38 protein-coding genes (2 of these 38 running past the window's edge) are annotated in these 57,671 nt (G+C 53.6%); 19 read left to right on the forward strand and 19 right to left on the reverse strand.

Going from position 1 to position 57,671, the window contains the following annotated elements:
- The 6 genes in view from ACQ4N7_RS13655 to ACQ4N7_RS13680 are tightly spaced (at most 10 nt apart) and all read left to right on the forward strand, a layout consistent with a single transcriptional unit that may run on beyond the window.
- Positions 1-1,428, forward strand: the 3' portion of a protein-coding gene (locus ACQ4N7_RS13655) for a type IV secretory system conjugative DNA transfer family protein (RefSeq protein ID WP_430712057.1). Its footprint begins 303 nt before the window's first position; only the last 1,428 of its 1,731 coding nucleotides appear in the window; its start codon lies beyond the left edge, outside the window; the stop codon is at positions 1,426-1,428.
- A gap of 10 nt (positions 1,429-1,438) precedes the next feature.
- Positions 1,439-1,837, forward strand: coding sequence for a hypothetical protein (locus ACQ4N7_RS13660; protein ID WP_430712058.1), 399 nt, complete (start codon positions 1,439-1,441; stop codon positions 1,835-1,837).
- Positions 1,825-3,495, forward strand: a complete 1,671-nt coding sequence (locus ACQ4N7_RS13665; protein ID WP_430712059.1) for a hypothetical protein — start codon at positions 1,825-1,827, stop codon at positions 3,493-3,495. Before ACQ4N7_RS13660 ends, ACQ4N7_RS13665 begins: the two co-directional genes overlap by 13 nt.
- A 2-nt stretch (positions 3,496-3,497) precedes the next feature.
- Positions 3,498-10,178 (forward strand): strawberry notch C-terminal domain-containing protein, encoded by a 6,681-nt coding sequence (locus ACQ4N7_RS13670; protein ID WP_430712060.1) that lies wholly within the window; start codon positions 3,498-3,500, stop codon positions 10,176-10,178.
- Positions 10,178-10,477: a hypothetical protein gene (locus ACQ4N7_RS13675; RefSeq protein WP_430712061.1), complete on the forward strand. Its 300-nt coding sequence runs from the start codon at positions 10,178-10,180 to the stop codon at positions 10,475-10,477. Before ACQ4N7_RS13670 ends, ACQ4N7_RS13675 begins: the two co-directional genes overlap by 1 nt.
- A complete protein-coding gene (locus ACQ4N7_RS13680) occupies positions 10,449-11,975 on the forward strand; it encodes a bifunctional DNA primase/polymerase (RefSeq protein ID WP_430712062.1) in 1,527 nt (508 codons plus the stop codon). Before ACQ4N7_RS13675 ends, ACQ4N7_RS13680 begins: the two co-directional genes overlap by 29 nt.
- A gap of 11 nt (positions 11,976-11,986) precedes the next feature.
- On the opposite strand, the gene ACQ4N7_RS13685 is transcribed toward ACQ4N7_RS13680, so the two are convergent.
- A complete protein-coding gene (locus ACQ4N7_RS13685) occupies positions 11,987-12,904 on the reverse strand; it encodes a hypothetical protein (RefSeq protein WP_430712063.1) in 918 nt (305 codons plus the stop codon).
- A 3-nt stretch (positions 12,905-12,907) separates the two neighbouring features.
- The gene (locus ACQ4N7_RS13690) at positions 12,908-13,312 is read right to left on the reverse strand and encodes a hypothetical protein (RefSeq protein ID WP_430712064.1); all 405 of its coding nucleotides are present in this window, start codon (positions 13,310-13,312) and stop codon (positions 12,908-12,910) included.
- Positions 13,313-13,410: 98 nt separating this feature from the next.
- On the opposite strand from ACQ4N7_RS13690, the gene ACQ4N7_RS13695 reads away from it, so the two are divergent.
- Positions 13,411-13,974, forward strand: coding sequence for a Uma2 family endonuclease (locus ACQ4N7_RS13695; RefSeq protein WP_430712065.1), 564 nt, complete (start codon positions 13,411-13,413; stop codon positions 13,972-13,974).
- 47 nt (positions 13,975-14,021) lie between these two features.
- Here the strand turns inward: ACQ4N7_RS13695 and ACQ4N7_RS13700 are convergent, their stop codons facing one another.
- From ACQ4N7_RS13700 to ACQ4N7_RS13710, 3 genes are all read right to left on the reverse strand, one after another.
- A complete protein-coding gene (locus ACQ4N7_RS13700; protein WP_430712066.1) occupies positions 14,022-17,228 on the reverse strand; it encodes a CHAT domain-containing protein in 3,207 nt (1,068 codons plus the stop codon).
- Between the two features lie 114 nt (positions 17,229-17,342).
- The gene (locus ACQ4N7_RS13705) at positions 17,343-18,128 is read right to left on the reverse strand and encodes a CHAT domain-containing protein (protein WP_430712067.1); all 786 of its coding nucleotides are present in this window, start codon (positions 18,126-18,128) and stop codon (positions 17,343-17,345) included.
- Positions 18,122-19,390 (reverse strand): DUF7363 domain-containing protein, encoded by a 1,269-nt coding sequence (locus tag ACQ4N7_RS13710; RefSeq protein WP_430712068.1) that lies wholly within the window; start codon positions 19,388-19,390, stop codon positions 18,122-18,124. Before ACQ4N7_RS13710 ends, ACQ4N7_RS13705 begins: the two co-directional genes overlap by 7 nt.
- Here ACQ4N7_RS13710 and ACQ4N7_RS13715 point away from each other — a divergent pair.
- Positions 19,389-20,660 carry an IS256 family transposase gene (locus ACQ4N7_RS13715; protein ID WP_430712069.1) on the forward strand — a complete coding sequence of 424 codons (1,272 nt, stop codon included), beginning with the start codon at positions 19,389-19,391 and terminating at the stop codon, positions 20,658-20,660. The genes ACQ4N7_RS13710 and ACQ4N7_RS13715 overlap by 2 nt on opposite strands.
- Before the next feature lie 79 nt (positions 20,661-20,739).
- Here ACQ4N7_RS13715 and ACQ4N7_RS13720 read toward each other — a convergent pair whose 3' ends face one another.
- The 6 genes from ACQ4N7_RS13720 to ACQ4N7_RS13745 form a co-directional block, all read right to left on the reverse strand.
- Positions 20,740-24,294, reverse strand: a complete 3,555-nt coding sequence (locus ACQ4N7_RS13720; protein ID WP_430712070.1) for a CHAT domain-containing tetratricopeptide repeat protein — start codon at positions 24,292-24,294, stop codon at positions 20,740-20,742.
- Positions 24,295-24,726: 432 nt separating this feature from the next.
- The gene (locus ACQ4N7_RS13725; RefSeq protein WP_430712071.1) at positions 24,727-28,239 is read right to left on the reverse strand and encodes a CHAT domain-containing protein; all 3,513 of its coding nucleotides are present in this window, start codon (positions 28,237-28,239) and stop codon (positions 24,727-24,729) included.
- A gap of 53 nt (positions 28,240-28,292) precedes the next feature.
- Positions 28,293-31,808: a CHAT domain-containing protein gene (locus tag ACQ4N7_RS13730; RefSeq protein ID WP_430712072.1), complete on the reverse strand. Its 3,516-nt coding sequence runs from the start codon at positions 31,806-31,808 to the stop codon at positions 28,293-28,295.
- 55 nt (positions 31,809-31,863) lie between these two features.
- Complete coding sequence (locus ACQ4N7_RS13735; protein WP_430712073.1) at positions 31,864-32,688, reverse strand: hypothetical protein; 825 nt, start codon at positions 32,686-32,688, stop codon at positions 31,864-31,866.
- Positions 32,689-33,362: 674 nt separating this feature from the next.
- On the reverse strand, positions 33,363-36,041 hold the full coding sequence (mobF, locus tag ACQ4N7_RS13740; protein ID WP_430712074.1) for a MobF family relaxase: 2,679 nt from the start codon (positions 36,039-36,041) through the stop codon (positions 33,363-33,365).
- Between the two features lie 10 nt (positions 36,042-36,051).
- Positions 36,052-36,369, reverse strand: a complete 318-nt coding sequence (locus tag ACQ4N7_RS13745; RefSeq protein ID WP_035985554.1) for a hypothetical protein — start codon at positions 36,367-36,369, stop codon at positions 36,052-36,054.
- A gap of 604 nt (positions 36,370-36,973) precedes the next feature.
- Between ACQ4N7_RS13745 and ACQ4N7_RS13750 the strand changes: the two genes are divergently transcribed.
- The 3 genes from ACQ4N7_RS13750 to ACQ4N7_RS13760 are packed head-to-tail and all read left to right on the forward strand — an operon-like array spanning position 36,974 to position 39,050.
- A complete protein-coding gene (locus ACQ4N7_RS13750) occupies positions 36,974-38,107 on the forward strand; it encodes a ParM/StbA family protein (protein ID WP_430712075.1) in 1,134 nt (377 codons plus the stop codon).
- Between the two features lie 44 nt (positions 38,108-38,151).
- Positions 38,152-38,637 carry a hypothetical protein gene (locus ACQ4N7_RS13755; RefSeq protein ID WP_430712076.1) on the forward strand — a complete coding sequence of 162 codons (486 nt, stop codon included), beginning with the start codon at positions 38,152-38,154 and terminating at the stop codon, positions 38,635-38,637.
- Positions 38,634-39,050 carry a hypothetical protein gene (locus tag ACQ4N7_RS13760; protein WP_430712077.1) on the forward strand — a complete coding sequence of 139 codons (417 nt, stop codon included), beginning with the start codon at positions 38,634-38,636 and terminating at the stop codon, positions 39,048-39,050. Before ACQ4N7_RS13755 ends, ACQ4N7_RS13760 begins: the two co-directional genes overlap by 4 nt.
- A 266-nt stretch (positions 39,051-39,316) precedes the next feature.
- Here ACQ4N7_RS13760 and ACQ4N7_RS13765 read toward each other — a convergent pair whose 3' ends face one another.
- The 4 genes from ACQ4N7_RS13765 to ACQ4N7_RS13780 are packed head-to-tail and all read right to left on the reverse strand — an operon-like array spanning position 39,317 to position 43,634.
- A complete protein-coding gene (locus ACQ4N7_RS13765) occupies positions 39,317-39,505 on the reverse strand; it encodes a hypothetical protein (protein WP_430712078.1) in 189 nt (62 codons plus the stop codon).
- On the reverse strand, positions 39,502-40,416 hold the full coding sequence (locus ACQ4N7_RS13770) for a hypothetical protein (RefSeq protein ID WP_430712079.1): 915 nt from the start codon (positions 40,414-40,416) through the stop codon (positions 39,502-39,504). The genes ACQ4N7_RS13765 and ACQ4N7_RS13770 overlap by 4 nt, the downstream gene beginning before the upstream one ends.
- 16 nt (positions 40,417-40,432) lie before the next feature.
- Entirely contained in the window at positions 40,433-41,416 is a 984-nt protein-coding gene (locus ACQ4N7_RS13775; RefSeq protein ID WP_430712080.1) for a hypothetical protein, read from the reverse strand.
- 19 nt (positions 41,417-41,435) lie between these two features.
- Positions 41,436-43,634, reverse strand: a complete 2,199-nt coding sequence (locus ACQ4N7_RS13780; RefSeq protein WP_430712081.1) for a hypothetical protein — start codon at positions 43,632-43,634, stop codon at positions 41,436-41,438.
- Positions 43,635-43,885: 251 nt separating this feature from the next.
- Here ACQ4N7_RS13780 and ACQ4N7_RS13785 point away from each other — a divergent pair, with 251 nt between their 5' ends.
- Together ACQ4N7_RS13785 and ACQ4N7_RS13790 are read left to right on the forward strand one after the other, a co-directional pair.
- Entirely contained in the window at positions 43,886-44,953 is a 1,068-nt protein-coding gene (locus ACQ4N7_RS13785; RefSeq protein ID WP_430712082.1) for an IS4 family transposase, read from the forward strand.
- 195 nt (positions 44,954-45,148) lie between these two features.
- Positions 45,149-46,393: a hypothetical protein gene (locus ACQ4N7_RS13790; protein WP_430712083.1), complete on the forward strand. Its 1,245-nt coding sequence runs from the start codon at positions 45,149-45,151 to the stop codon at positions 46,391-46,393.
- A 468-nt stretch (positions 46,394-46,861) separates the two neighbouring features.
- On the opposite strand, the gene ACQ4N7_RS13795 is transcribed toward ACQ4N7_RS13790, so the two are convergent.
- Positions 46,862-47,023 carry a hypothetical protein gene (locus ACQ4N7_RS13795; protein WP_430712084.1) on the reverse strand — a complete coding sequence of 54 codons (162 nt, stop codon included), beginning with the start codon at positions 47,021-47,023 and terminating at the stop codon, positions 46,862-46,864.
- Positions 47,024-47,198: 175 nt separating this feature from the next.
- Between ACQ4N7_RS13795 and ACQ4N7_RS13800 the strand changes: the two genes are divergently transcribed.
- The 3 genes from ACQ4N7_RS13800 to ACQ4N7_RS13810 all read left to right on the forward strand — a co-directional run bounded on the left by ACQ4N7_RS13800 (position 47,199) and on the right by ACQ4N7_RS13810 (position 48,553).
- The gene (locus ACQ4N7_RS13800; protein ID WP_430712085.1) at positions 47,199-47,561 is read left to right on the forward strand and encodes a hypothetical protein; all 363 of its coding nucleotides are present in this window, start codon (positions 47,199-47,201) and stop codon (positions 47,559-47,561) included.
- A complete protein-coding gene (locus ACQ4N7_RS13805) occupies positions 47,558-47,869 on the forward strand; it encodes a helix-turn-helix domain-containing protein (protein ID WP_430712086.1) in 312 nt (103 codons plus the stop codon). The genes ACQ4N7_RS13800 and ACQ4N7_RS13805 overlap by 4 nt, the downstream gene beginning before the upstream one ends.
- Before the next feature lie 120 nt (positions 47,870-47,989).
- A complete protein-coding gene (locus ACQ4N7_RS13810; protein WP_430712087.1) occupies positions 47,990-48,553 on the forward strand; it encodes a hypothetical protein in 564 nt (187 codons plus the stop codon).
- 138 nt (positions 48,554-48,691) lie between these two features.
- Here ACQ4N7_RS13810 and ACQ4N7_RS13815 read toward each other — a convergent pair whose 3' ends face one another.
- The 3 genes from ACQ4N7_RS13815 to ACQ4N7_RS13825 form a co-directional block, all read right to left on the reverse strand.
- Entirely contained in the window at positions 48,692-49,315 is a 624-nt protein-coding gene (locus ACQ4N7_RS13815; RefSeq protein ID WP_430712088.1) for a Uma2 family endonuclease, read from the reverse strand.
- A 101-nt stretch (positions 49,316-49,416) separates the two neighbouring features.
- Entirely contained in the window at positions 49,417-52,479 is a 3,063-nt protein-coding gene (gene fxsT / locus ACQ4N7_RS13820) for an FxSxx-COOH system tetratricopeptide repeat protein (RefSeq protein WP_430712089.1), read from the reverse strand.
- Between the two features lie 44 nt (positions 52,480-52,523).
- Positions 52,524-52,997, reverse strand: a complete 474-nt coding sequence (locus ACQ4N7_RS13825) for a Fis family transcriptional regulator (protein WP_430712090.1) — start codon at positions 52,995-52,997, stop codon at positions 52,524-52,526.
- A 261-nt stretch (positions 52,998-53,258) separates the two neighbouring features.
- On the opposite strand from ACQ4N7_RS13825, the gene ACQ4N7_RS13830 reads away from it, so the two are divergent.
- The 3 genes from ACQ4N7_RS13830 to ACQ4N7_RS13840 form a co-directional block, all read left to right on the forward strand.
- Positions 53,259-54,518 carry a DUF559 domain-containing protein gene (locus ACQ4N7_RS13830; protein WP_430712091.1) on the forward strand — a complete coding sequence of 420 codons (1,260 nt, stop codon included), beginning with the start codon at positions 53,259-53,261 and terminating at the stop codon, positions 54,516-54,518.
- Positions 54,518-55,573 (forward strand): hypothetical protein, encoded by a 1,056-nt coding sequence (locus ACQ4N7_RS13835; RefSeq protein WP_430712092.1) that lies wholly within the window; start codon positions 54,518-54,520, stop codon positions 55,571-55,573. The genes ACQ4N7_RS13830 and ACQ4N7_RS13835 overlap by 1 nt, the downstream gene beginning before the upstream one ends.
- Positions 55,574-56,850: 1,277 nt before the next feature.
- Positions 56,851-57,671 carry the beginning of an ATP-binding protein gene (locus ACQ4N7_RS13840; RefSeq protein WP_430712093.1) on the forward strand. 1,105 nt of this gene lie beyond the right edge of the window, so only the first 821 of its 1,926 coding nucleotides appear in the window; it begins with the start codon at positions 56,851-56,853; its stop codon lies off the right edge, out of view.

Below are 57,671 nucleotides of genomic sequence, written 5' to 3' on the forward strand. Positions count from 1 at the left end.
CGATCTCTATACCTGCCCGACCTCCAGCGGGGCATCGCCGTTTGTGGTGGGCCAGGCTCCGGCAAAACCTTCAGTGTCATCGACCCGCTGATTCGCTCCGCCCTTGACCAGGGACTGCCGATAGCCTTATACGACTTCAAGTATCCGACCCAAAGCGCTCGCCATGCCGCCTACGCCGCCAAGCTGGGCTACGACGTGCGAGTGCTGGCTCCTGGCTTTCCCGAGTCCGAAGTGTGCAACCCCATCGACTTCCTCCGCAGCGAGTCCGATGCCGAGATGGCGCGGCAAATCGCCACGGTGCTGAACAAAAACTTTCGGCTAATGACCCAGAGCACCGAGGATGGCTTCTTTGCCGCCGCAGGCGATCAGCTGACAGAGGCGCTGTTAATGCTGGCCAAGTCCACCCAGTACCCCGACATCATGACCGCCCAGGCGGTGCTCGGGCTGACCAACCTGGGCAACCGGGTGGCAGCGGCTCAAGGCATGAACAGCTGGATTCGGGTGTCTTTCAACCAGTTGATTGGGGTGAAAGATGCCGAGAAAACCGCCAGCGGCATTGTGGGCAGCGCCAGCGAAACCTTTACTCGCTTTATGAAAGAAGGGGTACTGGGGGCCTTCTGTGGTCAAACGTCTATCCCCCTCGATTTGACCGGCAAGCAGCTGCTGATTCTGGGGATGGATCGGGAGCGGCGGGACGTGGTGGGGCCACTGGTGGCCACCGTGCTGCACATGCTGGTCACCCGCAATGTGGCCCAGCGTCGGCGAGATCCGCTGATTGTCGCGATCGACGAGTTGCCCACCCTCTATCTACCCACCTTGGTGCAGTGGCTGAACGAAAACCGGGAAGACGGGCTGGCGGTCATCCTCGGCTTTCAAAACCTGGTGCAGCTGGAGAAAACCTACGGTCGCGAACTGGCCCGCGCCATCCTGGGAGCCTGCGCTACCAAAGCAGTTTTCAACCCCCAAGAATACGAAGCAGCCCGCATGTTCTCCGACTTTCTGGGGGATGAGGAAATCCAGCACAAGCAAAAGTCGCGCAATCGCGGCGGCGGTAAATCCAGCACCACCATCTCCGACCAAGAGCGCACCCGCAAGCTATTTGAACCCAGCCAGTTTCTGCGCCTGCCGCCGGGCAAATGCATCTTGATCAATCCCGGCTATACCTCCCGAGGGGAAGCGGCCATCCCGATTCAGCAGGCAATCAAAATTCCCAAGACCGATGTGCAAGCCAGTGAAGGCAGCGAAGCCCTGTGGGCCAAAATCCACGCCCGACTGGTGCGCCGCAGCCCTCAGCGGATGCCCACTGCCGCCGATTTAGAAAAGCGGCGGCAGATGGTGGAAGCGATGCTGCCGGAGCCTCAAGCCCCGGTCAACTCGGCCTACCCCGACCCCGCTGGCCTGATCGACAAGTACAGCAGTTTGCTCTAGGAGAACCCTGATGACAATAGCGATTCAATCCCCCGATCTAGTGCTGGCGCAGACCCTAAGGGCAAAGCTGCCCGAGGCCACCGTCAATGCTCTACTGGTCCATCCCGATATTGCCGCTGACCTCCTTCCCGTCCTGGAACAGCCACCGTTAGGCGCTGACTATGTGCCCCGTGAGATTGAGGTGCTGTACGACGATGTGACGGTTTTGCACTGGCGGAATGGCCGGATTCAGGCCCAGTGCGCTGACGTGGAGATCGACTACACGCCAACGTTGGTGGAGTGGTTGATCGATGGCGACACGGCCTACTTTTCGGTTCAAGGGTTGGAGGTAATTAACCGGATCAAAATCATGCCCCTGATGGATTTAGAAAGTCTAGACCCCTTAAAGGAGGAACCATGCAAGCCGTAGTAAACCCCGGAGAAGCCAAGCAGATCGAGCAGGACTATGCTCACACCACCCTGGCCTCTAGCGAAATGGCAGCGGCTACGGCTCAATCAACTGCCGAGGCCGCACAGGCCTTTATTCAGATGCTGCGTGAGCGGCTCCAGGCGACTCGGCAAAAGGAGCAAGACTCTGAGAGTAATGCCTCAGACGCTCAACTAAATGATGCTGTGGAACTGCCCCAAGCTATCGCAGAGCCCATCGAGATTAAGATGGGCCGCGGGATTGTCTACCGCGAAGGCTATGCCGATAAAGACCCCATCAACAAGCTCAATGCCAATACATTGAAGCTGCTTCAGTCCGCTGTAGACGCACCCCAGCAGCCGGGCGCTGAGGCGACTACTGGGGCCAAAGGGACGATCAACATCAAGGCCGGAGATGAACTGGTTTATCGGATGAGCAAGGGGGCGGTTGAAACCAACCTGCTAGAACCGGATCTGGTTAATCAGGCGAGAACGGCTTTCCCGGAGGTTTCTCAGGAGGAGCCACCGCCAGAGATGCCCCATTCCAGTCAGACAGAGGTGTCTTCCCCGAAGGCATTATCCGCTGACGATCCCAAGCTGGCGGGTGAGACTGTGCCGTCTGTGTCCTCAGCAGAAGCCGCCACAGAACCTGAGCCCAAGGAGACCTTAGCCCCTGGGGCAGGTGAAGAGTCCCGACTGGCAGATAAGCCTGCGCCCGCCGTCTCTGTAGCTCCTGTCCAAGCATCCACGGAACCTGAACAGCAACCACCAGCCAGTCAGCCTGCTCCCACCCGAGTCGCAGCTCAGCCCCTGAGTATGGCCTCGCCCAGGGTAGTCTCCATCCTCGACGTGATAGAACGCCAAAATCAGCAGGTGGTCGAAAAAGCCACCCAGAAATGGATGCAGCAGACCACACGGGTGATGCGGCGCTCGTCCCAGCAGTTGACCGAACGGGTGGTGGCCCTGGCGGCGAATATCCGCAGTCGGCAGGTGGCCTCTACGGCGGTGGATTTGCTCCAAAAGTACGGCACTGCCTACAGCCCAGGCCGAGGCTTCTATGTGGCAGAGAACTACGTGGTCAGCTCTAAGGGCCGCATGGTTACGGTCTCAGATCGCCAGGGCATTGAGCTGATGACGGCCCGCAAAACCCGTTGGGGGCTGGACATCCTTAAAAACGATATGGTGGCCTCCCAAGAGGCCGACTTTATGAAAGCCCGCCAGCAAATTCAGATTCAGGGGGTGGATGGTCTGTCTCCAGAGCCCCCCATGCGGGTGCGACAGTTAGGCAACCTTGCGCCTGCGGGCGACATGGGCATCACCCGCGATCTCACGGCCCTGGCGCTGGCGAAAACCGCCCGCAAGCTGCTCGATGTCACCGGCAGTCGCCCCAACGTGCAGGGCAAGCGGGTCTTCCAAGGAGGCAGCCAGTATCGGATTGAGGAGACTCCTAACAGCTTGAAAATTCAGGCGGGGGAGCGTGGGGCAATTCTCAGCATCGACAACGGCAAAATCAAATCCGATCTCACGTCTAAGGATGTGGCCTATTTCCGCTTTATTGATCGGGAACTCAGCCAGGATTTACAGCGGCACCAACCAGCAAAAGTGACGCCCTTGAATAGCCGACAACGCAGCCGTGCCGTAGGCATGGCCATGGGTGAGTAGGAATGGTGGAGAGTGCCCAGCAGCAGCTCGTGAACCACTTCACCTCCCATTTCCTGGGGGGTGAAGGGTTTACGACCATTACCGCCGCCCGGCAACAGGCGGCGCTGGTGTTGGGCACGCCAGTCAATCCTGGTACAGCCCTGGCGAAGCAGGTGGATGAAGCGGTGGAGGGGGCAGTGGTGCGAGCAGCCCAGGGCATCCTTCAAACCTCGGCCACAACTCACGACACCTATGATCGGCTGATCGAGTTGCACGATCGCCAGCCCGCCCTGAATGTTCGTTCCTCCACCAGCGTGTTGCAGCAGGCCTACAGCACGCCCATCCCCATCGCTTATTTGGCCTCTACCCTGGCAGGCATTACCCCAGACACGACTGTCTACGAACCCTCTGCTGGGCACGGCGCATTGCTGGTGGGAACTGACCCCACCCAGGTAACCGTCAATGAACTCAATCCAGATCGCGCCGCTGACCTGCGGGCTCAGGGCTATACCGTCACGGAGCATGACGGAGCGGATTATACGCCAGAGCGCCTGCACGATGTAGTGATCGCCAACCCACCCTTTGGCGCGGTACGGGACGGACAAGGGCAGCGTAAGCGGTTCAGGTTGCCGGGCAACCTGCGGGGGACAACCCAGATTGATCAGGCGATCTCGTTTCAAGCTCTAGGGGCGATGAAGGAGGATGGTCGCGCCGTTCTAATCCTGGGCGGCAAGCTGGGAGTGGATGAAGAGCTACGGTCTGAGCGTTACAACACTCTGGAAAGCCGAGGGTTCTTCTATGCCCTCTACCAGCAGTACGCCGTTACCCAACACATTTCCATTTGGGGTGACCTGTACCGCAAACAGGGCGCGGGTTTTCCGATTGATTTGATTGTGATTGAGGGTCGGGGACGGTCGGAACGCCCGTTACCGGCTGCTGATGTACCGGTTATCTACAAGTCGTTTGCTGAACTCAAGGAGTTGATTCCCCATGAACCTATCCACCACGCCCGTTTCTCCCTGGACGTACCCGTTCATGACCAGCCAGTATCCCAGTTTTCCCAACCTCTGGACGTTGGAGGGCCTGGGAACGCTATTCATCGTCAAAGTGCCACCCCAGCTAGAACAGCTGAGCGAAGCGACTTACCTGCAGCTGATGCAAACTCGGCTGGACAGAATGATTCAGGACTCGGTCTCGGAAACCTCCCAGATCGAGACGCAACAACTGCTGGCCACCACCCTCAGCGAGTTGGACTGGGCTCAGGAGATTCCGATCCTGGAGCCGGACGAGGAGCCGGACTTGGCTCTGGAGTATTGGCGGCAGCAGTGGGCGGAGACCCTGATTCGGAGCAACTGGCGGTTTCAGGAACGACTGAGCCACTACGGGGGAATCTTTCCGGTAACGCCCGTAACCCCCAGCTACCCAGATTACCTGGACTGGCTGAGCCTGCACGACGAAACCACGCTGGAGTCCTGGCTGAACGAACTGAGTCTGTAGTCCTTCACCCAGACCTGATTATGAATACTCCTCTTTCAACCGGCGGCGCTGAGGCTCCGTCGGCAGACACGTATGATGTTCAGCCCAGGCAAGTGGCCTATGTGCCCAAAAGCAAGGGCTTCTCGACTCAGACCCTGATTCCCTTCAACATGGCCAGTGCGGCCCAGCAGGCGCTGGAGCGATTCGAGCAGCAGCAGGGCGATATTGACGAGTACCTGGCCACTCGACTGGGCTATGGTTCCGTGGCTGAACTGCACCAGTACTTTAGCGCTGAACAGGTGGATGCCTCGGCCCTGGCGATCAGCAATATCGAGCGGGGAACGGGTTTCATCACGGGGGACCAGACCGGCATTGGCAAGGGCCGGATCTGCGCCAGCATCATGCGCTATGCCCAGCAGCAGGGGAAGATTGCCCTGTTCATCACCAAAGACAAGCCCCTCTATGCCGACATGATGCGGGATGTGGGCGATATTGGAATGCGGCGGTTTACCCCGTTTATTACTGACAGCGGCACTGAGATTCCGCTGGCCAATGGGGCGGCGCTGAAGACGGCTGGGGCCGCCAAGCAGCAGGCGGAAATGCAGGCGATGATCCAGCGGGGGGATCTGGGCCGTTACAGTGCCGTGTTCACCACCTACAGCCAGCTTCAGACGGTGGGGAAGAAAGAACCACTGCGGCGCACGTTCCTGAGGCGGATGGCTCCCAACGGCATTTTGATCCTCGATGAGGCCCACCAGGCGGGAGGCAGTAAAGGGGGATGGAAAGAAGCGGGGCCACCCGACCGGGCCGATTTTGTGCGGGAGCTGATCGATCTGTCCTCGGGGGTGTTTTACTCGTCGGCTACCTATGCCAAACGGGCCGATGTGATGGATTTGTATGCCCGGCGCACCGACCTGCGGTTGGGCGTCAGCAGTATGACGGCACTGGAGAACATCCTCACCCGTGGGGGAGTGCCGCTCCAGCAGATTGTGGCCAGCAAGTTTGTGGCCTCGGGGCAGATGCTGCGGCGGGAGCGCTCCTATGAGGGCATCTCGTTTCAGGCCAAGACTGTGCCGGTGGATCGGGAGGTAGCGGACGACTTCTCGGCGGCGATGCGGGCGATTAAGGATTTTGACCGGGCCAAGCAGAAGGCGGTGAAGGCGATTGGTAATGAGGCGAAGGCAGAGGCAAAAGCCCTAGGAGAAGATGGAGCGATTGGTGAGGTAGGAGCCCGGAGTACCAACTTTACCTCGTTGATGCACAACTGCATTGAGCAGGGGCTGCTGGCCCAGAAAGCAGACGCTACGGTGCAGGAGGCGATCTCAGCGCTCCAGCGGGGCGAAAAACCGGTGATTACGGTGGCCAACACCATGGGCAGCTTCATTGAGGACTACGCGGAGTCCCAGGATTTGAGCCCTGGGGACGCCATGAACCTCTCCTTTGGGGATCTGCTGGAACGGTATCTGGAGCGATCTAGAGATGTGGTGGTGAAAGACTACCGGGGCCACTCCACCCGCCTTCGCCTCAGCGATGACCAACTCGGAGCTGATGCCGTTCTGGTCTATGAGGAAGCGCTGGACTGTATTCGCGAGTCCGACTTCAGCAGCATTCCCATTAGCCCCATCGACTATATCGAGCAACAACTGGAGCGGGCGGGCTACCGGGTTACCGAAGTCACCGGGCGCAAGGTGGGGATTGAATATGGGGCTGACGGCTCCATGGCCTACAAGGTGCGGCTGGGGGAGGAAAAGACAGCCAAGGGCAAGATCGATGCCGTGGCCCGGTTCAACTCTGGGGATGCCGATGTCATCTTGCTCAACTGTTCGGGGTCTACAGGGATTTCGCTCCATGCCTCAGAGAAATTTGCCGACCAGCGGCCTCGCCATATGATTGTGGCCCAGGCGGAGCGGGACATCAACGTGTTTATGCAGATGCTGGGCCGGGTGCATCGCACCGGGCAGGTGGCGTTGCCTGCCTACACGCTGTTGATGGGAGATCTTCCAGCGGAAAAACGACCGGGGGCGATTCTGTGCCGCAAGATGGCCAGCCTCAATGCCAATACAACGGCAGCACGGGAGACCGATATCTCGTTGAACACCGTGGTGGATTTTATGAATCCCTACGGCGAGCAGGTGGTGACGGAGTTGCTGACGGATGACCCGGAGCTGAATGCCAAGCTAGATTTTCCATCAACTCAAGCTGAGAACGATGCTTCTGATATTGCCCTAATCAAGCGGGTGACGGGTCGGATTCCCTTGCTATCTATTGCAGAACAAGAAGCGGTCTACAGCCTGATTGAGTCGGAGTACCGTGACCTGGTGGATCAGACGCGGGCGATGGGGGAGAACATTCTGGAGGCAGATCAGCTAGATCTCGATGCTCGTCCCCTGGCGCGGATGGAGGTGATGGCGGATGACAGCGAGACGGCTAGTGAGTTCACCGGGCCAGTGTATCTGGAGTTGGTGGAGGCTAAGAGTGAGAGCAAGCCGCTGACCCAGCTTCAGGCGATTAATGCAGTTCGTGAGTCGGTGGGGTTGGCTGAAGTATCAGCGGTGGATGCCCACGCCCCAGATGCCCTGTCTCTGCTGGCCAGGCAACAGGTGGCGACGACAATTACCGAGTTGGAAGCGCAGACAAACCGCTACCGGCAGGCGGCGATCGCCCAAAAGCAAGATAGTAAAGCGATTGAAAAGCTAAGTGATCGCATCGAACAGCAGCTCATGCATGTCTCTACGGTGTTAGAACAGTTCGTCCCAGGAACACCACTGCGACTCGTGACGCCTGCCAGCAAGACCATTCTCTATGGGGTGGTCGCTGGGGCCGATGCCAAAAAGCGATCCGGCAGTCCCGCAGCACCAAACCGTTGGAAGCTCAGGATTCTGGTGGCGGATTCGGCCCGGCAGATTACGGTGCCCTTTTCTAAGTTCAACACGGGGCGGGCGGGGGCGATCGATGCTACGGTTCAGACCGAGGACTGGTTTGGCAATAGCGTCTATTCCCTGTTCGACCAGCAGCAGGAAGCAGGGCGAGTCAACCGGCAAATCTTCACCGGCAACCTGATCAAGGCGTTTGAGAAATACTCTAACGGCAAGTTGGTGAACTACACCGACTACCGAGGCGAGGTGTGCCAGGGGCTGATTATGCCCAAGGGCTTTGATATTGAGTCGGAGCTGACTAAGGAACCGGTGGCCTTTAAGGAGCCCCAGCAGGTGTTTCGGTTCCTTACAGAGCTGACCAACCGACAGGGGACGGTGAAGACCCTCGATGAGCTGTTGTTGCTGAAGCCCCAACAAGCTGGGGAGGGGTTCATTCTGCAAGCGCCGAAGTCGAAGGAGTCGGGTGGGCGCTACTACCTGGATGAGGACTTGATTGCAGCGGCGGGGTCGGATTTTTATTCGGTGGCCGATCGCATGGAAGTCGTCATTCCGCCAGAGCGGCTAGAGCGGGTGCTGGGCGTGGTGATGCACCAGCGAAACTACACCCTGGCAGCGTTTGAGTTTAAGGAGGTGGCGCGGCAGTTGATGGGGGTATCGTTGCCGACATTGGAGAAGGTGGAGGTGGAAGCGGTGAAGCCACCGGTTGTTTCTCAGCCGGTGGCTCCGACAGTAGAGACTCAAGCCAACGAAGGGACAACCTCAGCAGCGCCAGAACTCGTGCCTATAGAGGCTGAACCGTCCCCAGATGTACCCAATCTGCCCCTCATGGGCCAACTGGAGAAGCGAATTCTGCGGTTTTTGAGGAATGCCGGGATTGAGCAGGAGGTAATGACCTCTCAAGATTTTCATCTGCGGATTGAGAATGAGCCGTTCATTCCGCTGGTGGTGGAGCGGCAAGGGGATGAGCTGTATCTGACCCATTACCTAACCCAGAACGGCGATATGTTTATTGACTCGGAGATGGTGTTTCGGGTGCGGGGGGAGGGGCATATCGAGTTTAAGGAGACGGCGGTACAGAGTCTGCGGGGTGGGGAGTCGCGATTGCCCGATCGTGCCTTTGCCCAAGTTTTCTCCAAAAATATTGTGCAGCAGGGGTTTGCTGAGGCGGCTCAAGTCCAGCTTCAGGCCCAGGCAGCCCCCGCAGTGGCGCAGGAACCGGAGGATGAGCGATCGCAGATGCCGAGTGATATGCGGCAGTATCTGGAGGTGAAAGAGCAGTATCCCGATGCGATCGTGCTGGTGACATCGCCAGATCAGCGGTTTTATGAGGCATTTTTTGAGGGCGCTCAGCCCTTGATCGAGCATCTGGAGATGATTGGCACCAGCATGGAATCTGGGGTGAAGGAACTCGGACGGGTACGAGTGGCAGGGTTCCCGGTGGGGAGTTTGCACAAGTACTTGGACAAGTTGACCTGGCAGGGGGAGGTGGTGATTGCGGAGGGAGAGGGGGCGATCGCCCTTCACCCCCACCAGCCGACCGAACCAACCCTAGAAGAACCTGCCCCAATTCCTGTTGAACCCATTCCCCTGCCCCAGGCTTCAGCAGCAGCGGTTGAAGAACCTGAATTCCGGGTACAAAGCCTATTTGACCTCGCCCCGTTCAACTGGGCGCACCAAAATGGCCATCGGGAGAGCCATGCTGCCGATCCAGCCTGGACTGCTCCAGTGGAGGACCATCAGCCAACCGCGTCATTGTCAGAAGTGGCCGTAGATCCGCCGACACCCCCTTTATCTGGCCCCACGGTTCCAGCGGTAGCTGATCAGGGGCAACAGGCCAACGATGCAGCGCCCAAGGCATCAGAACCCTTGCCAGGGCCAGCTTTAGAGACTTTGCGGGACTGGTACCGCGCGGCCCGCGACTTGGGCCATGATCCGTTACACCTGGAACAGATCAAGCAGTTGGGTCTCTCAGCCAAACAGGCTAATGGTAACGGGTTTGGCCTCGCGCCAAACCTACAGCAGGCGATGGCTCAAGACCTGGTTCAATATCAAGCGTTGCAGCAGCGGGGAGAATACGTGGCCCAGGCTTCTAAAAAAATCCTGTCGGTGATCGGGCAGACCCGAGGCCCTCACACCCAGTTTCGCGGCAAAGTCTATGAACTGAAGCAGACCGCCGACCGGCTGACCGTCCGCCGGGTGACACCTCAACCCCAGACCATTCTGGAAATGGCCCAGGGGAAAATTCAGCGCACGGTGGTGACGGCTGAAGACTGCCAGCGGTTTCAGCGATTTGTGCAGCGCCTAGAATCAGACCGTGTTCCAACCCCGACCTCAGTAGGGCTTGAACGATGATGACCCTGGCCCCCTTGCCCGCCGACTACCGCCCCCAGTCCATCGTGATTTTGTGTGATGGGCAAAAGGCCGTGCATGTGGAGGGCAATGAAATGCAGCTCGATGTGGAGTGGACGGCAGAGCGCGAACCCGAGCGCCTGGAGATGTTTTGGGATGGGGTACTGGTCTATGCCCTGGTGAACCAGCAGCTCACAGTCAACCGTCTGGAGTTGGTGACGGGCGCTGTCCACCCCATGGAATGGATCTTTCAAACCCCAGCAGGCCAGGCCGATGAACCCAGCCCTTCGCGCCACGTTTGATTGGCTCCGGGATCAAGGACTGCCACCGCTGCCCGTTGCCCCAGCCCAAGACCCGACGCGCTACCCAGCCCGAAACGGGGATGGCAGCCTGAAGCGCGACAAAGACGGGGCTCTGGTGCCTGCCTTTACCGGCAAGAACCCCAGTTTTTTGGATCAGCGTGGAATTCCCCATCTCATCAGGCATACCCAGTATCAAAATCGGATGCCGACTCAGGCAGAGCTTCAGACCTGGTTTGCCCACCCTGACAACGGCATTGGCACTCTGGGCGGCTGGCACAACATTGTTTGGATTGATGTGGACGTGAAGCAGCTTGAGTCGCAGCAGGCCTGTGACCAGCGGATTGCCGATTGGCTGAGCCAACACCCGCTCTTACAGCAGACCTTTACTGAACGTACCCATAGCGGTGGCTGGCGGCTAGCGGTGCGAGTCCACGAAAAGAGCTTTACCAATTTCTCGCTAGATGGGGTGGGCGGCCACCACATGGGCGAGGCTCTGGGCCAGGGACGCTTCACAGTGCTCGCGCCGACGGTTGGCCCGAGTGGCAAGGCCTATATCAATGTGCAGCGGGTACCGCCGGTTTGGGTAGAGCGGTTGGATGCGATCGGGCTGTACCCGGTGAGTGATCGAAGAGAGCAAGGCCAATCCCGCCAGTCTCGACCTCAAATCCAGGCTCAGCCTGCCCAACCGGGAGTCTTGCGACTGGAAGATCTGGCCACAGCAAAGGCTCAGGCGGTGCTGCATGGGGATAGTCCGCTAGAGTCCCGCTCTCATTCCCTCACCTATGCCCTGCGTGAGTTCTATGGGTGGGAGAACTGGGCTGGCCAGAACCGGGTGCCGATTAGCGGTGATGCCGAGGATTTGGCGCGAGTGGCGGGGGCTGCGTTAGGAATTGACGCGGAGAGGGTTGAGCGAATTATGGAGAGTGTTGCTGATCCGGCCAGTTGCACGCCGGCGGTGGTTTTTGCTGGGGGCGAGACTAGCGCTTGGAAGCGCGTATGGAAGCTAGACCGAGAAGTCTATCAAGAGCTGTGTCCTAGCAATACGAAGCAGTCTATCCAGACTACTGCCAGGAAGAACCATCACGTTCTGACTTTGGGCAAACCTCAAAAGAGGCAAAACGCCATCATCCAGGCTCGCGCAGTCCATCAGCCGACAATCTCAGCGGCTCAGATTCAAATGTTTGTAAACCAGGCCCGCGAAATTCTGGCCCATGCCCATCAGCCAAAGCAAGGGAATGTCCCTGGTGATGGCTCAGCGGTAGAACCCAAATCTTGGGTACAGGGGCGCATTTATCGAATCGCCTCAGAGGGGCAGCAGCTGACCGTACACGCCCGTGGACGGGGCGCTATTTTGCAGGCCCAGGGGGATACGATCACCTCGGAATGCCTGACCATGGCTGATTTAAGTCGGTTTCAGGCTGAGGTGTCGCGGATTCGGAATCGTCATCGATTGATTAAAACAACAAAGGCTACCTCGTCCCCGTGTCTAGAGCGATGATCTTGGTCTGGTTATGATTTGGGTGGGTCATGGAAGTCTGGCATGGTTGAGTCAGGGCCACGCCAGAGGTATTGGGTGAGAGCCTCACCCTCTTGGGTTTCTTTCGCCGGATTAACTGGGGGTTTACGACGCAGGGATTGGTAGAGTAGGTGACGATGCACATCAAAGGTGGCTTCAAGCAAATCCACATAGACGGCAGCGGCACTGAGGGCCATGCGGTAGCTGAACCAGGCAGTGGGTAGCGCTAACAGGGGTGCCCACCAGGCAAGGGGCGTCCAAACCAGAAAAAGTAGACTCCAAAAGCCGACCCGCACGGCGGTATTGAGGGCGGCGCGGGCTTCTTGAAGTTCTTTGCGGGTGCTGTCGGGAAGGAGTAGCCAAAGGCGGGGCCAGCAGACGACAGCATCGAGCCCGTAGCGTTCTTTCGAGCGGTATTCTGAGGCGCGTAGCAGGTTGCCCAGGCGGGTGGGCATAAACTGATTGGGCTGTGATGGAGAATGCATGAGCTGCCAATCGAGCTGGGCGTACTCGTTCAGTTCCTCGGCAGAGAGGATGGCTTCCCCCTTACCGTATAACTCGCCCCACCGTTGCTGTTGCTGTTGCCACTGGGTGAGGTATCGCTGGGTTCGGATGCGGCGGAGAAGTTTTATCCAGCGGGGCCAGTAGCCTTCTAAACAGCGCAGCATGGGCCGGTCAAATTTTTGGGCAACGGAGGAGGAGGTGACAATTACGAGCAGCCCGACAATCAGCAGCCCGACTTGGAAGGGTTGGGGTTGTCGTAGTGCCCAGTTTTTGAGGGGAGCCCAGCCAAAGTGGTAGATGCAGGCGGTTAGCCCACCCAGCCAAAACGCGAAGGCGGGAGTCAGCAGGTTGGTGACCCACTGCTCTGAGACCTTACCGGTCATGCCTTCGAGAAATTTGGAGTACATGGGTTAGGCGGAACTTTCCGATAGTGGGGCAGGCACCAGAGTAACGTTGTGGATCGGGCAGTTGGGGGGAGCGATGCCTGTCCGAGGGCGGTACCAAATATAGTTGCAGCCTTCTACCGGGCAGACGAAGGTAGCGGCGGCGATGACAGATACAGAACCGGCTAGCGGGTCGTAGCTGCGGGTGACCGGAGGTGGCACTTTGTCTTGGAGGAACTGTCTGGCCCACTCGCGGGTGGCGTCGCGCTGTGCTAAAAGCTCTAGGATGTCATTGTCAACGGCTTCACCGGCCTGAGCTTTGGCAAGATAAGTCGCCAGGCCAATTTGGACGGTTTCTGCCTCTGCGCCGACTAAATCGGGCAGGTAAGGGCCAATGGTGCGGGCGGTTTCTAGGATATCTTCAGGGGTCATTGCGATCGCAATAGAATGTATGGGCCAGAGCAACCCCCACGAGTATATCGCCCTGGCCAGCACGTGAGGATGGGAGCAATGGCTACGGGGTAAAGACGATGACCCAGGCAAAGGTAAAGCTTGCTTCTTTTGAAGAGTATCTGGCCTACAGTGATGAGACGCCGATGGAAGGGCGTTATGAATTGGTGGGTGGGGAGTTAGTCGCGTTGCCGCCGGAGTCTGAAGAGAACAATTGGCTTGCATTGAATCTGCGCAATTATCTGATTCGGGTGGTACCGCGTCGTTTAGTGCGGGTTCACGTCTGCGAGGTACAGGTGCCTGTTTTACAGGCTAAAGATGCGGCGAACTGCTTTCCTAACCTGATCGTGCTGCGACAGGAGCATCTGGGACAGACCCAGCGGCGATTGACCATTACCCTGGACATGCCACCGCCGCACCTGATTGTGGAGGTTGTGAGCCCTGGCAAGACCAATCGAGACCGGGATTTTGGCCAAAAGTGCGCTCAGTATACAGCGATTGATGTGCCGGAATATTGGCTAATTGCCCCGGTGGCTCAAACCGTAATGGTTCTGACCCTGGCCGGAGCGAGTTGCCAAGAGGTGGGCATGTTTAGCACCCAGGCGCGTCCATCGCCTCGGTTGAGCTTCCAGATTTGGCGCTAAGAGTGGAGCAGCTGTTTGTCTCTGAAAGCTAACCTCAATCTAGCTGATTACACGCCGGTATAGCTGAAGGCGGCCCAGTGGAATGGGTGGGCAAAGTGGTTAGAGGGGAGCAGGATAAGGGATTGAAACAGGTCAGGGTTTGTCTCTTGAAAGTATTTGGCTTTTTGCTGGCTGGTGGTATCCCTTACCCAAAGCTGCGCCTGTCGCAGGGCTTCAGAAGGTTTTAAATGTTCTTTCCGCCAAAGATCGTAGAAGCGGGTCAGCAGAATGCGCGTACTGTAATCGTCCACGGCCCAGAGCGAAGCAATAACGGCGGCAACTCCGGCTTGGAGCAGGCCCGTTGGTAGGCTGACGGCTTCGTCGGCGTTTTCGAGGCCTTGGATGCCGGTTTCGCAGGCGGAGAGGATGGCGAGTCGGAGACCACCGCTTTCAGCCAAATTCAGGGCGAAGATGTCTTTGAGGGTGAGGAGACCGTCGCTCATGGCAAGTCCGCTGTTGAGGGGTTCATTGAGATTGGCGGTGCCGTGACAAGAGAAGTGGGTGATCGCGGCTTGGGGTAAAGCGGTTTTAACGGCGGTGGTGGTGGCGCGATGGTGGCGAAAGATGGTGGCTTGGGGGAGGAAGGATGAGATCGCACTATTGACTTCTCGCTCGGAGTTGGGCAGGTCGTTCCGGGGATTATCGATTGCCAACATTGCTTGTGTGTCTATCTGATGCGCGATCGCTGTTGCTGCGGTGAGTGATTTGGCATTGGGCGCATAGGTGAAGTGAATGCTGTCGAGAGCGTAGCGTTTGCCGTTGGGGGTGCTGGGATCTTCTGTCCAAGCGGCATGGAGGGGCAGAAAGCTAAGGAGTCCAGTGGGAATGAGAGTAGCTTGCTGGAAGTTGTGATCTGTGAGGTACTGGATTAGCGGTGCCATAAGGGGTTCCCAGAGTTGGCGTGTAGCGCGATCGATTTCCTCACACCACTGAAAATAGTTAGCTTTTGAGTCATCCCGGAAATTTTGATAAGATCCGAACCAGCGACTGAGTTTAGGGTTGTCCACAGATCCGTAGAGGATTTCTCGCAAGATCGTCTCGGTCAAATCATCCAGCCAGATAGACTGAATGTTCTCTGGAGTAACGATAACAGCGAGACTGCCTACGAGTGTGGTGACAAGATAGACCAATGGCTGATCGCTGCTTGCCGCCTGATGCACTTCTTCAAAGGTTGGTAAGGTCAGGAACTTTTCGTAGCCAGGTATCTGGCGGATGTCTTGGATGAGGGTAGTGAGTTGATAGCGAAGGTCGATCGCAGTTTCTCGTAGGGTTTCGGGGGTGAGGCTATAGCGATCGCTGGAAATCATGCGATCGCGTTGCCGACTCTCCAGGTTTCGCAGTTGCTTAGTAATGTCCTGATAGCGATTGTAAAGGTCTGGAGCAATTTGTTGAAGTTGCGTAAGGTCAGAGCGATCTCGATCGAGGCTCTCACTAAGACCACGAGCACGTCCTTGTTCCAAAGTAGTGACAGCATCTTGTAGGTTAGCAGTACGAGCCATAGCATAGGCAGCACGACGAGGCAGATCGACAGCCATAGATAGTTCATTTGTTTTGCTATCCAGGAGGTTGGCACCTTGATACAAAATTTCAGAGGCACAGAGTGCCTGCTGATAAATTGGAACCGCATCTTGCCAGCGTCGTTGATCGCTGTAAATGTTGGCTAAAACACGAGCGGCTCTACGGCAATCATTAGGAAATACCTCAGTTTCAAAGACTCCCAGACTGGCTTGGTAGGCAGTGATCGCATCTTCAACATTTTTAGCTTTACTGCCTCGGAGGCGGAGATAATAGGCAATTGCCAGGTTATTCATGATTTGTGCCCATTCAAAGGGCATAGCCGCTTTAGTCCTTACAGAAAGAGTTTGCTGGTAGGCAACAATCGCATCTTCAATATTTTGGCCTTCGTCACCTCGGATACGACTGCGGTAAGCAAGTGCTAGATTGTTCATAGTGGTTGCCCACTCAAAGGGGTAATTCGCCTTTGTTATCACAGAGAGGGTTTGTTGGCAGGCAGTAATTGCATCTTCAATATTCTGGGCTTTGTCACCTCGGATACGTTCAAAGTAGGTAAGTGCTAGGTTGCTCATAACTTGTCCCCACTCAAAGGGCATAGCTTCTTTAGTTCTTACGGAGAGGACTTGCTGATAGATATCGATTGCATCTTCAAAGTCTTGGGCTTTGTCACCTCGGATTCTTGCGCAGTAGGCATTTGCCAAATTCATCATTGCCGTTGCCCACTCGGAGGAATGATTTGCTTTAGTCATCACAGAAAGGGTTTGTTGCCAGGCCGCGATCGCATCTTCAATGTTCTCAGCTTTATCACCTCGGATACGAAAGTAATAGGCATTGCCCAGATTCATCATTGCCGTTGCCCACTCAAAGGGATGGTTTGCTTTCGTTATCACAGAGAGAGCTTGCTGGTATGCAGCAATTGCGTCCTCAATATTCTCAGCTTTATTACCTTTGAGACGGTCACGATAGGCATTTGCCAGATTCACCATTACCATTACCCATTCGGTAGGCATAGCTGTTTTTGTGATTATGGAAAGAGCTTCTTGGTAGAGAGCAATTGCCACTTCAATGTTCTGAGCTTTATCGCCTTGAGTGCGCCAATAGTACACAATCCCCAGATTCGTCATGATTTGTGACCGCTCAACAGGCATAGCCGTTTTTGTTATCACTGATAGAACTATCTGATAGGCAGAAATGGCTAACTCTAAATTCAGCCATCGATTACCTATAGGGAACTGTTGCAGTAGATAACCAAAGAGGGAGAACGCAAATGCTATTGATATTTTTTGCTGTTCTGTATTTTGGGTAAGCAATCGAGACGCTACTGAGGGTAAAATGTTCAATAAGACGGGGGTAAATTTTTCTTTCTGCTGCTCCCATATCGGATAGACTTGTTTGGGATTTCCTTGGCTACCTATCAAAAACTGCAAAGTTTCTATCAAAAACTGCTCTTCATCTTCGGTATTTGCGTTTACCGTTTCAACTCCTATTACTTGCTCCAATTGTGCTGCAACGCCCCGTAACCATTCAACATTTCTATTCCCTTGGCTCTCCAGGTAGTTAGCATATTCTTTCATCGCCCCCGGTAGCTCCGCATCAACCAGTTCTTCATTTGCCTGGAAAATCTCAACTTCCTGCCCTAGTGGACAAGCCAGCAGTTTCTCAATCAATTTCACATATGCCTGCATCCGCTGCTCATCCATCGCTGCACATCCTTCAGAGTTCACATCTAATTATTCCTGATTCATTCCGGAGAATTGCCCAAACCTTCAGCATCCCATCGCACTCCGCACCGTCCGTAGAGGGGGGCAATCTCATTAGCCTTTCTGCACCGTCACCTTGAGATAGGGATGTCCATAAACCACGTAGGCTAACCAAGTCGCATCGCCTGCGGCCTTTGCCTTTTCTCGGGCTTTTCGGCTCGCTTCAGCTAAATCAGAACCTGCCAGTAAAGCCATATAGAGCGCTTCTGAAAAAACTCGCGCCGGTCGATCGCCCACCGCCCAAAGGCTCCCAATGAAAGCACCGGCACCTCCTTTGAGAAACGCTTGCGCAAAACCAGAGATGCCCGTTAAGGCATATCCGGTACGACCAATCTGACAGGCGTTGAGTAACACAATCGGTTGATTCTTCACCGTCTGGAACCGGCAGTATTGCGAGACTGTGGTGGCACTCAAAGAAGCTGGAATATACTTTCCACCTTCAATCCGGCCTTCTAGCAGCAGATTGGCTGTTGCTGTCGATCCGTGCTCCGCTTGTCCATGTCCAGCAAAATGCAGCAAATCAAAAGAGGCGGATTCAAGCGCTTGCCGCACCGGGTTGGGTTGAGGTGCGATCGCAGTCGCTTGAAACGTTTGCTCTAGAAACTGCGCTTCTTGCTCGGCCTGGGGTAACCGATAGCAGTTGTCGGGGTAGTGAGGAATAACATAACGACAGCGATCGGGCCGGAGTATGATGGATTCTGGCGGAAAACCGACATCGTAGAGCCATCGCACCAGCCCCAACTGTCCCAAAAAGAAGACTTCATCGGGGAGAAAGGCTTGACTGGGTGGCTTGAGGTGAACCAGTTCCCAGGGAATAAATGGCTCGGTGGAAATCACCATGATGCTTTGGATGTCCTGCGATGCTCCCAGAGCTGACGTTGGAGGGCTTCGGGAAAAAGCTCATCCAGGAGCTGCCCACCAAAGCCTCGCAGTTCCGCCGCGAAGGCTTCGACATCCTCTTGCGAGCTGTACCAGCGCGATTCGATTTCTCGGTAAAGGGTTTCGACATACTGTTGGCGATCGCTGGTAATTGGCTTTGATTCATAGCGACCCAGAATATTGAGGGCGGGTGAATCTAATTCATAGTCATAGGTAATTTGGGTACCATTGCGGCGCTCGATAATTCGAAGCTGATGTAAGGGTTCTGATAATTTAGGAATATTTTGAATCGAGCCGTTAGCGGAGAGGCGCTGCGGAATTTGGGCTTTTGATGCAACGATTTGTGGCACGAGGGCAAGGGTCAGCAGCGGCAGCTGTGATTGACGGAAGACTACCCAGACTTCACCCTCACCCAGATGAGTCGGTCTGAGGTCAAAGTAAAGGTGTTGAGGAGTTTCTATGTTGAGGGACTCAATCTCAACGTGGGACTCTCCAACAGATTCAAAATTGACTTTGGGAATGACATGCACAATCAGTGATTTCAGAGCATCAATCTGAACTTTTTCACTCTTAGAAGTTGCAGAACTAACGAACTCAATCATATCTTCCGAGATAATTACCTCTACCGTAGTAACTCGTTGAACAATGACATGATCATCCATTTCAGCATGAACGTAACAGTCAATGAGAGAGGCATCATGTTCTTCAGTATCATTCTTCACTGGATCATGATCATCGGCTCTCTGGTCAGCGGCTCTTTGGTCAGCAGCTCTTTGGTCAGCGGCTCTCTGCTCAGCGGCCCTTTGGTCAGCGGCTCTCTGCTCAGCGGCTCTTTGGTCAGCGGCTCTCTGCTCAGCGGCTCTTTGGTCAGCGGCTCTTTGGTCAGCTCCAGGAGTCCATGTTCTTAATGTCTCAGACTGTTGTTGACTTAGCCTGAGCCACATCCATTCACGGGTAGGTTCCTGTGATGCTAAAAGTTCTAAGATCAGGTTATCAACCGGCTGCCCATTATCGGCTTGCGCAGGTAAATCAGCCAGTTTCTGGTCAATCTTGATCGCCAGTTCAGCATCGAGTAATTTGCTCAAATAAGGGCGAATGGCATGGGCGGCTTCAAAAATAGCTGCTGACGAATGAGTTATGTTGATTTCTGGTGTATGGAGGGAAAAGAAGGAAGGGCGTATCCTGCTGGATGAAACAAGGTAACCAGCGAAGGAATACACCATGAATGACGACAATCTTATTGCATTGCCCCCGAGCGAAACAACCGAGAGTTTCAGCGATGCGTTGAGCGATCTGATTCGACGAGGAGCCCGACAAATCATCGCGCAAGCCGTCGAAGCGGAACTGGAGGACTTTTTAGCGCAATATCGAGACCGACGAGATGAGCAAGGCCGGCAAGCCGTTGTGCGCAACGGCTACTTGCCCGAACGCACGATTACGACCGGGGTGGGGGAGGTAGACATTCAAGTGCCGAAGGTGCGCGACCGTAGTGGCAGCGGGGTAAAGTTCACCTCCCAGTTACTGCCGCCGTACCTAAAACGCGCCCGTAGCGTGGAGGAGTTGCTGCCGTGGTTGTACCTCAAAGGGGTCTCTAGCGGGGACTTTAGTGAGGTGCTGTCGTCGCTGCTAGGGACAGAGGCGAAAGGGCTTTCTCCCGCGACGATTGGCCGACTGAAAGCCAAGTGGAGTCAGGAGCACCAGACCTGGCAACAGCGATCGTTACGGCAACAGCGCTATGTCTATATCTGGGCGGATGGCATCTACTTCAACATCCGCGCCGATGAGCGGCAGTGCCTGTTGGTCATCATCGGGGTCACCGATAAAGGCCGTAAGGAACTCCTGGGCCTGGAGTCGGGGTATCGGGAATCAGAGTTGAGTTGGAAAGCCTTACTGCTGCGGCTCAAAGACCAGGGACTATCCCAGGCTCCTCACCTGGCGATTGGCGATGGGGCCTTGGGCTTCTGGAAAGCCTTGCCCCAGGTGTTTCCCACTACCCAAAACCAGCGCTGCTGGGTGCATAAGACCGCTAACGTACTCAACAAACTTCCCAAACGTCAGCAGCCGGAGGCCAAACGCGCGATCTGGGAGATTTACCGAGCGGAGAGCAAAACCGAGGCCAATCAAGCCTTTGATCGTTTCATTGCAACCTACCAGGTCAAATATCCCGAGGCCACCACCTGTCTAGCCAAAGACCGGGATGTCCTGCTGACCTTCTTCGACTTCCCCGCTGAGCATTGGGCGCATATTCGCACCACTAACCCCATCGAATCGACCTTTGCCACCGTGCGGCTCAGAACCGACCAGACCCGAGGCTGTGTCTCCAAGGACACCATCCTGGCACTGGTGTTCAAGTTGGTCGAGAGTGCCCAAAAGAGCTGGCTCAGAATTCGAGGCTTTAAACACCTCGCTGATGTGATTGAAGGAGTGCCGTTCAAAGATGGATGCCGGGCCGATGACACACCCGATGTGACCCAGATGCAGGACGCTGCCTAGGTTCTAGCCATACACCAGATTTGACAATATCTCCTGACGAATACATGGTTAATCTCTTGGTGCTGGGACATGGACAAGATTACACGCCGGTATAGCTGAAGGCGGCCCAGTGGAAGGGGTGGGCAAAGTCACGCTGGTCAGGAGGGGATAAGAGCATTTGCTTGTACAGATAGTCGGCGGTGCTACCTGGCGTGTTGACACTGGATTGTGCTGTCAAGGCGGTTTTGAAGTAAGCAGCCTTTTCACCGTTTGTGGTGTCACGTAGCCATTGCTGGGCGGCTCGGAGAGCAGCAGCGGGTTCTAGATCGTCTTGACGCCAGAGGTGATAGAAGCGGGTAAGCAATAGCATGGTGCTGAGGTCGGAGACTGACCAGAGGGAGGCAATTACAGCGGCGACTCCTGCTTGGAGCAGGCCAGTGGGGAGGCTGATGGCTTCGTCTGCGTTTTCGATGCCGATCATCCCGGTTTCGCAGGCGGAGAGAATAGCGAGGCGGAGGCCATGGTTACCTTGGGTTGTATCTGCAAGATTAAGGGCGAGGATGTCTTTGAGGGTGAGGAGTCCATCGCTCATGAGCAGTCCGCTAGTAAGGGGTTCATTCAGGTTGGCGGTACCGTGGCAGGAGAAGTGAGCGATGGTAGCGTTGGGTAATTGAGACCGCACCTGTTCTAATGTTGCTTTTTCGTGGCGAAGTACAGTCGGTTGGGAAAAGGTCGAGATTGCAGCCTGAATTTCTCGTTCGGAGTGAGACAGGTCTTGGCTGGGGTTGTCGATAGCGAGAATGGATCGGACCGGTACTTGATCTGAGATTGCTCGTGCTGCGGTGAGGGATTTGGCGTTGGGGGCGTAGGTTATATGGAGATCATCAAGGGCGTAGCGGCGGCCATTAGGTTTGCTGGGGTCTTCCGTCCAGGCGGCATGGAGAGGAAGAAGGCTGAGGTAGCCAGTGGGGATGAGGGTGATGCGATCGATTCCCTTCTCTTGGAGTTGCTGTATGAGTGGTCCCATGAGAGATTTCCAAAGTTGTTGGGTTTTGTCTTCAATGGTGTTGAGCCAGGTTTGACGATCGGTTAGGGAGTTTTTGTTGTCGGCGAACCAGGTTTGTAGGAAGTCAGTGAGATAGGTGTCAGTGAAGTTGTCAAGCCGGACAGCATGGATTTCGTCTAGGGTAGTGACGAGGGCAAGACTACCCGCAGGAGTTGTGAGGAGGTAGACAAGGGGGTGAGCGAGGGTGACAGCTTTTTGAATGTCTTCGAAGGTAGGGAGGGTGAGTAAGGTTTCGTACCCCGGTTGTTGGCGGATTTGGTCGAGGGTGGTGATCAGTTCTGCTCGAAGGCAGGTTACTTCTTTACGGAGAGTTGCTGAGGTGATACTGTTGCGGTCATCGCTGGTCATGTGCTCCCGCTGTTGAGCTTCAAGATTACGGAGCCGTTGGGTAGTTTCTTTGTATTTGATATAAAGATTCTCGTTTTGTACTTTAAGTTGATCGAGGTTAGTTCTATCACGTTCAAAGGTTTCGCTGAGGCCACGAGCACGACCTCGCTCTAAGGTCTTAATCGCTTCTGAAAGCTGGCCTATCTTGGCCAGAGCATAGGCCGCCCAGCGAGGGAGATCAGCGGATTCGTTCAATTCAGCGGCTTTGCCATCAAGCAAGTTAGAACTTTGGTATAAGGTTTCGGCGGCTTGCAATGCAGTTTGATACGCAGTGATTGCCTCTGCCCAGTGCTTTTTTGTAAAGTACAGATCGCCCAAATTGCGAGCAGTTCTGCGGCAGTTGTGTGGGAAAAATTCTGGAGTATATATCTCTAGGCTAGATTTATAGGCTACTATTGCATTCTCGATATTCTGTGCCCGGTTCCCCTGGATTCGGTCTGCGTAAGCGAGTGCTAGATTATGCATTGAAGCTGCCCATTTGATAGGTAGATTGTAGCGGTTTCTCACCCGTAGGGCCTGCTGCGAGGTGGCGATTGCCTCTTCGATATTTTGCGCCCGGTCACCCTGAATCCGTAAGTAGTAAGCGAGTGACAGATTATTCATTAATTGCCCCCACTCAACAGGCATGGCATCAGGAGTCATAACTTGAAGTGCCTGCTGGTAAGCAGTGATTGCATTCTCAATATTCTGTGCCCGATCGCCTCGGATACGGCTCTGGTAAGCGAGTGCCAAATTATTTATTGACTGTGCCCACTCAACGGGCATGGCGTCGCGGTTTCTCACCCGCAGGGCCTGCTGCAAAGCATCGATTGCCTCCTCAATGTTTTGCGCCTGATCGCCTCGAATACGATCAATGTAGGCAAATGCCAGATTACTCATTGAAGTGGCCCATTCAAGGGGTAGAGCATCGCGTCTCCTCACCTGTAAAGCCTGCTGGTAGGTATTAATTGCCTCCTCAATATTCTGTGCTCGATCTCCTCGGATGCGGCTCCGGTAAGCGTTAGCCAAATTATTCATTGACTGTGCCCACTCAACGGGCATAGCATCGCGGTTTCTCACCCGCAGGGCCTGCTGCAAAGCATCGATTGCCTCCTCAATATTTTGTGCTCGGTCACCTCGAATACGATCGATGTAAGCGAGTGCCAAATTATTCATTAAATCTGCCCACTCGACAGACATGGCATCGCGGTTTCTCACCCGCAGGGCCTGCTGCAAAGCATCGATTGCCCTCTCAACATTTTGTGCTCGGTCACCTCGAATACGATCGATATAAGCGAGTGCCAAATTATTCATTAAATCTACCCACTCGACGGGTCTGAAATCGCGTGTCGCCACCTGAAGCGCCTGCTGCAAAGCGTCAATTGCCTCCTCAATATTTTGTGCTCGGTCACCTTGAATACGGCTTCGGTAAGCAAGTGCTAAATTATTCATTGATTGTGCCCACTCAACAGGCATGGCATCGCGGCTCCTTACCTGAAGCGATTGCTTGTAGGCAACGATTGCCTCCTCGATGTTCTTTGCTCGGTCACCCCGAATACGAGTAGCGTAAGTAGTCGCCAGATTATTCATAGTTTGTGCCCACTCAACAGGCATGGTATTGCGGCTCCTTATTTGAAGCGCTTGCTGGTAGGCAACGATTGCCTCCTCAATGTTCTGTGCCCGGTCGCCCCGGATACGGCTTCGGTAAGCGAGTGCCAAATTATTCATTGACCCTGCCCACGCAACAGGCATGGCATCGCGTGTGTTCACCTGAAGCACCTGCTGGTAAATATTAATTGCCTCTTCAATATTCTGCGCCCGGTCACCTCGAATACGGGCAGCGTAAGCGTTGGCTAGATGCATCATTGTCCCCGCCCATTCAATGGGTAGAGCGTCACGGCTTCTCACTTGCAAAGCCTGCTTGTATGTAGCGATACCCAACTCCAAATTGAGCCAGCGCGTACCCAAAGGAAACTGATTAATTAGATTGCCAAAGTCTACTAATACAGCTGAAATTATCGTGCACTGCTCTACATCGTCTTGCAGCAACTGTGCAGCAACGATCGGCAATACCGCTAGCAGGTCGGTATTAAACTGGGCCTGTTGATGTGCCCACACCGGATAGATTTGCTGTGGATTGCCTTGCTTATCGACAATTAACTGCAACGTCTTTAACAAAAACTTTTGTGCGGCTTCTGCCCCTTGGTGTTTCGCTTGTGTCACTTCTATTGCCTCTTCCAACTATGATTTAAAGCCTCATCACCTCTAAGTACCTATCCGGGAACTATCTAAGACCCTTAATATCTTGAGGGCAAAACAGAGGTTTCGGATAGGCTCTTAGTATTTTTTCTCCTGGTTTTCTAGATAAGAAACCACCTGTTCTTGTTCTATAGTCACCATCAGCTCTATAGCGGTTCCTGACCGGATGTAGTACAGTAAAAACCTTGTTGCATAAGTGTTACAGGCATCTCGGCGTACCTCATGCTAGCGGGAGCCGCTATATATCCACCAGCTCTAAATTAGTTGCCACCAGCTCTCTTTCCCTGCCCCGAAGATAGCTCAACAACTCAACAACTCAGCAGTTGATCAATCAGCAGCAACCGTTGTTCATTCACGCTGATTTCTCCAAACAACAACACCCCAATCCTGCTCCCTTTATAAACCCACATACCCAAACGCCGCCCAATAAAACCCCCAACCAAACCCTCGCTCCCCCGGCTCCGCCAGCACCACCGCCTTATACAGCCGATCCACCGTCCCCAAATCCACCCCAACCTCCGCCCCACCACTCAGCAGCCCCCTAAAATAAGCTGCCTTCTCCATATTGGTCGTATCCCGCAGCCACCGCTGGGCACCCTGCAACGCCGCCCCCGGCTCCCACCCCGCCACTCGCCACAGCTCATAAAACCGCACCATTAGCATCGTCGTGCTGACATCCTCCACCGACCACAGTGACGCCGCCACCCCCGCAAACCCCGCCTGCAACAACCCCGTCGGCAAGCTCACCACCTCATCGGGCAACGTCACCCCCGCCACCCCCGTTTCACAGGCCGAAAGCACCGCCAGCCGCGCCCCCATCAACCGCAACTCCAGCAAATCCTCCAGGCTAAGAACCTCATCCCCAGCCATCACCAACCCACTCTCCAGAGGCTCTGCCACATTGACATAGCCATGGCAACAGCAATGGAGCACCGTATAGTCTGGCAACAACGCCTTCACCCAATCGCGGGTAGCATCCCCATGGCTCAACACCTGATGCTGAGGCAGCACAGACGCCGCCACCGCGATTTCAGATTCGGCATATTCCAGGGGATTCGCTTTCACCGGCTGCGGATCGGCAATGGCCAGCAACCGCTCTGGAAGCTGCCGCGCCGCGATCGCCTGGGCCGCCATCAACCCTCGGGCATTGGGTGCATAGGTCAGCATCAGCCGGTCTAGCCCATAGCATCGCCCCGTGGGCTGGGTGGCATCTTCCACCCAGGCAGCATGGAGCGGCAGTAGCCCCAACACCCCCACCGGAATCAGCGTGGCGCGGTCTGCCGGAGCCAGCGCTGCCACCAGTGGCCCCATCAACACCGTCCATAGCCAGCGAGTGGTGGTGTCTATCGCCGTAAACCAGCGATCGCGACACAAGTCATCCTGTTGATTTTGTCGCCACTGGTCGTAAGCACCCAGGTAGCTGGTCGCCGCCGAAGCCTCGTCGCGGCCCACCAACTGCTGGCGCAGCGCCGATGCCGTTAGTTCAGGCAGCCACAAGGGCGCTACTGCCCCATCAGGTTTGAGCAACAGTGCCAGCCCACCGATGTCGGTCACCGCAATGTAGACCAACGGCCCCGCCTGGGCTGCCGCGCTAATTGCCTCGAAGGTCAGGGGTTTGAGAAAATTCCCATAGCCCGGCACCTGGCGAATCTCGGCGATGGCCTCCTCTAAATCCGCTCGAACCGCAGAAAAATTAGTTGTTTCACCGAGCCTTTCAGAATCGGGAGCTTCCAATGGCCTTTGGGCGAGACGATGCCACTGGGCGGTGGCGGCCTGGTAGCGATCGCACTTCTCCCCATACCCCAATGCCCGCAGCTGCTCTAAATCGGCCCGATCGCGCTCCAACACCTCCGACAGCAGCCGCGCCAACCCCTGCTCTAGGGCTTCCACCGCCCCAGCTAAGTCGCCGACCTGGGCTAGTGCATAGGCCGCCTGAGCCGCCATGCCCTGACTTTCTCGCAGCCAGGTTTCTTTACTCTGGCGCAGCACCTGGGCACGAAACAGTTGCTCTATCCCTTGCAGACCATAGCGATAGGCCGTTGTGGCCTCCTCCCAGGCGGCTCGTTCCGTCGCCCAATCGCCCCAGGAGCGAGCGGCCAACAGTGCCGCTTCGGGGGCCATCTCCAGCCCCTGGGTAATGGCCTGAAGAAACAGGGTTCGGGCCGTGGTTCGGTCGGCCTCGTCGCCCGTGGTCCCAAAGCGCTGCTTCAGGGCCGCCGCCAAGTTATTTTGCCGACTGGGGTACTCCGGCGACTGGGTCGGGGTGAGCTGGAGACCCCGCTCGTAGGCGGCGATAGCTTCATTTAGGGTGTCGAGGTCGGGGGTGTGGTGAAACTGATCGCGCCGGGCATTGCCCAGGTTGTTGTAGAGGGGAGCCCGTTCGGTGGACTCGGCAGGGACGACGGCAAGCGCCGCTTCATAGGTTTGAATCGCCTGCTCCAGATCCGTGAGCTGGTGGGTGTGGGTGTAGCGATCGCGCCGGGCGTTGGCCAGATTATTCAGACGGCTGGGCCGATAGACCGAGTCGGCGGGGGTGCGATCGACGGCCTGTTGGTAATTGGCGATCGCTGCTTCTAAGTCCTGGAATTGCCGGGTGCGGGTATAGCGATTGCGCAGGGCGTTACCTAGATTATTCAGGTGGATGGGCAAATTGGCGGCATCGGTGGGGGTTTGGGCTACCGCTTGCCGGTGGGTGGCGATCGCCCGGTCTAGGTCTTCCAGGCTGCCGGTTTGGCTGTAGCGATCATCCAGGGCGGTACCCAGGGTACTCAGATACCCCGGCAGCTCTGGCGAACCGGCGGGTGACTGCTGCACTGCCGCTTCAAAATAATCAATCGCTCGCTCCAAATCCTCAGGGCTTCCGGCTTGGAAGTAACGGTTGCGCAGGCCCACTGCCAGATTGTGCAAAAACATGGGCCGATAGACCGAGCCAGCGGTTGTCGTTTCGACGGCCTCTTCATAGGCCTGCACCGCCCGATTTAGATCAGTCAGCTCACCGGTCGCTTCGTAGCGATTGCGCAAGGCGTTGCCGAGGTTGTTCAGGTAGCCTGTCCGGTCGATAGAGGTTTTGGGAGATTGGGCGATCGCCTGCTCAGCATACTGGATGGCACGATCCAGGGAGTCAAGCTGCCCGGTATTCAGGTAGGCGGTTCTAAGGGTATTGCCCAGGTTGTTGAGATAGAGCGGCAGGGCGGGGGACTGGGGCGGGGTCAGATTAACCGCCATCTCGAAGGCTTGCAGCGCCGCATCCAGGGCGGTGGTGTCTCCAGCATAGTGATAGCGGTCTTGCAAAACCGAGGCCAGATTGTTGCAGCGCGACGCCATGGAAGGCGAATCGGGTGGGGTCTGCTGGAGGGCTTCCAGGTAGACCACAATGGCCTGCTCTAAATCGTCAGGGTTGCCGGTGTGGCTGTAGTGGGTGCTCAGCCCCTGTCCCAGATTGCTGAGACGAGCCGCCCGGTCGGGGGAGTCGGGGGAAGTTTGCTGCACCGCAGTTTCGGCGGATTGGATAGCGGCGGCTAAATCAGCCTCATCGCCAGTGTGAGCGTAGCGCTGGCTCAGCAGGCCGCCCAGGTTACTCAGACACCGGGCACGGGCATCGGCATCAGCAGCAGCCAAGGTCAAGGCTTTCTGTAGGTGGGCGATCGCCTGGTGCAGATCGTCAAGGCGGTTGGTCGCACAGTAATGGTTGAAGTAGGCACCAGCGGCATCGTGGTAGGCGGCGAACTGGAAGGTGGCGTCAGCGGTAGCAAAGTCTGGGTGGCTGAGGATTTTTGCCCAAGTTGCGATCACGGTTTGCAGAGGGGTGGGGTCTCCACTCTGCTGATACTCGACAGCGGCCTGCTGGGCGAGTTCGACATCTGCTAGGAAGATGGGGGGAATTGGCTGGGATGGGCGATCGGAGGACATGGTGGGCCTCCAGTAGTGAGGGTGAGGAAGGTGCCCCAATTGTAGCCAGTGGGTTAGACGCCGGTATAGCTGAAGGCGGCCCAGTGGAAGGGGTGGGCGAAGCTCCGGCTGTTGGGGCCGTCCTCGTAGATGTAGTGAATCATAAACTCGCTGAGCAAGAGGTTAACCTCCTGCTCAGACATATGCCCTTGGCTTACCAGGGCTTGAAAGTGACTTTTGAGATAATCATATTTTTGCTGGTTGGTGGTGTCGCGTACCCATTGCTGAGCCTGGGTCAGCGCGATAGGGGGCTCTAGCTCAGCATTTCGCCAAAGATCATAGAAGCGGGTGAGCAGCAGCATGGTGCTGAGATCGGAGACAGACCAGAGGGAGGCGATGACGGCGGCGACCCCGGCTTGGAGCAGGCCGGTGGGCAGGCTGATGGCTTCGTCGGTGTTTTTGGTGCCGATCATGCCAGTTTCGCAGGCGGAGAGGATGGCAAGGCGGATACCCCGATCGCCTTTGGTCAAGTTTAGGGCGAAGATGTCTTTGAGAGTGAGGAGGCCATCACTCATGAGCAGACCGCTAGCGAGGGGTTCGTTGAGGTTAGCGGTGCCATGGCAGGAGAAGTGGATGATCGCGGCTTCAGGCAGCTGCGATCGCACTTGATCTATGGTGGCCTCCCCACGGTTTAAAACAGTGGGATTTGAGAAGTGGGCAATGACGGATTGGACTTCTATCTCGGTGTTATCGAGGTCTTGAGTAGGATTGTTGATAGCTAAGATGGAGTCGTTGCTAGTGCAAGCCACGATTTCCCGAACGGCGGTGAGGGATTTCGCGTTGGGGGCATATGTGATGTGGATGTTATCGATAGCGTAGCGGCGACCTCCAGGTTTGCTATTGTCTTCAGTCCAGGCAGCGTGGAGGGGGAGGAGGCTGAGGTAGCCGGTGGGGATGAGAATGATGCGATCAAATCCTAGCTCTTTAATTTGCTGAGCCATCTGCTCGATGAGGGGTTCCCAGAGTTGGTGGGTGGTTTGGTCGATGGTGTTAAGCCAGGTTTGACGATCATTGCGGGCGTTGCTGTAAGTTGCAAACCAGGTTTTTAGCAGTTCGGTTAGCTGGGTTTTGGTGAAGTCGTTAAACCAGATGGGGTGGATGTCGTCTGGAGTAACGACGAGCGCAAGGCTACCTGCGGGGGTGGTGAGGAGGTAAGTGAGGGGGCTGTCCGGAGTGGAAGCTTTTTGGACATCCGCGAAGGTGGGGAGGGTGAGAAAGGTTTCATAGCCCGGTTGTTTGCGGATTTGGCCGAGAGTGATAGTCAGTTCTGCTCGGAGGCGGGTGGCTTCGTTGCGGAGATCTTCGGGGGTGATAATATGACGATCAGCGCTGACCATGCGATCTCGCTGGAGGTCTTCGAGGTTGCGGAGTTGTTGGGTGATGTTTTTATATTGGGTGTAAAGGGTTTCGTTTTGGTCTCTTAAGCTGTCGAGGTTGGTTCTGTCGCGATCAAGGGCTTCGCTGAAGCCACGGGCACGGTGCTGCTCTAAAACTAAAACTGCAGCCTTTAAATGTTTTATACGAGCTAAAGCGTAGGCGCAATGGCTCATTAACCCATCAGCAATTGTAAGTTCCGAAACTTTGCTGTCTGGCAAAATGCAAGACTGGTAGAGTACTTCGGCAGCACGAATAGCACGGCAACTTGCTTTAGCGGATTGCAGCCAATTTTGCTGATCAAAGTACAAATTACCTAGATAGCGGGCAGTGCGGCGACATTCATTAGGAAATGTGTTAAAAGTGTAAACTTCTAATGCCTGCCGATATGCAGCTATGGCAAGCTCAAGTTTATCGGAGAGATGACCTTTAGACTGTTGCCAGTAAGCAAATGCCAAATTGTTTTGAACCATAGCCCAGTCTTCTGGGAAATCAGTATTCGTGTAAACCTTCAAGGCTTCTCGATAGGCTAAAACTGCTCGCTCTAGATTACTTTTGTAATCACCTTTAAGCCGATACATATATGCGTTTGCCAAGCTATTTTGGGTAGTAGCCCAGTTTTCTGGATAGTCCTGACAGTTATAGATTTTTAGAGCCTCTTGACAAGCTTCAATTGCCTTCTCTAAATTATCGCCGCGATTTCCTTGAAGACGCTCGCTGTAGGCATTAGATAGGTTCTGCTGTGTTATTGCCCATTTTTCGGAATTATAATTACCTTGCTCAGACAAGATTTGTAAAACCTGATCGTAAGCTTCAATTGCCTTCTCTAAATTATCAGAACGGCTACCTCGTAGTCTTTGCCAGTAGGCAAATGCTAAGTTGTTTTGAGTTAAAGCCTGGTCATATCGTGAAGTCTTACAATATACCTCTAATGCTTTTTGATAACACAGAAGAGACTGCTCTATGTTTTCTGCTCTATCGCCTTTTATTCTCCTGTTATAAGCACAGCCCAAACCATTTTGAGTCATAGCCCAGTCTTGTGGGAAAGCATCGAAAGTCCTTACGCTTAGTGCTTGATCATAGAGTATGATAGCTTGCTCTATATTTTCTGCTCGGCTTCCTTGTATGCGCTGAACATAAGCATTTCCTAGACTATTTTTCGTTGCGGCCCAATCCCATTTCTGGGTAGGATCTAAGTGGTCTATAACTCGAAGAACTTGATGAAAAATATCGATTGCCTGCTCAATATTTTGTGTTTTGACGCCTCGTTTTCGATTCACATAAGCAATGGCAAGATTTCTCTGAGCTCCTATCCACAAAACTGGAAAGACTTTATAAGTAAAAACTTTTAGGGATTGTTCACAGAAAATGATTGATTGCTCTAAATTATCCGCGTGATTTCCTTCTAATCTATGAAAATAGGCATTCGAAAGGTTAAGTTGTGTTAGTGCTTGCTCTTCTGGTGAAGTAAATCGAACCTTGATATCCAAAGCCCGTTTAAGGGCGATAATAGCTTTCTCAATATTCTGGGATTTACTTCCTTGTATACGGTTCATATAAGCAAGTGCCAAGTTATCTTGCGTCGCTGCCCAGATTTCTGGAAAGGTATCGCGAGCATGAATTTGAACTTGTTCATAAGCCACAATACTCAGTTCCAAGTTCAGCATCCTGTTGCCATGAGAAAACTGCTGAATTAAATTGCCAAAGTCATAAAATGCAACCACAACCTTAAACTGATCGGTCTCTTGGATGAGTATTTCAAAAAGACTTGGCAACGCCCGCAGCAACGTCTCATCCAATCGCCTCACATTGGCCCGAAAAAACTCATAAACCTGCGCTCGATCCCCCTTCGTCTGTGCAATCAGCTGCATCATCTCCACAGCAAACCCTATTACATCTCCAGCAGTTGCACTCGACGGGCTGCTCTCCTCAAATCCTAACGCCTGCGCCAACTGCGCTGCAAACTGCCGCAGCCACAGGGCATTACTATTCTCCTGGCTCTTAAGCCAGTCGGCATATTGCCCCATCACCGCCACCAGCCCTGCATCCACCAGCTCTGCATTCGCCTGCAACAACGCCGCCTCTTCTCCCTGAGGGCACCTCAGTAGTTGCTCAATCAAATCCACACAGGCCTGCATCCGCTGGTTTTCTATCACTGAACTATTCCTCAAAAAGGACTGTGAAAGTGTTGAACATCATTCAAAAGAAGCCTTACTGCCCTAGTGCTGTTCTCAATGCTGCTGCTGCAAGACTAAGTTCTAATTCATCCGCATTTTGCAATGCCCATTCACCTGCATTCCTTAGTCGTTTGAATGTTTTTTCCAGATCATTTCGCTGTGCAGCCATTTCTGCTAACGCAATTTCCTCTACAACATCTATCTGGGCTGAAGTGACTGCACTTTCTTGCATCTTCTGCTTTAGTTCTGCTAGCTCTTTAGCCAAATCAGTCAGATTGGAATCAGTTTGCTTGTAGCTTTCCTTGGCAGACTTAAAGATTGATTGAACAGCCGCTTTATCCTTCATGACTGTGGCGACTGCTGCTTTGAAATCTTCTTCCTTAACTTGTCCTGCACCTTTGTTTTTGAGCAATGCTGCAAGAGCTTTCATGTAGACATAGCCTGCTGCGATCGTAGCAGCATAAACTGTTGCACTCATAACAGTATAAGAGGCAATAGTGCCAGCTCCAGGCAAAATCTTTAGAGCAGAACCAAAACCAATAACTGCTAGTATGGTTGCATTTGATGCCAAATTAGACAAAATTCCTGTCGCAATGCTTTTAACAAAGTTTTTGGTAAAAGGTAGATCAAGCTCCCTATTGATACGCACATACATTGTCCATGTGTTACCAAAAGCTGCAAATAAATCTGCGCCAGGCACTGGAATGAAGACACACCCAACACCAATCCCTGCATGTACCTTTACTATTCCAGCTAATTTTCCTGGCAGGTTTTCATCAGTGACTTGATTGAGTGCCTGTACTAATGCAAAAGCTGCTTGAGTTAATTGTCCTTCTCTTGCTGATTGATTTTTATTCATGAGCTAACCTTTGTTTTTTGTGCTGACCAAAGTTGAAAAATATTCGAACCAACATAAAGCAGGTTACAAATCAAACTTGATATATTTTTAGAAAAGTTAGAAAATATCTGATCCTTGAATACAAGATGTCGTTAGTATGCATTGCATATTTGCAAAACTTAGATCGATTAGGCTTACCAATGACGGACTTCAGCTTGGAGTGCAGAAAGCCACTTTCCATCACAATAATAAAGACTAGATTATTGAATCATCATGAATTTTAAGTAAATTCCAAAGGTTCCTCTAAATGTATGACAACAAATAATACCTGTGCCAAATCTAACGAGTACCTCCAGGGTGCATCCCCGACTTGTAAGTCTAAGTCTGAGACGCTGTTGAAAGCCATTGATTCTCGTAGATTTGACGACTAAGCATTTTTATTTATTGCAAAACCAGGATACACCCTACCTCCGTCAACTTATTTTGGGAAAGATGTATCTTGCGATACATCTTCAGTTGCAGGCCTAAAAAGCTACTGCAAAAGTGGTTGCAGCATCGCGGATATGTCTGGCAACTCCTGTCGCAAAGTCCCATTCATGCTAATTTTCCTCAAGGTCGCCAGTTAAATCTACACGGCACTTCTAGAGTATTCCGAATTCTTCTAGAACCTGTCAGAATCTTCTATATGTTTTCCACTAGCGCTCCAGGCACTCCTTTGTATCTCTCCTAAAAATAGTTGGAGTTAGATTTGGTTCAGCCCTTGCACCTGGAAATCCCCCATTCACCAGTGTCTTCCCATCAGCAAGCTGGGGAAGCCCAATCCTTAACTCCAAAGCCTCCCCAGGGTTCTCCTTCGACCGAGATCGCTCCACTCGCTCGATCAGCCGATCCAAATCTTCCGAGGCATACAGCCGCAACTCCCGCTTCACCCGGCTCACCGTCACATAAAAGCTCTCCCGCACCACATAGCGATCCAACGCCCCAATCACCCGCTCTGCCGACTTGCCCTGGGCCGCATAGGTGGTGCTAACCAGCGCATAGTCCAGATGCGCTAGCTCCAAACTCTCGAAGCATCCCAACTCCCCCCGTCCCCAGCGAATCATCACCTGCCCCTCCTCCAGCCCCACCACCTCAAACTCCTGGCCATTGCGTCGCCCCAGGGCATGGTCATTGCGCGTCCACCGCAGGCGATCGCCTACTGCAATCTCCATCTCCTCCACCTCATACACCGACTTCCGCCGGATCTGGGCTGGATCCACCTGTAACGCCGCCCCGGATGGCCCCCGCAGCGTCAGCCCATTGCTGGGGCTACCCGTCGCCAGCACCTCGTAGCGCTGCCCTTTTTCTAATCCCAGCCGCTTGTAGCTGGCCTGGGGAATCAGCACATTCCCCGGCTGAAAATGGTGGGCATAGCTCGATTGGGTCTCCGTCAAATCCCTTGCCTTCAGCCGCTTCACCGTCAAACTCTGATCCAGGGTTCCTTCTGCCTTCAGGCCCTCCCGCACTAGCTGAGTGATCGCTAACCGCTCCTGGTTGGTGCCCGCTAGCAGCAGGGTCTTCTTTCGCTCGTCTGGAGTCAGGGCGAGATAGTCACGGGCGATCGCAGCCGCCCTCGCCTCCTGACTGCTTACTGAGTGGATGTACGGCTTCAACTGCCGCATCCCCGACGCAATCTCCCCAGCGGCAATCAGGTCAACCCCCGCCTTGATCTGCTGGTTCTTTTGCCGCAGCGACTGGGTGAGGTAGGCCGTCGCCATGCCCGCCTGCTGCAAACTCTTGAACGGGTTGCCCGACTCCACCGCCGACAGCTGCCGGGTATCTCCCACCAAAATCACTCGGGCTTGCTGCACCTGGGCCTTGGTCACCAGGGCCAGCGCATCCTTGGCACTCAAGAGCCCCGCCTCGTCTACGACCCAAATCTCAGACTGAGACGGATTGGGTTCCACCGGTTGAGCACACAGCAACGCCGCCACCGTTTCCACCGGCTGAATCTGGGCCGAGTCGCCTAACGACTTTGCCGCCTCCGCACTCGGGGCAGAGCCCCGGACGGTGTAGCCCTGGGACTCCGCAATCTGGCGAAACTGGTTCAGGGCGTAGCTCTTCCCCGCCCCGGCGACCCCCTGCCAGGCGATGAAGCGATCGCGGGTGGTGGCCGCCAACATCACGCCCTGCACCTGCCCCTCGGTCAGACCCTGATCGCGCAGATGTGCTTCTACCAAGTCTGGAGAAGCAATAGCCCCCACATCCCCCCGACCATCCAACACCGTGCGAATGGTCTCCAGCTCCCGCAGCACTGCCGTCTGAGTAGTCAGCCGCTGGTCATGGGTATGAATCACCTCCGGATCGGTATCCAAGGTCTGCTGCACGTCATCAAAGCACTGCTGCCCCAAATGGTTCTCCAGGGCAAACCGCTCCACCTGCTCCCGATGGAACACCGCCTCCCGCTCAGCGCAGTGGGTGAGCCCGGCTTGGGTAGCCCGCTTCGGCTGACTCTGCCAGTCCAGCACCTGGGGTCGAGGGTGCTCCAGCTTCAGCGCCTCGGCCTGCTGCTGCCAGTATGTGCGCAGCTCTTCTCTGGGAATTTCCTTCCCCTTGGGGGCTCGGGTCATCAGGGTTGCTAGCTCTCGCTCTTGGGCCGTCGCGTTCTCCTCCACCGCCGCTAAAATCTGCTCCCGCCGCTTGGAAAAAGTCTGGAGGTCGTCGGGTTGATACCCCCGGAGTTCAAATTGACCGTTGGCCCTGGGCTCAATGCCATAACCCAGGCGCTGCACCTCCACCGCTAGCTCGTTTTGGTAAATCATCCCCAACAGCTTTTGCTGTTTGAAAAGGATGTCGTTGTGGAGCGACTGCCAGCGGCCATTGTTCAGCTGCGTGGCATTGATCACCACACAATGGGTGTGCAGCTGCGGATCCTTCTCACGGGAGGTGTCGTGGTGGAACTGGGCGACAATTAGGTTACCGGTGGCGATCGCCTGCCTGCCCTCCTGCGTCCGCACCCGTGTTTGGGCGTAGCGCTCCTCCATGACGGCCAGGGTACGAGTAACAGCAGTGCGATGGGCCTGCTCTATCGCGTCATTTCCCCCAACCAAAGCCGCCAGGCTGATGCTCTTGGGCGCACTAAAGGTTAAATCCAGCCCGGCTCGATGGCGCTCCGGGTCAATCTCTCGTCCCGATAGAGTTTGGTGCCCCTGGGGATGGGAGCCATGGAGCAGGTTCTTGAAGTCGCCTCCCTGCACTTGGCCTGCCAGCCCCAGGCTCTTGGCCCCCTGGCCCCACCAACTGGAGTGGGCCTGGTTCTCTTCACTGGTGTAGTAGTTCTCGGCGGTGTAGTAGGTTTCGCCCTGGTTGGCGCTGATCACCGTCAGGCTGAGCATGGCTGACCTCCTAGCCCTCTACCAAGCCCTGGCGCTTGCGGATTTCCTGAATCAGCGCCTTGCGATTCTCCAGTGCCTGCGGCCCCCGAGCATTGGCCTGCTCCAAGGCGATGGTCTCCAGCAAAATCTGGAGCCCCTGAAACTGCACTTGCAGCAGCTCCATCCGGGCCTTGAGGTCATCCACCTGCCGCTCCAGTTCGCGGCGCTGCTGACCATCGCGCATCATCAGGCGAATGATGCTAGCGGCGGGCAGACCCAGCCGATTGGCCTCTTTCTCGACAATCGCTGCCTCTTCGAGGGGCAACGAGACGCTAAATCCTTTACCCATGAGCTTTTTCGTGAATTCGTCAGTGATTCGTAAACGACTGGCCATTGGCTCCCATGCCTGGAACCCCTGATATTGCGGGGTTTCGGTAACCCCCTGGCCCAGGGCTGGGCGTGGTGTGTGAAACGCGGAGCTACGAAACGCAGTGGAGTGGCGTAGCCCCCAGGGCGGCCCGTCAGGCTTTTGCCGGGGCATTTTGTGCGAGGGGGATAGGGAGCAATAGTCTCTGTTTTAGCCCACAGAGAATACCCATTCTGTTCAGCTCAGAAAGCTGCACAGTTTGTTTTTATTCATCACTCAATTGATGGAAATCTGCATCCCATAAAAGGAGAAGTCGTGATTAAGTCGTTATCAAGTCGTGAATGATTGGGTGATTCCAGGCTCGTCTTAGATTCTGGATAGACAAGTCGTTATCAAGTCGTGAATAAGTCGTGAATGAAATTCATCGGCCATCAAAACGATGATGGATTTTGCTGAAGATAACAATTCAGTCGTTATTAAGTCGTGAATAAAAACGACAACTCAGAATACAGATATCGATCAACCAGCTTGAAGGAATTCTTGCATCTTCAAGCTGTTGATTAAACGCTGTCATTGGCATTCAAATATGACCCAAATCATCCAGACCTACATCGACATGGGCAGCTCTGCTACCAAGTGTCTCTACTGGCAGGGCCAGCCCTACCTGCTGCACCTCGACCCCCAGGTGGCTCGATTGAACCCTGCTCGGCTCGACCGGCTAATGCTGGGCGGGCTGACTAGCCAGGAACCGGAGGACAGTGCCTATGTGATGGTGGGCAATAGTGCTTATGCCATTGGGGCCTTAGCGATCGCCCAAAAAGGTGACTCGGGTCTGGCTCTGCCCAAACGCGATCGCGCTGTCTACAAAATCTTGGCCACCCTCGGCGTCATCGCTGAGAAGACTCTGGCAGCTCAGGACATCGACAGCTCAGGATGTGAGTTCACCGCTCAGCTGGGTCTGCTGCTGCCGTTGGAAGAATACTGGCAAGACCGCAAGGAGCTAAAGGCTCAGATTCTGGGGGCGATCTCAGACTTCAGCTTTCGAGGCCGGTCTCTATTTGGGCAGCTAGAGCGCATCGAGATGCAACCAGAGGGGGCCGGGCTTTACCTGGCCAAGGGGTTGCAGCTGGCCAGAGCTGGGGTAGGGATTCGCGACTCCACCGTCGTCGTCCTTATGTTTGGCCACCGCAATCTCTCCATCCTCACCTTCGAGAAAGGCAGCACACCCCAGGAAACCAACAGCACCTCCCAGGGGCCAGGGTTTGTGGAATACCTGAAGCAGTGTGCCACTGAACTGCCAGGTGTCGCTCCCGACGATCCAGCCCTGCTGGAAGCAATCCTTCAAGGGCATCCCACTTTTCATGTCCCAGGTCGTAAGGAATCCCTCGATCTGACCAGAGCCTGTAGCTACGCCCGAGAGTTTTATTTGGATCGGGTGAATCAGTTTTTGGTACAGTGGCTACCCTCGGCTGAGGTGGAGGTGATTGTCGGTGGGGGTGCCGCCTACTTCATTCGGCCAGAGCTGGAGCAATTTTTTGACCAGCGCGGGCTTGCTAAGCAGATTACCTGGGCCGAGGCCCTGCGACAGGAGATGAGCGACGTGCTGCGAGGCCAGGAGGGTACAGCAGAACCCGACTTGATCACTAGCGTTCGCTGGGCCGATGTCTATGGGTTGTTCAAAACGTTCATGTACAGCGCCAAGCCAACCCAGGCTCGCTAGCGCCAAACTCTACCCAATCGCAGCAACGATAAGGACTCAGAGGAATGACCCAAACGTCAGAAACAAAAGCCCGGATTCAGTACTCCAGCCGGGATGAGCTGGATGTCGCAGTGATTGGCTACTGCCGGGGAAAATCTCGCCACGACCTCCATGCCCGTATGCGATCGGCCCTAAATGGCTGCTATGGGCCATTTGCCATGGCAGCGGTTCAAGCCCCCAAAGATGAAATTCGGCGGCAGGCGATGCGATCGATTCAGCAGTTGACGACTCAGATTCTAGAGATCAAGGAACAGTTTCTCCCAGAGCTAGAGGCCCTTGATACTTCGGTGCTGCCGACTATGACAGATCTCCCAGTAGGGCCAACTCCACGCCATTTGCGATCAGCGAAGGGCTCCACAGCATCTACCCCAGCAGAACCCATCAAAACTCTGCCCGATCCAGGGCCGGTGGATCAGCCGCTGCGGGAGTTCTTGGGTGATGATGCCGCCATCATGGCGGGGCTCAATCCCTTTATCAATGACCTGACGTGACTCCGCCGCGCCCCAGAACACCGATCTCCGTTGACCGCCAGACCCAGGAGCAGATTGCGGGAACGGCGGTGCTGCTGCTGGAGCGGTTTTGCCAAGGGCAGCACCGGGGGCAGCGGGTGTTTGAGGGCAAGCAGTTCTACACGATTGTGGAACGGGGGCGCGATCTGAATATCGAGTTTAGAGGCGATGCTTACCACCTGCCAGAGACGATTCTCACGTTGCGATCGCAACGGCAAGGTGGACAGACATTCTATGAGATTGACGCCTGGCTAACACAGGCAGATGTGCAGCGTTTTGCCATCATTCGGCGGGAGCTACAGAAAGACATTGGAGATCACCAAGAAATAGAAGAAAATACCCTCGTTTATTCCCTTACTGTCAAAGCCGATATTCCACAGATTGACAGGGATTAATTTAGGGGATAGCAGCATGAAGCCTGGATGCCTATGAGGCGAATGTTTTTGCTACATTCAATGTCTTTATTGAGAAATTAGGGGTTTCCAGAGAGGTGTCAGGCAGTCAGATTTCGCTTTACAAGAACTTGCCAACTAGGTTAACTAGATTTTTCATTTCCTACAATGAATCAACTCTGCCCTTAAGACGAAAGAGCCAAAAAACTATTTACAATCCCAAATTCAGGAACGATATATGTCTTAAAATTAAAAACTAATGAATTAGTCTACTCCTCAAAAGTACGACTAATACGCTCTAAAATTTCTTCAGCTTTTTCCTTTTCAGCTTGATTGATTCGATTGTTTTTAATCGCTATTTCCAAAGCAATATGGATAATTTTCTTGGCAGAAGGGAAAAGCCCTCTTACTGCGGGGCTAGGAACAGAGTTAATCAAATCATCAATTCGATCGTTCATTGATTCATAGATATTTCCATCCTCTGAGGATTGAATATTTGAGTCTGTTCTGCGTTTTCCTCCTGGCCTGGAAGATCTTTCTCTAGGTTCGGAGGAATGATTCGAAGATACATTCCTAAAATTAGAGTAAGAGTTAGGAGTATTAGGATGCAAAGAGCAATGAGTGGGGTCTTTTTTTTTTGAGGGGCAACTGTTTGATCACCTTGATTAGCGTCTGATATGACAACCCATTCATCATTTGTGCTAAATCGACTTGATATGCCTCTCCAAACTGGCAAAGCCTGCAGATACTCTTTGCTTTTTAGAGTAGTAGTCAAAATCAATAAGCCTTCATTATCCCTTGGAAGTCTACTTTGAGATAATTCATCGCACAACTTATCTCTTATCGATTTTGAATCGCCACCAATCATTTTCTTTGAATTTGCATCACTGTCCACAAAATTCCGAAAAGAAAAAGATTGACCTATTTCACTAAGCTTCTCAAAAGATACATAAAACCCATCTTCTTCTTTTTCAGAATTCTGGATACACTTATCAACTAGATCGTCCAGTTCACCTCTTAACGCTAAAATAGTGATCTCTCTGATCACTTTTTCATTTTCCAGACTATGAACGCTGTCTTTGAAAGTCCAGACAACTGAATTTCTGATTCGCCTATTCATGTAGTCTAATCGATTAGGCTCAGATTCAAGTGCTGTAACCAATAAGAAATGGAATTTTCCAGAGCGATATAGAATTATTGAAGGGCGTTGAAAATCTATAATATCTTGAGCATTAAAATCCTTGAAAGAAGTTAATATATCTGGAAATTCAGGCTTTTTCCTATCTGAAGCTTGAACTCTAAACCACCGATAATCATTTTCCTGGCTATATCCTCTTGTTTGGATATGAATGTTTCTGATAGTTTCCATTGCTAAGTTCCTAAGCCTAAATTTTCAACCAACCTTCGCCCTGAAGAATAGTAAACCCATCGCTCGTCTTGCATCCTCTTGCAAATTCATCAACTGCTTTTTGCAAGTGCTTATCTACGCCTAGCCAACCTCTAATAAAATTAAACTTTCCCCATTTTCTAGAGTCAAGATGAACTTTCAGAAGAAATCTAAGTAAATATCTTAATGGTTGCTCACTATCTTTAGGCTCATATTTTGCGTCATGCCGAGTTTTCCGAAAATAAAAGTGCGGATTTCCCTTGTCGTCAGATTCGATGCGAGATAGAACTACACTCCCAACTGTCTCAACAGGAGTTAAAACACTAACAATCCAGGGCGACAAATTTTCAGATCTAAAAAATTCAAGTAACGTAGAATATCCTAATTTAAGTGCTTCCTCTAAATCATTCTTTTGCTTCTTCTTTAAATACTTTTCGCATTTTACAGGTGCAAAAATAACCATTTTAGGTTCACTTACATCCATGGAGGAATAAGCATCCTTAAATAAATCTTTAATTTGTTGAGGCCTGTTTACTCTTTCATGATATTTCCCATTTTGCTCCATCAAGGATGGCGCATCAATTGCAATTAAAATCACATGGGAATTCACAATGAGCTTACGTAGAAAATCCTTTTCTTCTCGTGTTGATTTTGCACCATGATACCCCCCTGGATAGTCTCTAAATCTTAGAGTTAAAGACGGCTTTTTGCCCTTCTTGCCAAGGCCAAAAGTAAATGATCTTAACGAATCTGGGCCTCCTCCCGCCTCAGTACCTTGTATTCCTCCCTTAGCTTCAAAGGAATCTAAGAGACTTTTTAAGTCAATTAATGTATCCTGCAAAATTGCCGAGCTATCTTCATCTGGAGTTAATTGCAAGTCGGTGTTGGCAACGCTACTCTCAAATTGCTCGTACATAGCGGTTAAGAGAGTTGTCTTGCCAACACCACTTGGCCCAAGCATCGTTATTTGAAGCTCTGACATTATATTCTGCCCTAAAATCTTAATTTAGAAACTGTAAATTTTCAAACTTGTTAGCTTTTGCAGATTTTTCTATTGCATTAAGCCATTCCACCCTAGTGCGCGTTTTTTCATCTAGAGCTCGAAAATGATCACTCCAGATTTCAGATCTAATAGACTGTAGAAAGATTTGCCATTCCATTTTAACTCCTTCAGCCCGAAGCACGCGGTCACAAAATTCCTCTACAATCGCAAAAGCTGCTTGGCTTGGTTCCGCAAGTAAGTCATCTAGAGCAGTGCGGCACTTATATAAAGCTTCTGAGTGCAGTGTAGTTAAGCAATCAGAGACTTCATGAGCAGTCGGTGAGGGAGAAAGATGAAGTTCCGTAGTATTTGGTGTTAAATCATCCAAGTGTTGTCGAATACGATGTTGAACAAGTCCTCTGTAAGAAAGAGCAAAATCTGCAAGAATACTAAATCCATGTTTTAGCTTGCTTTCTTGATTAGGAATAAGTTGTTTGGGGATTTGATCCGTAATTACTCTTAGAAACTCAGTTCCATCATCCTCTGCTAAGGAATTTAGCCTTCCTTGAATCATCAATACACTTGCTACTTGTGATTTAACCCTCTCTAAACCACGCTTCAATGCTTCATCAACTAACAAAAACTGTTGCGATAAATGAGCTCTTACCTCATTCATATAAGAATAGTATGCATTTGGATAGCCTCCCAAGCCCTTCTGTTTCAGTTCAATAGCTTCTATTGAAGGGAGTCCAGTATCTTGCTTGCCAGCGTTTAGGGCTTCATCAACCTTTTGCTTGAAATCCATGTCGGGAAAATCTTTCTGGTCTCGTAGCTCATCAAGCAAATCATCCAAACCTGAAGCCAGATCATCCCAAAGACTTTCAAAGAGCTGCAAAAATAGAGGAAACCAGTCTTCGCCACTACCAGATTCGCCTAGCGCTGTGCGGGCCTTAGCTAGTTCAATTTCAACTGATCGATGGAGTTCATATAATCGATTTTGACATGCAGAGGCATATTTGCGATCTAAGGTATGAATTCCCTCGGTCATGTAGTTCAGAATCAAGTCAAGGAGAGAACTAGTCTCTTGTATATCAGCACAGTTAGTAATCAGTTGACCAGCAACCTCAATATGCTTTTCATTTAGACTTTCCTTTAGCTCTAAACAGTTTTCCCAGTTATCACCATACTTAGAGCCCATAGCAGTGCGGTTTAACACTAAAAAAGACCATAAGCTAATTGGCAAATCGACTAAAGCACCTTGCACAGTATCGTATAGGTGTACATCGTAATCTGCCCAATAGTCGCCTGATGGCTTAGGCATCCGGACAAATAAAACTATGTCCACATCCTGTCCGAGAGTTTTAACCAATCGCTCAGTATCTCCAATTCCGGTGTCGCCTAAGCCCGGCATATCTACTAGGGCAACTTGACCCACATCCTCATTAGGGAAGTTGCATGTAATTTTAACTTCTTTAACAGCAAGATAATTAAAATAAATACGTTTGCCGTCAGGGGTATCTTGAGCTACATACTCCCTGATTTGTTCCCTAGAAATTCTTTTGGGAGAAGGCGCTTTGAGCAAAGAGCTATACTTATCAAAATTGGCGTGGTATTTCTTTAGATGTTCATACATAGCCCCCTCCACTGCCCTTCCCTCAAAATCTTTGGGTAATGGCGGAATTGGTTGCCGTGCAAAAGTCTCTAGATTAAGAGGCTTGGCCCCAAGTTTTAGCTTGTCGTAATAGGGAGAAATAACATCCTCCAGGAATGAAGAATCTGTATAAAACCATACATCTCCATAGGGTTCTACATCTGGGTTATGGTGGATGGTACTGCGAACCCCTGTACAGTGTTGGCGATCTCCATCTGGAATTTCAGAGGAGCTTAATCCAGTTAGGCTTTGTAACAATCGGCTTTTCCCCTGCCGTGCCCTGCCGACCACCCCAATATTTAATGTATTTCGCGAGAATCTTGCTTTCAGCTTGTCTAAGGCTTGCACTTCTCTCTTAATTTCTTCTTGAACAACTGTAAAGTCTATTTCGCGGAGGGAGCCAGCGGCCGGGGACTCTCCTAATTTGGATAATAGGGACTGGCGATGTGTATCCAGATATTGCAGTGTGGCAGTTAGATTCTGAAGATTCACTTCTATAGTCTGGATTTGCTCGGCCAGAGGACGCCGCTGATTCAAGATAGAGCTAATCTGATCAGTCCTATTCATAAAATCTGGTGGTGAGGATTTTTGTAGTGATATAAGGCTAGTTTAGTCAAGAGTGCCCTAACTGGCAGGTTTTTGCTCTAAGAAACTAGGCATGATGAATTTTGGCTAAACTTGATCTGGAGCAGGTTGACATCAAGGTACCAGGACAAAAGTGATGGAGAGGGCCGGAAGCTAGGGCTGATGGGCATTTGACAAAGTGAAGGGAGAGGAGGTGAGCTAGGAATTACCACACTCATAGCATCGACCCCCTCATGAACGAGATTACCCGAATTCAAGCGGCACTGCGACCCCACCTGCCCTGGCATGGAGCCCGTCTGACCTTTGTAGCGCTTTTCCTGGTGGCCTTATTTCGGGTAGACACCGTCAACCTGGACAAACTGGCCTCAGTCTTCGCCAATCGGGCTCAGAGCACCTTCAGTCACAAGCGGCTGACCCGCTTTTTCCGAGGCTTTAGCGTAGATTTCGATGCCATTGCGCGAGCGGTGGTGAGTTGGAGTCAGATCCCCCAGCCCTGGACGTTGAGCCTAGACCGCACGAATTGGAGCTTCGGCACTGTGCATTTCAATATCTTGATGCTGGGCCTTGTCCACGAAGGGGTGGCCTTTCCTCTGCTGTGGACGATGCTTGATAAGCGCGGCAACAGCAGCAGTGATGAGCGGATGGACTTACTGGAGCGCTTCGAACGTCTCTTCCCTGATGCCCAGGTTCATTGCCTGACGGGCGACCGAGAGTTTGTGGGCCAAGCGTGGTGTAGCTTCTTGCTGTTGCCCAAGGCCATCCCCTTCCGCCTCAGACTGCGCCACAGTGACCGCATCAGCTCTCGCTCGGGCCAACGGCGGCAGCGGGGCGAACGAGTCTTTGCCAACCTGAACGTCGGCGAACAGCGGGTACTGTCAGGCAAACGTTGGGTATGGGGTCGTCGCGTCTACGTCGTCGCTACCCGCTTGGACGATGGTGAGCTGCTGATTGTGGCGACCGACCACCGCCCTCAGAGTGCATTGGCAGATTACCGCTTGAGGTGGGGCATTGAGACGTTGTTCGCGGCCCTCAAAACCCGAGGCTTCAACCTCGAATCGACCCACTTTTGCCACCCTGAGCGGCTCAGCAAGTTGATAGCCCTGCTGGCGTTGGCGTTCTGTTGGGCTATGCTCACTGGACTCTGGCAACACCAGCGGCATCCCATTCCGCTCAAGGCCCATCAGCGCCCGGCCAAAAGTCTCTTCCGCCATGGCTGTGACTTTCTCCGTCGCACCTTCTGCGATCTCACTCTCCGGGTCACTGAATTTGATCAGGCGCTACGACTTTTGTCCCTGTACTGAGGGTTGACATATAAAGTTTGAAATACGTTGGGAAGAGTAAATTGGCTCTGAGCATTGAATTCAGGACGATTTAGGTCGCTTAGCTGCGTATTCCAGAGCGGTCAGCTTTTTGTGTAAATCCCAGCCCTGGGAACGAAAAACCAAGGATTTTAGGCCGATCAGCCACGGATGCATGAACACTCCTTTATTTCTACCATGTGGCCAGTCAAACACGGGCAGCCCTATGCCAATGAAATCGAGCGGTGGATGTACGCCAATCTTGTAGCGGCCTTCTTTGAGAAATTCGACGAGCTGCGCGACATCGACGTTGACGATCCGTTTGAGTGTATCGATGCCACCGAGCAGTTTGATGCCCTACCCAGCGACGCAAAGCTAGCGGCAGTCTGTGAATCAGCTATCGCGATTATGGATCCGTTGTCTTCCCTGGGTGGGCAAAATGCCCTGCTTGCCGAAGCAGGGGCGATTCCGTTTGAGTGCATGAAAGGTCTCATTGTCATGGAGATTGAAACCACCCAGGAGCTTGAGTCTATGGAGCCTGGCCTCTCAAAATGGGGCGACTTCTGGCGGAGGCAGGTGCTCCTATTTTTCTATGGTCTCCATGGCTTGTCGTTGGTAGACATGGTTGAGAGCATTCTCTATGAAGAGGCCGGTGAGCCGGGTGAACTGTCTGAAGCCCTGATTCGATCGTGCAGCGCTCAGGCGCAAGAGGCGATTGACCAGAAAACCTATCTAGACTTTCTGCCCTGGATCCCGAAGTCACCCCAAGAAACGGACATCGAGCAATGGGAAGACCTGATTGAAAGTTACCTAATGGATGATCGCCTATTTCAAGATCACGACTGGCTGATCAGTCTGCCTTCTTCCCATCCTGAATTGCCCGATGCGGCGGTTCTGGAGTTGCAGTTCAAAAATCAGGAAATCCAAGCAACCGTCGGCATTGCTCCAGCCTACTTTGACATGGGGCTGAGCCAACGACAGCTCAAACTCTGGCAAGATCTCAGGCGAGAGTTGGAGACCTATTGGGTCGCGCCCCACCTACAAACCCCGGCGATTGTTCACAGAATTGTGAAGGCTCTGGGGCAAGGGCATTTACTGGGGGCACATCCAGCCGAGGACAGCGAACCAGAGGCGTGGCGTTTGGGTGCGCCTAAACGGGTGCAGGACTTGCTGGCGAAAACTACCTTTCGCGAAGGCTGTCACCTGGCCCTGAATATCGCTGAGCCGGGCGAGGTCGATCAGCTGGTTCCGATTACCCACATCAGCGTGCTGGAAGCGGAGGCGGGCTATGGCGTGGGAGGCAAAATTTGCGAGTTTGAGACCGAAGCCGGTGCTGCTGCGATCGGGGATGAGCTGAACCCTGAGGCGATCGAGGAGGTAGTTGTCTTGGCGGTTGAGGGGTTGGCGTCGTTTTTTAGGCCGATGGAGGATGCGGCGGGGTAACTACCGTTTGCGGAGCCTAGCTGACCAGGGCGAAAATCGGCGTTGTCCTTGCCAGACTACGGAATGGCACTTGGGTCTTCAATCAAATTCGACGACTGACCTTAAGTTAAAGCCGTGGGCCAGGAAAATAGCTTCAATTCGCTCCTTGGGAAGCCAAGCTATCTGGGCAAACTGAAGCGCGAGGCCATGAAGCGTAATGCGCGATCGCGTCCGCGCCCCTAGGTTTTGCAAGTTGGTTTGCTGATCTTTGGCATCATGAGCCCGGAGGACAAATTCTGCCAGCATTCGCACGTCACCAGGCCACAGGATCTCTATCTCCTCTAGCTGGGATAAATACACGGGTTGAGGTCTTCTAACAGGCGCTACCGGCAATTTCTCTGGAAGTATCATAGCGATAAGGTTTTCTTTGCCGCCGTGGACCGCACTTGATAGTGTGGTTGACACTCCTGCCTGGGGGTACGGGGGTACCTACCCCTTCTTCCCGCTGGCTTCCCTCGCTTCTAAAGCCTCCCTCAACAGCATTTCAACCACGAACGTAAACGATCGCTGCTCTCTGTCTGCGATCGCCTGAATGGCTTCCCTCATGGGGTCTGGCAGGTAAATGCTGGTCTGGCGCTTCTGGGTAGTCATAGCCACTCTATCTAGCTCTAGAGCAAGCCTAGGTGAAGCGTTGCGATCAAGGGTAATCTACTCTAGATTAAAGTAGATTAAGCTAATATAGATAAGCATATTTGCTAGTCAAGTCGCCTCAGCCTTGTTTGGCGGCCAGGCTGACTTTCACCAGCACCCAGGAGGTGCCCTCCCTATGGCTCAACCTTTCCCACACCAGCGATTGTGCCAGCTTCATCACACCCATCGAGCCTTCGGGTATGACCTCAACCCTGGCCACTTGCACCTCCCACCAACCACTGACCTACCCGCCGCCTTCCCCTATGTCGAAGCGCCTCGCTTCCACTACGGCGATCGCCTCCGCTGGATTCCCCACGGCAACGCGACCGATTGGGGCCTGGTCATTGGCCGGTTCTACAGCTACGCCCCCCACAGCCGCCGCTGGCAGTGGTGCTACCTGATCTGGCTCGATTCGGCTTCCCCCAGTGCCGCCTGGGTCAGAGCCGATATCGCCTGGGAAGACGACCTCGAACCCCTTGATGAGGAGCCTGCCCGATGAATCCCCGCCCCCTTTCTCCCCGTGAGCAGCACTTAATCGAGCGGTACAGCTACTGCCAACTGGGCATGACACCCCAGCGGTTTTACGCCAAGTGGCAGGTCAGCCAGGAAGACATGGCCGCGATCTGCTCCCGGTCAGTCTCAACGGTGCGGGGCTGGTTTCGTAAAGGTCGCAGCTATCGTCGCCCCACCCCGGTTGACTTGCGCCATCTGGCCCTGATGGATTTTTTGCTCGACAACTTTGACCAGATTCCGGCAGACCTGCGGCAAGCCCTGTGCTCCACCGAGCCCGAAGACGAGCACACCTAACCCAAGATTGTCAATATCACCGTGCTCTGTTTTGGCAAATCTTCCCTGGCTAGGGTGGCATCAACTGCACCACATTGATTCATCCGGAAGGACAGTCACATGAGCCAAGGGCACCGTATCATGGCCGATATCAAACGTATCCGAGCGGCGCTGGCAACGCCAGGGCAAGGCTCATACCGCCTGCAAAAGCTGCCTCGACAGTCCGTTTGGCTCGTTCACTGTAGAAACAGCAAAACCTACCGGCTGACTTTTCAGCCTGTGCCGATCAACGCCTGGACACTGCATCCCCCTGATCGGGAGGCCTCTGAGCTGTTGGGCAAGATTGAGCAAGCATTGAGGCCCATCGCTGCCAGTGCCGGAGATAGCGGGCAGTCTTACCCAAGGGATGCTGTCAACGAGCAGGAGACTCACCCTTTGGAGAGCCAGCAGTTCTCTTCATCCGCTGCTTACGAGGTGGACTCTCCTACAGCCTATAACCAGCTGCTTCATCCCTGGTGCGTTGTTCAATTCCTCCCCCATATGCAGCGGCGCACCGTAGCCCGGTTTCGGCGTCGCAATGATGCTGATGCCCATTTGAAAGCCATGCGGCGGCTGAGCCCCTCGGCTCAGTACACCGTTATGTTTGATCCAGCTCCATCTGTTCCCAGCTTCACTCACGAGGGGCAAGGGGAGGTGTTTGCTTGAGAGCTGAGGGAAGTATCGCGTTTGCATCACAGTTGCGTATTGGAGTCACGGGTGAAACAGTGGGCGATGTGGAATGGTTGTTCGGTCAAGAGGGTGACGCTGAATGGGGTATTCACCCATAACGGCTGGGGATTAATCTCATCCAACCCCGAGGATGGCTTGGGCTGTCAGGTTCAAGTTGGGAAAGACAGAAGAGGTAATGCGCTGATCGCCGCGCAGCAGTTGCCGGTCGTAACGCCCCTCTGAGTTCAGGGTACAGACAGTTAATGTGGGTTGTTTAGGCCGACCAATGAAGAATTCGCCGCCGAGCCCCTGGTAGTCGGCAATCCAGTATTCTGGAATGCCCAGCAGGGCGTAGTCTTCGAGTTTGCGGGCGTAGTCGTTTTGCCAGTTGCTGCTGACAACCTCCGCCACAAATTTGACGGTGCTGCCGAGGGTGACCACGGGTTGGCTAGCCCACAGCGGCTCTTGGGGGAGGGCGGCGCGGTCTAGGACGATTACATCGGGGCGAAACCCGGTCTGGTTGGCCAGGGGTTTGATCAGGCAGCGATGGGGGATGAAGTAATCGGCTCTTTGCTGCACGATGTCGTAATTGAGCCAACGGGCAATTGTTGCCGCCACTTGCTCATGAGGCCCTGTCGGTTCCAAGTCAAACAGTTCTCCATCAATGAGTTCGTAGCGACTATCATCGCCATACTGAGCGAGAAACTCCTCAAAATTCAGGGAAATCGGTTGTACGGGTCGATCGCTTGCGAGTGCCATGGTTGCTCTGGCTGCCCTTGGTGGTGCTATAGGCGAACGTTAACTTTGCTCAGTCTATCGCGACTAGCCGAGAGCCAGTTGCCAGTAGGTTATTATAACTATCACCCCTGTCTTTTTTCAGCTTGGATGGCAGCTAACGATTGACGGGAATTTACTGTATCTGGATGATCATCGCCTAGGCATCGTTGCCTAATATCTAGAGCCTGAGCCATTAGTATTTCTGCCTGGTCAAACTGCTGCATGTAGGCATACAAAACTGCTAAATTATTCAGACTACCGGCGGTGTCGGGATGCGCCTTGCCAAACTGCGATTGCCGATTCTTTAAAGCTTTTAAATAGAGGGGTTCAGCCTCTCCATAACGTCCTTGAGCACGATATAACCCGGCTAAATTGTTCAAACTGCTGACAGTGTCGGGATGCGCCTCACCAAGCTGTGATCGCCGGATTTTCAGGGCTTGTTGGAAGAGAGGTTCTGCCTCCCTGTAGCGTCCTTGGGAGTAATATAACAAGGCCAAATTGCCCAAACTGTTGGCGGTGTGGGGATGGTTAGTTCCGAGCTGCGATCGGCGAATTTTCAAAGCTTGCAGGTAGAGGTGTTCCGCTTTCTCGCAGCACCCTTGGGACTGATATAAATCAGCCAAATTGTTCAGACTTTGGACGGTATCGGGATGGTCTGCGCCGAGCTGCAATTGTATGATTTCTAATGCTTTTTGCAAGAGGGGTCCGGCCTCTCTGTAGCGGCCTTGTGAATAGTACAAGGCGGCCAAATTATTTAGACTGGTGGCGGTGTGGGGGTGGTTTGTGCCGAGCTTCGATTGCACGATTTTCAATGCTTGTTGGTAGAGTGGTTCGGCTTCCTCGTAGTGCCTTTGAGAATAATACAAAGCGGCCAAATTGTTCAGACTTTGGGCGGTATCGGGATGGTCTTCTCCAAGCTGCAATTGCCGGATTGCTAAGACTTTCTGGTAGAGAGGTTCGGCTTCCCCGTAGCGCCTTTGATCACAGTACAACCCAGCCAAACCATTCAGACTGTTAGCCGTGTGAGGATGGTCTGGGCCGAGCTGTGACCGCATAATTGACAATGCTTGTTGGTAGAGGGTTTCTGCCTCTCCATAACGCCTCTGGCACTTGTATAATTCAGCCAAATTGTTCAGACTAGAGGCAGTGTTGGGATGGTCTGTTCTAAGCTTTGATTGACAGATTTCCAAAGCTTGCTGGAAGAGGAGTTCGGCCTCCTCATAGCGCTGTTGCTGACGATATAAAGCGGCCAAATTGTTCAGACTAGCGGCAGTGTCGGGATGGTCTTCTCCAAGCTGCAACCGCCGGATTTCCAAAGCTTGTTGGTAAAAAGGCTCGGCCTCTTCGTAACGCTCTTGAGCACAGTACAACCCAGCCAAATTGTTCAGACTGGTGGCAGTATCGGGATGGTCTTCTCCAAGCTGCAACCGCCGGATTTCCAAAGCTTGTTGGTAAAAAGGCTCGGCCTCTTCGTAACGCTCTTGAGCACAGTACAATAAAGCTAAATTGTTCAGACTGGTGGCAGTGCTGGGATGGTCTTCTCCAAGCTGCGATCGTATGATTGGCAAGGCTTGTTGGTAGAGGGATTCGGCTTCCCCATAGCGTCCCTGAGAGTCGTACAACAAGGCCAAATTGTTCAGACTAGCGGCGGTGTTGGGATCGTCTGCTCCCAGCTTCGATCTCGTGGCTTCCAAGTTTTGTTGATAAAGTGGCTCAGCATCTCCGTAGCGCCCTTGCTCGTACAGAAAGTGGCCAGTTTGATTTAATAATCTTATCAGATCAAGCGTGTAGGTAGCTGGTTGAGGGGCGACAGCCTGCACCTGTTCTATCAGGCGATCGCACAGCCACCAATTCTCAAACTCTGGATCAGGAAACGTCGCATTCAGGGCATTGACCACGCGATCCAGCCATTGCTGCCGTTGTTCGGGGGTGAGGCGATCGCGCAAAACTTCCTGCACCAGGCGGTGAATGCTGTAGCGGTCATCCGTTTCTAACCGAATCAGAGAATAACGGGTCAGTTCCGTCAGCAGTTCAGGGATTATCAGCTCATCCTCTGCCACCTCAGCTAAGGCAGTTGCCAATGTCTCTCCCAGATGATCTTTGCCTAGAATCAAAATCTCGTAGGGAATATTATCCGGTGCCAAAAAGGCACTCAGCCGCAACACATCGGCAGCGGCAGGGCTGCTGGCCTGCACCGCCTCAAAGTTGATCTGCCAGGTGGTGGCCACCGACGCGGGATAGTTGCCCACCTGAGGCTGCTCTTTCTCTAGCACCTGCAAGCGCCGCTGCTGGTAAGACCGCAAATAGATCGCAAAACTTACCCCTTTAGTCTGGATATAGGCCGCAGCCTGCTCCAGCGCCAAGGGCAGATAGCCGAGTTCCTGGGCTAGGGTTTCCAGATCTTGCTGCTCTGCCGAGTCGAGGGTATCCCGTTGGGTGCGCCGCTGCAAAAAGGTATGGGCATCCTCTGGAGCCAGAGTTTCAAGAGGAATCGCCTGACCCACCCCCAGCCGTTCTAATCGTGATAGTCGCGAGGTGATCAATGTCCGTCCGTTAGGCGCATTGGGGAGAAAAGGCTGTACGGCGTCGGGATCGTCCACATTGTCGAAAATCAGCAGCCAGCGATCGTTTGTAGACAGCCAGCGTTTTACCGCCGCAATGTTCTCGTCTAGCTTGTTTTCTTGATAGTTGGGCAGAGCCAGGTCGGTGGCAATGGCACCAAAACTCCCGGCAATGGTCAAGCTGCTGGCATTCACCCACAGCACCCAGTCATAGCCAAAGGGTTGCTGAAAATAGCGATAGGCATATTCCACAGCGGCTTGGGTTTTGCCCACCCCGCCCAATCCGTGGATTGCCTGGGACTGACTGAGGGCGGCAGTGCCCGTTTGCCCCAGGGTGTCGTGGAGCTGGGTGAGGACGGCGTCTCGTCCGGTGAAGAACTCGTTGCGGAGGTAGGGAACGGTGAAGCGCTTGGGTTCCGTCTTCGGAGGCGGCGGCAGATGAACATGAGTTGTTTGGGTGACATCCCCTATCGTCAAGTTGCCAGCAACAGAAACCTCTCGGAGGACAGTTTGCTCAACCTGCCACGGCCCGGACTGCGGTTCATCCGGGCGCGATTCTTCTGGAACTGGTAGATTTTTGCTCAACCTCTTACTCCTTAACCCCAGTCAAAAGTCGAAAGTTACCAGGTTTACTGCTTCTGGGTGATATCGCCAATTTTTAGATCGCCACCCACCCCCAGATTGCGACCCACGATTTGCTCAGCCACCCCTGTTTCACTCACCTGCTCAACATTGCCCACTTCCACATTGCCCCTGACCCGCACTGTGTCCAGCACCGCTTGCAGGCCAGGCGACTGCGCCTGGATTTGTTGATTTAGCGCTTGCAGTTGCTCGGCAAACAGCTGATCTTGCTGCATTTGGGTCAGCAGCACGGTTTCTAGCAGCTTCAGGTTGGTGTCGGTGGGTTCGGCTTCGGCGATCGCCAGCACACCCGCCGTCTGGGTTGCCGTCAACTTGTCCTGCACCGCCTTGCGCGTCGCCTGGATAGCCGCACCACTTTTTGCCAAGGCCGCCTCCCCCACCTTCTCGCCCACTTTTTCCAATGCCTTGGGGACAACGTAGGTGGTGATGGCTCCAGCCAACAGAGACAACGGTTCAACCATCGGGGCAATCCTCCAAAAGCGAGCGAAGCTATAGGCAGCTGTGACCATCTCAGTTTTAGCCCAAGTTCGCGTTTACACCCACTTGACGGGAGGTAACGAAGTCGCCGTCCCAGGGTTTGCAGTCCTGAGCCCCGCCCCTGAAAACCTTTACAACATCCCCTTCACACACCGATTGAGCTTTGGTTAAGCAGAGCTATCTTGGGATGAGCCGGATGAACCCTGGCTAGCATTGAATTGACCGTGCAAGGGTGTTCCTACGTTTTGGCCATTGAACCGCAATCAACCGCGATTCCCGCAGGGATTGCTTCGCGAATCGCCCGCCTCGCCCTACATCAGTCCCAACGGTGTCAGGCCATTCCAACGCTGTCGGTTCTACAGGGAAAAGCCATTGCGGCCCGTCAGCTGTGGACCCAGTGGTTGGAACAGACTGGGCGATCGACGGGCGTGGGGGTTTACACGTCCATCGCCACCCTCCTAGAAACCTGGCTCACCGCATTGGCGCAGCATGATGAACTGCGATCGCGGATTCTGCGAAACGTCGCTGTCCTGGCCCATCGCTCCGAAACAGAACTGACCGCCTGGTTAGCCCATACCAGCGACTACCAGCGTCAGCTATTTTGGCAGCAGCTAGCGCCCCTCTCGCAGGATGCAGAGCGGCTGCGATCTATCCTCGACTGGCTCCCTGACTTCCCCAGCTCAGAGCCACAAACTAAGCCCCTGGCGCTGGCGGACTCCTCTACGGTGCTAGCCAGTTTTGCTGCTGTAGCGCGGCTATTTCTACCGTCGGCGGTGCCGGGGTTGTTGGTGCTGCTGCCCGAGGATAATCGGGCAGCTGTCGCCCTCACCGCCCTCGCCCAGTTGGTAGAGGCGGTGCCGCAGATTCCGGTAGCCCTGGCGCTAACCGTGGCCCAGGTTCAGTACTTGCTAAACGAACTGCCCGAATCGAGAGCCAAGGCCATGCTGCGTGGTGGCCTGATCGATGTCCCCTTGCCTGAACTGGGCAACCTTAAGCAGCGATTGAGCGATCGCAACCTGGATGACGAGCAGCTTCAGCCTCTGCTGCACCTAGTCGAAACCCACGGCACTACCCCAGACGTGTTAGATACGGCGCTGACTCTTCTTGACCCAGCTCACCAGCCCAAGACCGAAGAGGCGGCTGACGTTTATCGCAGCCAGGCGGAGTGGTTTTTGTTTCAGTATCTAGAGGCCAAACCGACGACCACGGGGCGATTTCAGGTGAATGCGCGGCTGGACATCAACTTTGGCGATCGCCCCATGGAGGTGGACTTTCTCGATGGCGCGGCCAAAATAGTGATCGAACTGGACGGGCACTATCACTTTCAATGCCTCGACAACTACCGCCGCGATCGCCGCAAAGATCGGCTTTTGCAGCAGCAGGGGTTTCTGGTGCTGCGCTTCCTCTCAGAAGATGTAGTCAGCGATCTCGAAGGTATTCTCGATGCCGTTGACCAGGCCCTCGCGACCCGCTCTTCTTCTGTCACCCAACCTTCGGAGGCATGATGCTTTCACTGCAACCCATTCCCTTGACAGACCTGCTGTTGAGTCGCCTACTCTTTGCCGATAAGAAGGGTATGACGGTCAGCGAGTTGAAGGCGGCCCTCAAGGCGATCGCCGGTAGTGAGCTATCCAACACCGCCTATACCGAGCAAATCGAAACTACTTTGACCAGCCTCAGCGAGCAAGGCTACACCCAGCCGGTCAGCTCGTCCCGCCACCAACTGAGCGACAGTGGACGTCAGCACATTCTCGACGCCCTCAACCTCAAGACCCTACCCCCCCGACTCCAGTGGAAAACCCTGAAGAATACCGACTGGATCGCCCATGCCCTCAACCTGCCCGCCCTTTCCACCGAAACCCGTAAGCGGCTAGGGGAAGCCGACGGACTGCGAGCGGCCATCCTTCAGCAGGGCTTTGCTCTGCCTGTTGCCCCCTTTGGCACGCTCACCCAGGCGCGCAATGCCCTGCTGTGGCAGCACCTATGTCACCCTCAAACCGCTGAACACCTCCAGACCCAGCTCCCCAACCTGCGACAGCAGGCGTTTAACCAGGGCACCGTTATGGCTGCCCTACTGAATGATTTGCTGCAAACCCCCAAGCCTCTGCCCTGGGACAAAGCGCTGTCGCAGCTGGTGGCCAAGGTCGCCCAGGCCAAGCGCACCACCCCCGATGAACTGCGCACCGCGATTTTGCGTCAGGCCGTGACCAGCGCCGCGTCGCCATCCCCAAAAACCGACACCCCCACCACTAACACCCCAGCCCCCTTGTCAGATGAAGCGTTCGCTGAGCTTACCCTCAACGCGGCCAAAACGACACAAGAAGGCCGGTTAGGAGATTCCAAAGTATTCATCTCTCGGGTTTGGGCAACCTTACAGCAACAGCACCCAGACCTAACGCTTACCCTGGCAGACTTCAAACAGCGTTTGATTTCTCTGAACAAGCAGCGAAAACTTACCTTGAGCCGAGCCGACTCTCCCCATATCTTGCATGCCGAAGATGAGACTTTATCGGAAGTCTCTTATCTAAACACAACATTTCATCTTATTCGTATTGATTGATTTAAAGAGCTATGACTACAGACCTAAGACTAGCGGCTTTTTGCTCTGAACAAGGGTTAAGTATTTTTCATCACATCGTTCACCAGAATCAGATTTGGCATCCTGACCCCTATGATGTTGAGACAATTCATGAAGAAGCACGATCACTCTTTGAACGCTTGCTGAACTGGGTTGGTAGCGATGCATCAGATCACTTAGGAAGAATTTTGTTGCTGCTAGGAGAGGCAGGGGCGGGAAAGACTCACTTGATGAGAGTTTTTCGTAATCAAACTCATGAACAGCAGAAAGGGTTTTTCAGCTATATGCAAATGACATCTGCTGTATCAAACTATGCTCAATATGTGCTAAGAAATACAATTGATTCCTTTGATAAGCCCTATCACACACCATTTGGCGAGACGACTGGGTTAATCTATCTATCGAATGCACTCGCAGAAGATTCAGAGGCTGTGACAGCCAATGAGTTAGCCTTGCTTCGGGAGGATGATCTTTCTCAAGAAGAATTAGTAGAGCTGATCTATCCAATTGCTGATCGTGTTATTGCCTTAGATCGTTTTAAGGGCGTCGATATTGACCTAGTCCGAGCACTCCTTTATTTACAACCAGGTCAAGCTGCCATCACAGCTAAAGTGCTTAAATTGCTACGATGCGAACCACTCGCTCCTTACGACAGTAAGGCACTAGGTGGTATGACGTCGCGTGATCGCGAGGACGATCCACTACGGATGCTTCAGTCGTTAGCAGTTCTGATCCAAGCTGTGACAAAAGGTGCATTTGTTATCTGCTTTGATCAACTTGAAGATATTTACACGATGACGGAGTCAGGGCAACGATTTCAGCGGACTGTCCAAACCATCGTATCGCTAGCAGAAATTCCTAATGTAGTGGTTGTTCTCTCATGCTTAGAGGATTTCTACTCCGAGTTGAAATTAAATTTGTGGAAAAGCCTGCTTGCCCGATTGGAGTCAGATCCTGCTCCAGTTAAACTTAAGGCTCTTAGGACGGCTGACGAAGTGAAGGCAATTATTACACAGCGTCTAGGGTATCTTTACGACTTGGCAAGTGTTCCTAACGAAATACGAGATGGGTCTATCTACCCCTTTCCTCCAGAAACTATAGATAAACTAGCCGGACTACCGACTCGACGTGTCCTAGAAGCATGCAATCAACAGCGAGAGAAAAGCATTACAACGGGGCAAGTACCACTTGTTGAGGTAGATTCACCCATCGTTGATCCGCCTTCCTCATCGGAGCTGAGTCAGTATTGGAATGATCACTTGGCTGGGAGCTTTGAACCTTCTGAAGATGATCGCGATCTGCTCTACCTCATGGGCCATAGCATTCAGCGCTGTGGGCAAGAGCTGGGCCATGGCTGCCAATTTACCCCCCAGATCGATGGGGATTACCTGACTGTCAATCTGCACCTGGAGCCGAATGCCACCCAAGACTCTTTACTACTGAGGCTGTGTCAAAAACCTGCCAGGGGTGGTTCTCTAGCCAAGCAAATTCGGGAGCTTCAGCAAAATGCTGGAGCCCACATCCCCGTAGCCCTGCGTACCACCGAATTCCCTAGCAATCCTCAAACAAAGATTGCCCAGCAGATTGGCGACTTTCTCAGTCAGGGTGGCCGTCGCGCCCAGGTAGCTGATTCTGACTGGCGCACCATGCTGGCGATTCAAAGCTTCGAGCAGCAGTACGGCGATCGCCCCGACTATCCCGCCTGGCTCCAGACCGAAAAACCCCTGTCACAATTACCCTCCCTCCAGCGCATCTTGGATCTGGCCAACCTGAAGTTACCTGCCAGTTCTGCCTCCGGCAGCCAACCTCAGCCAACCCAACCAATCCCTCAGCCGCTAGCCTCAAAGCCTGGAGAACAAACCACTGGAGATGATGCTCCTAAAGACGAGACAAAACCCTTCCCTGATTCTGGGGCTGAACCAACCTTACCTGAGCCAGCGTCAGCCATCCCTCTAGGCCAAACACGCGCCACAGTGCCAACCCCGGTTGATCTGCCTCGGGAATCGCTGGTGCGCCACGCCGCGTTTTTGGGGGGATCGGGCAGCGGCAAAACCACCCTGGCCCTGACCTTGATCGAACA

It is taken from the genome of Nodosilinea sp. AN01ver1 (genome assembly GCF_050565655.1).
GTDB lineage: Bacteria > Cyanobacteriota > Cyanobacteriia > Phormidesmidales > Phormidesmidaceae > Nodosilinea.

What these genes read in the sequence shown, in the direction of transcription:
- ACQ4N7_RS13660 (WP_430712058.1), top strand. Translation starts at nt 1,439, where the DNA reads ATGACAATAGCGATTCAATCCCCCGATCTAGTGCTGGCGCAGACCCTA.
- ACQ4N7_RS13665 (WP_430712059.1), top strand. Translation starts at nt 1,825, where the DNA reads ATGCAAGCCGTAGTAAACCCCGGAGAAGCCAAGCAGATCGAGCAGGAC.
- ACQ4N7_RS13670 (WP_430712060.1), top strand. Translation starts at nt 3,498, where the DNA reads ATGGTGGAGAGTGCCCAGCAGCAGCTCGTGAACCACTTCACCTCCCAT.
- ACQ4N7_RS13675 (WP_430712061.1), top strand. Translation starts at nt 10,178, where the DNA reads ATGACCCTGGCCCCCTTGCCCGCCGACTACCGCCCCCAGTCCATCGTG.
- ACQ4N7_RS13680 (WP_430712062.1), top strand. Translation starts at nt 10,449, where the DNA reads ATGAACCCAGCCCTTCGCGCCACGTTTGATTGGCTCCGGGATCAAGGA.
- ACQ4N7_RS13685 (WP_430712063.1), bottom strand. Translation starts at nt 12,904, where the DNA reads ATGTACTCCAAATTTCTCGAAGGCATGACCGGTAAGGTCTCAGAGCAG.
- ACQ4N7_RS13690 (WP_430712064.1), bottom strand. Translation starts at nt 13,312, where the DNA reads ATGACCCCTGAAGATATCCTAGAAACCGCCCGCACCATTGGCCCTTAC.
- ACQ4N7_RS13695 (WP_430712065.1), top strand. Translation starts at nt 13,411, where the DNA reads ATGACCCAGGCAAAGGTAAAGCTTGCTTCTTTTGAAGAGTATCTGGCC.
- ACQ4N7_RS13700 (WP_430712066.1), bottom strand. Translation starts at nt 17,228, where the DNA reads ATGGATGAGCAGCGGATGCAGGCATATGTGAAATTGATTGAGAAACTG.
- ACQ4N7_RS13705 (WP_430712067.1), bottom strand. Translation starts at nt 18,128, where the DNA reads ATGGTGATTTCCACCGAGCCATTTATTCCCTGGGAACTGGTTCACCTC.
- ACQ4N7_RS13715 (WP_430712069.1), top strand. Translation starts at nt 19,389, where the DNA reads ATGAATGACGACAATCTTATTGCATTGCCCCCGAGCGAAACAACCGAG.
- ACQ4N7_RS13710 (WP_430712068.1), bottom strand. Translation starts at nt 19,390, where the DNA reads ATGGTGTATTCCTTCGCTGGTTACCTTGTTTCATCCAGCAGGATACGC.
- ACQ4N7_RS13725 (WP_430712071.1), bottom strand. Translation starts at nt 28,239, where the DNA reads ATGTCCTCCGATCGCCCATCCCAGCCAATTCCCCCCATCTTCCTAGCA.
- ACQ4N7_RS13735 (WP_430712073.1), bottom strand. Translation starts at nt 32,688, where the DNA reads ATGAATAAAAATCAATCAGCAAGAGAAGGACAATTAACTCAAGCAGCT.
- mobF (WP_430712074.1), bottom strand. Translation starts at nt 36,041, where the DNA reads ATGCTCAGCCTGACGGTGATCAGCGCCAACCAGGGCGAAACCTACTAC.
- ACQ4N7_RS13745 (WP_035985554.1), bottom strand. Translation starts at nt 36,369, where the DNA reads ATGGGTAAAGGATTTAGCGTCTCGTTGCCCCTCGAAGAGGCAGCGATT.
- ACQ4N7_RS13750 (WP_430712075.1), top strand. Translation starts at nt 36,974, where the DNA reads ATGACCCAAATCATCCAGACCTACATCGACATGGGCAGCTCTGCTACC.
- ACQ4N7_RS13755 (WP_430712076.1), top strand. Translation starts at nt 38,152, where the DNA reads ATGACCCAAACGTCAGAAACAAAAGCCCGGATTCAGTACTCCAGCCGG.
- ACQ4N7_RS13765 (WP_430712078.1), bottom strand. Translation starts at nt 39,505, where the DNA reads ATGAACGATCGAATTGATGATTTGATTAACTCTGTTCCTAGCCCCGCA.
- ACQ4N7_RS13770 (WP_430712079.1), bottom strand. Translation starts at nt 40,416, where the DNA reads ATGGAAACTATCAGAAACATTCATATCCAAACAAGAGGATATAGCCAG.
- ACQ4N7_RS13775 (WP_430712080.1), bottom strand. Translation starts at nt 41,416, where the DNA reads ATGTCAGAGCTTCAAATAACGATGCTTGGGCCAAGTGGTGTTGGCAAG.
- ACQ4N7_RS13780 (WP_430712081.1), bottom strand. Translation starts at nt 43,634, where the DNA reads ATGAATAGGACTGATCAGATTAGCTCTATCTTGAATCAGCGGCGTCCT.
- ACQ4N7_RS13785 (WP_430712082.1), top strand. Translation starts at nt 43,886, where the DNA reads ATGAACGAGATTACCCGAATTCAAGCGGCACTGCGACCCCACCTGCCC.
- ACQ4N7_RS13790 (WP_430712083.1), top strand. Translation starts at nt 45,149, where the DNA reads ATGTGGCCAGTCAAACACGGGCAGCCCTATGCCAATGAAATCGAGCGG.
- ACQ4N7_RS13795 (WP_430712084.1), bottom strand. Translation starts at nt 47,023, where the DNA reads ATGACTACCCAGAAGCGCCAGACCAGCATTTACCTGCCAGACCCCATG.
- ACQ4N7_RS13800 (WP_430712085.1), top strand. Translation starts at nt 47,199, where the DNA reads ATGGCTCAACCTTTCCCACACCAGCGATTGTGCCAGCTTCATCACACC.
- ACQ4N7_RS13805 (WP_430712086.1), top strand. Translation starts at nt 47,558, where the DNA reads ATGAATCCCCGCCCCCTTTCTCCCCGTGAGCAGCACTTAATCGAGCGG.
- ACQ4N7_RS13810 (WP_430712087.1), top strand. Translation starts at nt 47,990, where the DNA reads ATGGCCGATATCAAACGTATCCGAGCGGCGCTGGCAACGCCAGGGCAA.
- ACQ4N7_RS13815 (WP_430712088.1), bottom strand. Translation starts at nt 49,315, where the DNA reads ATGGCACTCGCAAGCGATCGACCCGTACAACCGATTTCCCTGAATTTT.
- ACQ4N7_RS13825 (WP_430712090.1), bottom strand. Translation starts at nt 52,997, where the DNA reads ATGGTTGAACCGTTGTCTCTGTTGGCTGGAGCCATCACCACCTACGTT.
- ACQ4N7_RS13835 (WP_430712092.1), top strand. Translation starts at nt 54,518, where the DNA reads ATGCTTTCACTGCAACCCATTCCCTTGACAGACCTGCTGTTGAGTCGC.